The 46,821-nt window shown below is 70.5% G+C and carries 44 protein-coding genes; 15 read left to right on the top strand and 29 right to left on the bottom strand.

Annotated features, from left to right (window positions below):
* Positions 1-377 precede the first annotated feature (377 nt).
* Entirely contained in the window at positions 378-1,748 is a 1,371-nt protein-coding gene (serS, locus tag AC4NMM_RS12535) for a serine--tRNA ligase (protein WP_096395279.1), read from the top strand.
* An 86-nt stretch (positions 1,749-1,834) separates the two neighbouring features.
* Entirely contained in the window at positions 1,835-2,731 is an 897-nt protein-coding gene (locus AC4NMM_RS12530; RefSeq protein ID WP_491924400.1) for an NmrA family NAD(P)-binding protein, read from the top strand.
* A gap of 48 nt (positions 2,732-2,779) precedes the next feature.
* On the opposite strand, the gene AC4NMM_RS12525 is transcribed toward AC4NMM_RS12530, so the two are convergent.
* From AC4NMM_RS12525 to AC4NMM_RS12515, 3 genes are all read right to left on the bottom strand, one after another.
* The gene (locus AC4NMM_RS12525) at positions 2,780-3,274 is read right to left on the bottom strand and encodes a PIN domain-containing protein (RefSeq protein WP_491924399.1); all 495 of its coding nucleotides are present in this window, start codon (positions 3,272-3,274) and stop codon (positions 2,780-2,782) included.
* Positions 3,275-3,577: a ribbon-helix-helix protein, CopG family gene (locus AC4NMM_RS12520; protein ID WP_017344228.1), complete on the bottom strand. Its 303-nt coding sequence runs from the start codon at positions 3,575-3,577 to the stop codon at positions 3,275-3,277.
* A gap of 66 nt (positions 3,578-3,643) precedes the next feature.
* On the bottom strand, positions 3,644-4,246 hold the full coding sequence (locus AC4NMM_RS12515; protein WP_017344229.1) for an LURP-one-related family protein: 603 nt from the start codon (positions 4,244-4,246) through the stop codon (positions 3,644-3,646).
* A 129-nt stretch (positions 4,247-4,375) separates the two neighbouring features.
* On the opposite strand from AC4NMM_RS12515, the gene AC4NMM_RS12510 reads away from it, so the two are divergent.
* A complete protein-coding gene (locus tag AC4NMM_RS12510; protein WP_096395285.1) occupies positions 4,376-4,876 on the top strand; it encodes a hypothetical protein in 501 nt (166 codons plus the stop codon).
* A 126-nt stretch (positions 4,877-5,002) separates the two neighbouring features.
* Here AC4NMM_RS12510 and AC4NMM_RS12505 read toward each other — a convergent pair whose 3' ends face one another.
* From AC4NMM_RS12505 to AC4NMM_RS12485, 5 genes are read right to left on the bottom strand one after another with little or no spacing between them, the layout of a single operon-like run.
* Entirely contained in the window at positions 5,003-6,082 is a 1,080-nt protein-coding gene (locus AC4NMM_RS12505) for an Mrp/NBP35 family ATP-binding protein (RefSeq protein WP_017344231.1), read from the bottom strand.
* Positions 6,083-6,107: 25 nt separating this feature from the next.
* Positions 6,108-6,824 carry a TorD/DmsD family molecular chaperone gene (locus AC4NMM_RS12500; protein WP_017344232.1) on the bottom strand — a complete coding sequence of 239 codons (717 nt, stop codon included), beginning with the start codon at positions 6,822-6,824 and terminating at the stop codon, positions 6,108-6,110.
* A 5-nt stretch (positions 6,825-6,829) separates the two neighbouring features.
* Positions 6,830-10,087 carry a molybdopterin-dependent oxidoreductase gene (locus tag AC4NMM_RS12495; protein WP_096395287.1) on the bottom strand — a complete coding sequence of 1,086 codons (3,258 nt, stop codon included), beginning with the start codon at positions 10,085-10,087 and terminating at the stop codon, positions 6,830-6,832.
* The gene (gene nrfD, locus AC4NMM_RS12490; RefSeq protein ID WP_017344234.1) at positions 10,084-11,355 is read right to left on the bottom strand and encodes an NrfD/PsrC family molybdoenzyme membrane anchor subunit; all 1,272 of its coding nucleotides are present in this window, start codon (positions 11,353-11,355) and stop codon (positions 10,084-10,086) included. The genes AC4NMM_RS12495 and nrfD overlap by 4 nt, the downstream gene beginning before the upstream one ends.
* A gap of 4 nt (positions 11,356-11,359) precedes the next feature.
* A complete protein-coding gene (locus AC4NMM_RS12485; RefSeq protein WP_017344235.1) occupies positions 11,360-12,403 on the bottom strand; it encodes a 4Fe-4S dicluster domain-containing protein in 1,044 nt (347 codons plus the stop codon).
* 346 nt (positions 12,404-12,749) lie between these two features.
* Between AC4NMM_RS12485 and AC4NMM_RS12480 the strand changes: the two genes are divergently transcribed.
* A complete protein-coding gene (locus AC4NMM_RS12480) occupies positions 12,750-14,591 on the top strand; it encodes a bacterio-opsin activator domain-containing protein (RefSeq protein WP_026046292.1) in 1,842 nt (613 codons plus the stop codon).
* Positions 14,592-14,618: 27 nt separating this feature from the next.
* Here the strand turns inward: AC4NMM_RS12480 and AC4NMM_RS12475 are convergent, their stop codons facing one another.
* On the bottom strand, positions 14,619-15,803 hold the full coding sequence (locus AC4NMM_RS12475) for a tRNA-intron lyase (protein WP_491924398.1): 1,185 nt from the start codon (positions 15,801-15,803) through the stop codon (positions 14,619-14,621).
* A 654-nt stretch (positions 15,804-16,457) separates the two neighbouring features.
* On the opposite strand from AC4NMM_RS12475, the gene AC4NMM_RS12470 reads away from it, so the two are divergent.
* Complete coding sequence (locus AC4NMM_RS12470) at positions 16,458-18,725, top strand: AAA family ATPase (protein ID WP_491924397.1); 2,268 nt, start codon at positions 16,458-16,460, stop codon at positions 18,723-18,725.
* A 29-nt stretch (positions 18,726-18,754) separates the two neighbouring features.
* On the opposite strand, the gene AC4NMM_RS12465 is transcribed toward AC4NMM_RS12470, so the two are convergent.
* The 4 genes from AC4NMM_RS12465 to lwrS all read right to left on the bottom strand — a co-directional run bounded on the left by AC4NMM_RS12465 (position 18,755) and on the right by lwrS (position 20,780).
* A complete protein-coding gene (locus tag AC4NMM_RS12465; RefSeq protein WP_491924396.1) occupies positions 18,755-19,276 on the bottom strand; it encodes a CopG family ribbon-helix-helix protein in 522 nt (173 codons plus the stop codon).
* Between the two features lie 25 nt (positions 19,277-19,301).
* Positions 19,302-19,607, bottom strand: coding sequence for a PadR family transcriptional regulator (locus AC4NMM_RS12460; protein WP_491924395.1), 306 nt, complete (start codon positions 19,605-19,607; stop codon positions 19,302-19,304).
* Positions 19,608-19,641: 34 nt separating this feature from the next.
* Positions 19,642-20,313: an HAD family hydrolase gene (locus tag AC4NMM_RS12455; RefSeq protein ID WP_491924394.1), complete on the bottom strand. Its 672-nt coding sequence runs from the start codon at positions 20,311-20,313 to the stop codon at positions 19,642-19,644.
* Positions 20,314-20,393: 80 nt separating this feature from the next.
* Complete coding sequence (gene lwrS, locus AC4NMM_RS12450) at positions 20,394-20,780, bottom strand: LWR-salt protein (protein WP_491924393.1); 387 nt, start codon at positions 20,778-20,780, stop codon at positions 20,394-20,396.
* A gap of 65 nt (positions 20,781-20,845) precedes the next feature.
* Between lwrS and uppS the strand changes: the two genes are divergently transcribed.
* Positions 20,846-21,841 (top strand): polyprenyl diphosphate synthase, encoded by a 996-nt coding sequence (uppS, locus tag AC4NMM_RS12445; RefSeq protein ID WP_491924392.1) that lies wholly within the window; start codon positions 20,846-20,848, stop codon positions 21,839-21,841.
* Here uppS and AC4NMM_RS12440 read toward each other — a convergent pair.
* From AC4NMM_RS12440 to AC4NMM_RS12430, 3 genes are all read right to left on the bottom strand, one after another.
* Positions 21,838-22,938, bottom strand: coding sequence for a DUF2891 domain-containing protein (locus tag AC4NMM_RS12440; protein ID WP_491924391.1), 1,101 nt, complete (start codon positions 22,936-22,938; stop codon positions 21,838-21,840). The genes uppS and AC4NMM_RS12440 overlap by 4 nt on opposite strands.
* Before the next feature lie 94 nt (positions 22,939-23,032).
* On the bottom strand, positions 23,033-23,491 hold the full coding sequence (locus AC4NMM_RS12435) for an NOB1 family endonuclease (RefSeq protein WP_096395305.1): 459 nt from the start codon (positions 23,489-23,491) through the stop codon (positions 23,033-23,035).
* The gene (locus AC4NMM_RS12430; protein ID WP_017344246.1) at positions 23,491-23,736 is read right to left on the bottom strand and encodes a PRC-barrel domain-containing protein; all 246 of its coding nucleotides are present in this window, start codon (positions 23,734-23,736) and stop codon (positions 23,491-23,493) included. Before AC4NMM_RS12430 ends, AC4NMM_RS12435 begins: the two co-directional genes overlap by 1 nt.
* A 216-nt stretch (positions 23,737-23,952) precedes the next feature.
* Here AC4NMM_RS12430 and infB point away from each other — a divergent pair, with 216 nt between their 5' ends.
* Both infB and AC4NMM_RS12420 read left to right on the top strand, forming a co-directional pair.
* Entirely contained in the window at positions 23,953-25,746 is a 1,794-nt protein-coding gene (gene infB, locus AC4NMM_RS12425; RefSeq protein ID WP_096395307.1) for a translation initiation factor IF-2, read from the top strand.
* Between the two features lie 24 nt (positions 25,747-25,770).
* Positions 25,771-26,070 carry a hypothetical protein gene (locus AC4NMM_RS12420; RefSeq protein WP_096395309.1) on the top strand — a complete coding sequence of 100 codons (300 nt, stop codon included), beginning with the start codon at positions 25,771-25,773 and terminating at the stop codon, positions 26,068-26,070.
* 52 nt (positions 26,071-26,122) lie between these two features.
* On the opposite strand, the gene AC4NMM_RS12415 is transcribed toward AC4NMM_RS12420, so the two are convergent.
* From AC4NMM_RS12415 to AC4NMM_RS12400, 4 genes are all read right to left on the bottom strand, one after another.
* Positions 26,123-26,266, bottom strand: a complete 144-nt coding sequence (locus AC4NMM_RS12415; protein WP_017344249.1) for a CpXC domain-containing protein — start codon at positions 26,264-26,266, stop codon at positions 26,123-26,125.
* A 49-nt stretch (positions 26,267-26,315) separates the two neighbouring features.
* The gene (locus AC4NMM_RS12410) at positions 26,316-26,894 is read right to left on the bottom strand and encodes a hypothetical protein (RefSeq protein ID WP_491924390.1); all 579 of its coding nucleotides are present in this window, start codon (positions 26,892-26,894) and stop codon (positions 26,316-26,318) included.
* 360 nt (positions 26,895-27,254) lie between these two features.
* Positions 27,255-28,322, bottom strand: coding sequence for an mRNA surveillance protein pelota (locus tag AC4NMM_RS12405; protein ID WP_096395313.1), 1,068 nt, complete (start codon positions 28,320-28,322; stop codon positions 27,255-27,257).
* A gap of 25 nt (positions 28,323-28,347) precedes the next feature.
* On the bottom strand, positions 28,348-29,490 hold the full coding sequence (locus tag AC4NMM_RS12400) for a DUF4013 domain-containing protein (RefSeq protein ID WP_096395315.1): 1,143 nt from the start codon (positions 29,488-29,490) through the stop codon (positions 28,348-28,350).
* Positions 29,491-29,727: 237 nt separating this feature from the next.
* Between AC4NMM_RS12400 and AC4NMM_RS12395 the strand changes: the two genes are divergently transcribed.
* The 3 genes from AC4NMM_RS12395 to AC4NMM_RS12385 all read left to right on the top strand — a co-directional run bounded on the left by AC4NMM_RS12395 (position 29,728) and on the right by AC4NMM_RS12385 (position 31,454).
* Positions 29,728-30,132, top strand: a complete 405-nt coding sequence (locus AC4NMM_RS12395; RefSeq protein WP_096395317.1) for a DUF8159 domain-containing protein — start codon at positions 29,728-29,730, stop codon at positions 30,130-30,132.
* Complete coding sequence (locus AC4NMM_RS12390; RefSeq protein ID WP_096395320.1) at positions 30,129-31,064, top strand: alpha/beta hydrolase; 936 nt, start codon at positions 30,129-30,131, stop codon at positions 31,062-31,064. The genes AC4NMM_RS12395 and AC4NMM_RS12390 overlap by 4 nt, the downstream gene beginning before the upstream one ends.
* Before the next feature lie 78 nt (positions 31,065-31,142).
* Positions 31,143-31,454: a thiamine-binding protein gene (locus AC4NMM_RS12385; protein ID WP_096395322.1), complete on the top strand. Its 312-nt coding sequence runs from the start codon at positions 31,143-31,145 to the stop codon at positions 31,452-31,454.
* Positions 31,455-31,484: 30 nt separating this feature from the next.
* Here AC4NMM_RS12385 and AC4NMM_RS12380 read toward each other — a convergent pair whose 3' ends face one another.
* From AC4NMM_RS12380 to AC4NMM_RS12360, 5 genes are all read right to left on the bottom strand, one after another.
* Positions 31,485-32,186, bottom strand: coding sequence for a hypothetical protein (locus AC4NMM_RS12380; RefSeq protein ID WP_096395324.1), 702 nt, complete (start codon positions 32,184-32,186; stop codon positions 31,485-31,487).
* A 75-nt stretch (positions 32,187-32,261) separates the two neighbouring features.
* The gene (locus tag AC4NMM_RS12375; protein WP_491924389.1) at positions 32,262-33,770 is read right to left on the bottom strand and encodes an RtcB family protein; all 1,509 of its coding nucleotides are present in this window, start codon (positions 33,768-33,770) and stop codon (positions 32,262-32,264) included.
* An 87-nt stretch (positions 33,771-33,857) separates the two neighbouring features.
* A complete protein-coding gene (locus tag AC4NMM_RS12370) occupies positions 33,858-34,400 on the bottom strand; it encodes a hypothetical protein (protein ID WP_491924388.1) in 543 nt (180 codons plus the stop codon).
* A gap of 67 nt (positions 34,401-34,467) precedes the next feature.
* Complete coding sequence (locus tag AC4NMM_RS12365) at positions 34,468-34,914, bottom strand: archease (RefSeq protein ID WP_096395331.1); 447 nt, start codon at positions 34,912-34,914, stop codon at positions 34,468-34,470.
* Entirely contained in the window at positions 34,911-35,723 is an 813-nt protein-coding gene (locus AC4NMM_RS12360; protein ID WP_096395333.1) for a DUF502 domain-containing protein, read from the bottom strand. Before AC4NMM_RS12360 ends, AC4NMM_RS12365 begins: the two co-directional genes overlap by 4 nt.
* Positions 35,724-35,920: 197 nt before the next feature.
* On the opposite strand from AC4NMM_RS12360, the gene AC4NMM_RS12355 reads away from it, so the two are divergent.
* Positions 35,921-36,394 (top strand): GNAT family N-acetyltransferase, encoded by a 474-nt coding sequence (locus AC4NMM_RS12355; protein ID WP_096395335.1) that lies wholly within the window; start codon positions 35,921-35,923, stop codon positions 36,392-36,394.
* A 92-nt stretch (positions 36,395-36,486) separates the two neighbouring features.
* On the top strand, positions 36,487-37,710 hold the full coding sequence (gene hmgA, locus AC4NMM_RS12350; protein WP_096395337.1) for a hydroxymethylglutaryl-CoA reductase (NADPH): 1,224 nt from the start codon (positions 36,487-36,489) through the stop codon (positions 37,708-37,710).
* Between the two features lie 32 nt (positions 37,711-37,742).
* On the opposite strand, the gene AC4NMM_RS12345 is transcribed toward hmgA, so the two are convergent.
* The 3 genes from AC4NMM_RS12345 to AC4NMM_RS12335 all read right to left on the bottom strand — a co-directional run bounded on the left by AC4NMM_RS12345 (position 37,743) and on the right by AC4NMM_RS12335 (position 41,222).
* Positions 37,743-38,060, bottom strand: coding sequence for a DUF2250 domain-containing protein (locus tag AC4NMM_RS12345; RefSeq protein ID WP_491924387.1), 318 nt, complete (start codon positions 38,058-38,060; stop codon positions 37,743-37,745).
* A gap of 133 nt (positions 38,061-38,193) precedes the next feature.
* A complete protein-coding gene (gene cofH, locus AC4NMM_RS12340) occupies positions 38,194-39,654 on the bottom strand; it encodes a 7,8-didemethyl-8-hydroxy-5-deazariboflavin synthase subunit CofH (RefSeq protein WP_096395341.1) in 1,461 nt (486 codons plus the stop codon).
* A gap of 563 nt (positions 39,655-40,217) precedes the next feature.
* Entirely contained in the window at positions 40,218-41,222 is a 1,005-nt protein-coding gene (locus tag AC4NMM_RS12335; RefSeq protein WP_096395343.1) for an HFX_2341 family transcriptional regulator, read from the bottom strand.
* A 452-nt stretch (positions 41,223-41,674) separates the two neighbouring features.
* Here AC4NMM_RS12335 and AC4NMM_RS12330 point away from each other — a divergent pair, with 452 nt between their 5' ends.
* The gene (locus AC4NMM_RS12330) at positions 41,675-45,136 is read left to right on the top strand and encodes a pentapeptide repeat-containing protein (RefSeq protein WP_491924386.1); all 3,462 of its coding nucleotides are present in this window, start codon (positions 41,675-41,677) and stop codon (positions 45,134-45,136) included.
* A 131-nt stretch (positions 45,137-45,267) separates the two neighbouring features.
* Entirely contained in the window at positions 45,268-46,575 is a 1,308-nt protein-coding gene (locus AC4NMM_RS12325) for an acetamidase/formamidase family protein (protein ID WP_491924385.1), read from the top strand.
* A gap of 26 nt (positions 46,576-46,601) precedes the next feature.
* Here the strand turns inward: AC4NMM_RS12325 and AC4NMM_RS12320 are convergent.
* The coding region (locus tag AC4NMM_RS12320; protein WP_491924384.1) for a hypothetical protein at positions 46,602-46,821 on the bottom strand (220 nt) is incomplete at its 5' end.

Genomic DNA, 46,821 nt, shown 5'->3' with positions numbered 1-46,821 from the left:
GCGGCAGCGAGGCGCGACGCGCCTCTGGCAGCCGGCTGCTTCGCCGCCGGCGACGAGGCTGGGGAGGTGAGAGGTGCGGTCGCGGTGCGGGACGGGGCGGGACTCAAAGGGGCAGTCGCGAGGACGGCGCAGGCGACGTAAGCACTGGAAGGAGCGAACGGAGTGAGCGACTGAAGCGCGCAACGAGCGTGCGCCGTCCTCGCGACTGGGGCTTTGGAGGTGTTCGCCGCCGATCAGCTGTCAACTATTTATAAGCGAGCGGCTGGGGCTTCGGCAGTGTTCACTGCCGATCACCGAGTGCTAACTAAAAGAAGACGCTGTGAGACGTTACCGACGCTCCGATACGGTTTTGGGTCGCCCCGCGGAACCCCCGACAAATGCTGTCTCGACAGTTCGTCCGGGAGAACCCCGAGGTCGTCCGCGAGGCGCTCGCGAACAAGGGCGTCGACGTGGACCTCGACCGGATACTTGACGTCGACGAGGAGTGGCGGGAGCTGAAACAGCGCGGCGACGACCTGCGCCACGAGCGCAACGAGGTCTCCTCGAAGATCGGCGAGCTGAAGGGGGCCGGCGAGGAGGAGGCGGCCCAAGAGGCGATCGAGCGCTCGCAGGAGCTCAAGTCGGAGCTTCAGGAGATCGAGGAGCGCGCCGACGAACTGGAGGCCGAACTGGAGGAGTCCTTACTCGAACTCCCCCAGATCCCGCAGGACTCGGTCCCCGTGGGCGAAGACGAGTCGGAGAACGTCGAGGTGCGTCGCGAGGGGTTCGACGACCTCCGTGACGTCCCGGACGAGATCGAGCCGCACTACGACCTCGGCGAGGACCTCGAAATTCTCGACTTCGAGCGCGGCGCGAAGGTCGCGGGCGGCGGGTTCTACGTCGCGAAGGGCGACGGCGCCCGGCTGGAGCACGCGCTGATCCAGTTCATGCTCGACGTCCACCGCGAGCAGGGGTACGAGGACGTGTTCCCGCCGATCCCGGTCAACTCCGCGTCGATGCGGGGCACCGGCCAGCTCCCGAAGTTCACCGAGGACGCCTACCGCGTCGAGGGGTCGAACGAGGAGGCGTACGACGACGACGACCTCTGGCTGCTCCCGACCGCGGAGGTGCCCGTCACGAACCTCCACCGCGACGAGATCCTGCTCGGCGAGGACCTCCCGCTCAAGTACCAGGCGTACACGCCGAACTTCCGGCAGGAGGCGGGCGAACACGGCACCGAGACGCGCGGCATCGTCCGCGTCCACCAGTTCAACAAGGTGGAGATGGTGAACTTCGTCCGGCCAGAGGAGAGCGACGAGCGCTTCGAGGGGCTCGTCGACGAGGCCGAGGAGGTCCTCCGACGGCTGAAGCTCCCCTACCGCATTCTGGAGATGTGTACCGGCGACCTCGGGTTCACGCAGGCGAAGAAGTACGACGTCGAGGTGTGGGCGCCCGCCGACGACATGGACGAGGGACCGGAGCAGGGCGGCCGCTGGCTGGAGGTCTCCTCGGTGTCGAACTTCGAGGACTTCCAGGCGCGCCGCGCCGGAATCCGATACCGCGAGGAGCACCACGAGTCCGCGGAGTACCTCCACACCCTCAACGGCTCCGGGCTCGCGGTGCCGCGGGTCGTCGTCGCTATCTTGGAGTACTACCAGAACGACGACGGCACCGTCACCGTCCCCGAGGCGCTGCGCCCGTACATGGGCGGCACCGAGGTCATCGAGGGCCACGACGCGGTCGGCGAGTCGAAGCTGGGCGGGGAGTAGCCGGGCGGCGCGGCGGCGACGCCGGCTGAGGCCTTCGTGCCCGGACGGAGGCTGAATCTCTTATACGCGAACCGCGAACGGGACGTATGGAACGCGCCTCCATCGACGAGGCGGACTCAGGACGACCGACCGCGGACCGCGTCCTCGTTACCGGCGCGACGGGGACCGTCGGAGAGCCGCTCGTCCGAGAACTCTCCGACGGGGAGGCGGCGGTCCGCGTCGCGACTCGGAGCCCGGACGACGCACGCGAACGGTTCGGTGAGGGGCCGGAGTGCGTCGAGTTCGATCTCGGTCGCCCCGAAACGTGGGGAGCGGCGCTGGCGGACGTCGACCGACTCTTCCTCCTGTACCCGCCGGGAAGCGGCGTGAGCGACGTCTGCGAGTTCGCCGACGCCGCCGACCGGATGGGCGTCGACCGCGTGGCCTTCCTGTCGATCCTGGGCGCGGAGAAGCTCCCGGTCCTCCCGCATCGCCGGATCGAGACGCACCTCGCGGCGACGGACCTCGCGCACACCTTCCTCCGGGCCTCGTGGTTCGCCCAGAATCTGAGCGAGATCCACCGCGCGGAGATCGTCGAGCGCGACGAGATATTCGTCCCGGCGGGCGACGGCGTGTTGAGCTTCACCGACGCGCGGGACGTGGCGGCGGTCGCCGCGACCGTCCTCACCGAGTCCGGACACGGGGACAGCGCCTACGACCTAACGGGCCCGGCCGCGCTCGACTTCGAGGAGGTGGCCGCGGTCTTCTCCGACGTGCTCGGCAGGCGGATCGAATACGCCGACCCGTCGCGACTGACGTTCGCGCGGCAGATGTACCGGCGCGGGTTCGCTCCGGGGTTCGTCGCGTTCATGATCGCCGAGTACTCGGTCGTGCGCCTGGGGTTCTCCGGTCGGACGACGGACGACGTCGAGGCGGTCCTCGGCCGACCGCCGCGGACGGTCCGCGAGTTCGTCGCGGACTACGCCGACGACTTTCGCCCGTAGCGCGGGCCGGGCCACGGTCCGCCGAATCCACCGCGCGGTCGGCGAGTCTCATTCGAACAGTTCGCGCGCGTACCGGTGGATCGGGGCCTCCAGCCAGTCCCGTCGCTCCGCGATCGTCTCAAACGCAACCCGTGCTTCCCCTTCGTCGAGCTCGCCGCGTTTGACCAACGCCCGGAGCACGATCGGCGACAGCGCGACCCGAGCGTCGACCGCCGCCCGCAGCTCCGGGAGCGCCCTGTAGTCGTCGGTGATCAGGAATTCTGCGCCCGTCTCGCGGGCGATGGCGACGCAGCTGGCCTCGTCCTCGTCGATCCGGCTCGTGACGACGCCCTCGCGCTCGTCGGCGACGGAGCGCACGTCGATCTCTTCGATCAGTTCCAGTGCCCGACCGGCGGCGTCACCGTGTCTGTCGTCGTACTCGGCGGTCTCTCGGAGCTCGTCGAGAACGGTCTCCGTGGTGACGACCTCAAACTCGGCGACCACGACGCGAAGGACGTCGCCGACCGCGAGCGAGACGAACGCGCTCGTGTCTGCGACCAGCATTCACAGGTCCGCGAGGTCGTCGGCGAGCGTCTCGCCGTCGTCGAGGAGTTCCTTCGAGGCGCGGACCGCCTCCGCATCCTGCCGTCCGACGATTTCGGCGAGCGTATCGAATCCGACGGTGCCGTCGAGGTACAGTTCGACGACCGCCTCGCGGAACTCCTCGTCGTCTTCTATCTCGGCTAAGTACCGCCGGAGGGCCTCGATGAGTATCTCCGTCCGGTCCTTGTGCGTCACCTCCGCGGCGACGTCCGCTTGCTCCACCAGCTCCTCGGGGAGCCGGAAGTTGACGCGCTTCGTGCTCATGTACACACGTTGTATGTACGCAGTAAAAATCGTGTCGCCGCTACCGACCGGCTGCCCCGACCGCCGCTACTGGTTCTCTAGAGCGTCGAGGATGCACGCCGCGGCGACGACCGCCTCCTTCGGCACGTCGCTCGCGTCGTCGACGGTGACCGTGTAGGCGTCGCGCATCGAGAACTGTCCCTCGATGTCGCCGACGTGGCCGCCGTCCGCGTCGAATATCTCGTACTTGTTCGGGATCAGGTTCGCGGCCCCGACGAGGTGGCGGAGCCCCGAGAGCAGCTTGTTCTTCGATTCGATCGTCGCCAGCGCCTCGCCCGTGTCGGGGTCGCGGATCGTCCAGTTCTCGACGAACAGCGAGTAGTCCTCGTCCAAGACGACGACCTCCTCGCCGGTGCCCGCGTCGACGATGGCGTAGTTGCCGCCGACGTCGATAATGCCGCCCGCCTTCACCGAGAAGGCGTCCTCGTCGTCGCCGGTGACGAACGGGAACTCCTCTTTCAGCTTGAACATCTTCTGTTTCCCGCGGAGGACCACGTTTCCGGCGCTGTCGCGGACGGTGTACTTGTTCCGGACCAGCGACTGTTTGACCTCGTAGCGGTCGTCGCTGAGGTCGACGGTCGAGATGTCGTACTCGTCCGACTCGGACGGGAACATGGAGGGATCGTCCATGGGTTGCGAAGGGCGTCACCGCCGGAAAAAGCTCCCGCTCTCTGACGGCGCTCGCGCCCGGACGCGGTGGCTCAAGCGATCGTCGTAGCCTCCGGCACCCCTTTTGAACGGCGAGCGGTCGTCCCGGGTATGTCTCGGTTCGCACTCGTCGCGGTCGCTTGCCTCGTCGTCCTCGCCAGCTGCCTGTCCGCCGGCTCGCCCGCCTGTCCCGCGATCGGACCGGACGGCGAGCGGGTCGACGACCCGGTGTGTCCGGACGAACGGGCGGGCGGGCTCTCGCTGTCCCTCGAACGAGACGCCGAGACCGTCCGCGTCACCGCCACGAACGTCGGGGACGGAACGGTGCCGGTCAACCCGGACCAATGGGTCGTCTTCCGGAACGCCGCGGAGCGGGGAGCGGACGCCCCCGAGTGGGAGACGGCCGCGAACGCCCCGGCGGGCACCCACAACCTGACCGTGCGGGAGCTGCCCCCGGGCGAGACGGAGACGTGGGAGGTCCGCTACGACCCGACCGCGCCGGACGCGTCGGACCGCCGCGACGCGGTGCTCGACCGACCGGGCGAGTACGTCTTCTCGCTCGGGGCGGACGGTCGGACCTACGTCGTCTCCTTCCGGATAGCGGAGGCGTGAACGACGGCGTCAGCCGGCCGATGGCGGGCCGATTCATCTCCGCTCGGCGGCGTCTCAGGGCCGGCTTCGCGCTATACCGCCCACGCGAACGCTTCGTCGTCGTCGGCGCCGGCGGCGCCTCCCGCTTCAGGTCGGCCCCTCGCTCTCCCGCTGTCGGTGGTGACGCCGGAGGACGCCGACCTTGTTCGCGACCGTCGCCGCCAACTCCCGGAACGCCGCCGCGGTGTCGCCGTCGTCACCGAACACGATCGGCTCGCCGTCGTCGGCCCCCGCGCGGACGGCCGGGTCCAGCGGCAGCGATCCGAGGTACGGGACGTCGACCGCGTCGGCCAGCGTCCGGCCGCCGTCCTCGCCGAAGATCTCGTGCGTGTCCCCGCAGCTGGGGCAGACGAACCCGCTCATGTTCTCGACGACGCCCAACACGTTGGTCCGGTACTCCCCGAACATCTGGACGCCCCGGCGGGTGTCTCCCACCGCGACGGACTGGGGGGTCGTGACGACGACCGTCCCAGTGACGGGGAGATTTTGAAGCACCGTCAGTTGGACGTCGCCGGTCCCCGGCGGCAGATCGACGACGAGGTAGTCGAGCGACCCCCACGACACGTCGTCGAAGAGGTCGGTGAGCGTGTTCTGTGCGACCGGGCCGCGCCAGACGACCGGGTCGTCCTCGTCGATCAGCAGGCCGACGCTCATCAGTTCGAGCCCGTGCGCGGTCGGCGGCTCGATCCGCTCCTCGCCGTCGACGGTCGCCACGTCCGGCTCGGCGTCGGCGCCGAGCATCTGCGGGACGTTCGGGCCGTACACGTCGGCGTCGAACAGCCCGACGTTCGCCCCGCGGTCCGCGAGGCCGGCGGCGAGGTTGACGGCGACGGTGCTCTTCCCGACGCCGCCCTTCCCGGAGGCGACGGCGATCACGTTCTTGACGCCCGGCAGGACCGACGACTCGGCGGCGTCGAACAGCGGCACGTTCGCCGAGAGCTCGACGTCGATCCCCGCGTCGGCGGCGACCTCGCGGACGCGGTCCGCGATGGCGGCCTCGTCCGGCGCGTGGGGCGCACCGAGCGCGAGCTCGACGGCGGCGGTCCCGTCGTCGACGGTCACGTCGGTGACGAGGCCGGCGCTGACGATGTCCGTCCCGAGCGCCGGGTCGTCGACGGCGCGGAGGCGATCACGGAAGTCTGCGTCTGAGATGGTGGTAGTTGTCATCGGTGGTGTGGTTACGGTGGCGTGGTTACGCGGTCATGTTCTCGGACGGCTGCGCGTCGGCGTCGACGACTTCTCGCGCGTCCCACGCGGTGAACGTCCGCGCGAGCCGGGCGATCGCGGCGAAGACGCCCTCCGCGGTGTCGCGGCTCGCGACGGCCTCCTCGAACCGGTCGATCCAGCCCAGCCGCGAGAGCGTCCGGGCCTGGAGTTCGCGGACCGCGTCGAGGTCCGACTCGGTTCCGTCGCCGTCGCGGAGCGCCGCCTCCCGCTCGCAGAGGGCGCGCATGAACTCGAAGCAGGCGGCGACGTGATCGGGGATGTCGTCGCCCCGCTCGGGCGAGAACCCGCCGACGGCGTACAGTTCAGCCATGTCGGCGGCCGGGTCTCCGAGCAGCTCGCCGGCCTCCCCGGCGGTGTGGTACCGCGAGTCAGACTCGAACTCCTCGCTCGGGTCGACCGCGTGGGCGGACGCGAACGGCGGGACGTAGTGGCTCCCGGGCACGACGAACAGGTTGTCGTACCCGATCTTCAGCGCGTCCGCGTCGTACTCGTCGCCGCGCAGGGGCGCCGTCTCGATGTCGATCGGGAACGCCTCGGCGACGGCGGCGAAGGCTCCCTCGTCGATCGCGGCCGCGGTCGTCTCGGCCTCGCCGTCGAAGGTCGCCGCCAGCAGCCCGTACAGCCGCGCGCGGGCCGTTGCGGTCGCCGTCTCGTCGAAGTCCTCGTGAGCGGTTTCGGACATGCTGATCACCGCCGCTCCACGTCGACGAAGGCGTCGTACTGCGCGTTGCTCCCGCCGACCAGGTCCGAGAGACCGGTGTCGCCGAGTCGCGCGTCTAACGGCTGGACGTGGTTGATCGCGAAGCCGGCGTCGCGGCCCTTCGCGTACCCGGCCTCCTCGCTCATCGGCTCGTCGAACTGGTAGTCGCTGTGGCCGTCGGCCTCGACCGCCGGCCGCGTCTCGCCGTCAACTGTCTGGGCCGTCGCCCCGTCGCCGGTCCGACCCCAGCCCCACATCGCCCCGACGACGCCCGGCCGGATGCCGCTCGTGACCATCGCGACCCCGTCGACGGTCTCGCGACCGGCGTCGATAGCGATCTCGTCGCCGTTCTCGATGCCCCGCTCCTCGGCGTCTCGGGGGTTGATCCACAGCGGGTTCTCGGGGCGCGTCTCGCGGAGCCACGGGCTGTTCTGGGTGCGGTGCATGCCCTGCGTCCGCGGCTTCCAGTTGATCAGCCGGAGCGGGCGCTCCCGGTCATCGTCGCCGCTCACCGCGGCCTGGACGGTGCCGTCGTAGTGTTCGACGTCGTCGACCCGCGGCAGCGGGTCGAAGCGTTCGCCGGTGAAGGAGTGTTTCCCGTTCGGGACGACCTCGCTGTAGAAGTCGACGCGCGACTCGAGCTTGTACCGCATGTGGTCGCCGTCGTAGGCGTTCGAGTCGTCCGCGCGCTCGGCGTAGTCGTAGTCGTGACCGTGCTCGGCGAACGCCTCGTCGTACCCCTCGGTCGGCTCCTCGAAGCGGCCGCCCCGGTTCAACACGGTGACGACCTTCGGCCACTCCTCGTCGGTGACCGCGGCCTTCCAGCGGTCGAGGTCGAACGCCTCGCCGAGGCCGTTCTCGTGGCTCTCGCGGAACACCCGTCGCTCGTCCTCGCTCGCGTCTTCGACCGGGTCGCGGCTGTACGCGATGTTGGCGGCGAGCTTCAGGTAGAAGTCCTCGGCCCGTTCGAGGGGCCACAGCTCTCCGTCCGCGTCGGGGACAGCGTTCTCGCCGACGCCCGGCAGGTCCATCTCCGACCACAGCTCGACGAGGACGTCCTCGAACGGACGCGCGTTCGGGACGACCGACACCGCCGGCTGGCTGATCTTCTCGTCGGCCAGCCGCTTGTTCGGGTACGTCCCGAAGTTCTCCCACCGTTCGAGGTAGGTCGGCTCCGGCAGGATGTAGTCGGCGTACTGGCTCGTCTCGCCGATGACCGTGTCCGAGGCGACGATCAGCGGGATCGTGTCGGTGTCCTTCAGTATCGCCGGGATCTCGTCGCCGCCGGCGACCGCCATCACGTGGTTGTTCGAGTACGGCCGGATGAACAGCGCCTCGACGCCGTACGGGTACTCGTCGGCGGCGCTGCCGTAGAGCTCCTGGGTCGCCTGCGGCGGCGCGACGGGGAACCACGGCCGCTTCGCCGGGTAGCCGTCGTCGCGGTCGAAAAGCGAGGTGTCCTCGTAGTTGACGCCGCCGCGGAGCAGGGGGATCCCCCACGGCGAGTGGCCGTCCGGGACCGAACCGAGCTCGTACCGGCCCGACATGGTGTCGTAGCCGGCGTACGGCGTGATCTGGCCGCCCTTCCAGTCGTAGTTCCCGATGAGGTGCTGGAGGGTGGCGATCGCCCGCGTGTTGTAGAAGCCGTTGGTGTGCTTCGCCGGCCCGCGGTAGGCCATGATCGCCGCCCGCTTGCCGTGGCTGGTGAACTCGTCGGCGATCTCGGCGATCTGCTCGGCCGGTACGCCGGCCATCTCGGCGTACTCCTCGACGGTGTGTTCGAAGACGCGCTCGCGGTACTGGCTCCAGACGCTCCGGACCGCCGTCCCGTCGATTGTCACGTCGACGTCGAGGACCGCCGTGTCGACCTCGCTCGCGGGGCGCGGCTCGCCCGTCGCCGCGTCGACGGCGACGAAGTCGTCGGCGGCCTCGTCGTCCTCGTCGACGAGTCCTAGGTCGGCGGCGTGCGCCTTCGGCCCCGCCGGCTCGTCGACGAGGACGAGGTGTGTCGCGTCGCTCCACGTCGGCTCGTCGTCGTCGCTCGCGGCCGACCGCGAGGGGTTCTGGAGGTACGTCAGGTCGTGGCGGTCGTTCTCGATGATCCACCGCGCCATCCCGAGCGCGAGCGCCCCGTCCGCGCCGGGTTCGACGGGCACCCACGTGTCGGCCTTCTCGGCCGTCTTCGACAGGCGCGGGTCGACGACGTCCATCCGCATCCCGTCCTCGATGGCGTTCGTCAGCTTCGGCGCGAGCCACGTCGGGCCCTTGTTGGCGACCATCGGGTTGGTCCCCCACGCGATGAGGTACTCGCAGTTCTCGACGTCCGGGTACTGCCGCTTCTTCTGGGCGGCGTGCGACCGAACGTTGCCCATCACGCTCGAGACGCCGCAGGTCCCCGCGTGGTGGATGCTGTTGATCGACCCGAGCCCCTGATGCCAGAGCCGGTTGCGGATGAAGTTCCGCCGGAACCCGCCGACGTCGACGATCTGGTTGGACTTCGGGCCGAGGTCGGGGTGGTCGGTGTCGATGAGGTCGTCCGCGTACTTCTCGTCGAACGCTGACTTGGACAGCTCGCCGCTCTGAACGGCCTCCCAGTCGCTCATCACCGCCTCCTGCGGGGCGTATCCCCAGATGTCTTCGAGCCCGGGGTGGCCGAGCTCGTCGTCGCCCTCGACGATGTCCCGGATCGCCTCGTCCCACGAGACGGTCTTCCACTCGCCCGAGCCCCGCGGGCCGACCCGCTTCATCGGCTGGCGGACGCGGTAGCTGTCGAAGGCCGTCTGAATGCCCGCCTGTCCCTTTAGGCAGATCCGACCGCCGGAGAGCGACCAGCGGTCGGTGTCAACGTCGCCGCTCCCCTTGACGTCGCCCATCGCCACGTCTTCCGGGTCGCTGCCGTAGGGGACCTGCGAGAACGGCTGCGTGGTGAGGAACGAGTACGGGTTCCCGGCGAGCTTCCGGACGAGCGAGCTGTACTCGCCGGTGCCGCTCCCGTCCGCGAGCCTGACCTTGATCGGACAGAACGTGTTACACTGGCCGCAGGTTGTGTGTATCACGTCGCTCGCGCCGTACTCGCCGTACTCGTCGCCGACGTAGTGGTGTTCGTCGTCCGTCCACAGGTCGTCGACGTCCACGTCGACCGCGGCGTTGCTCGCCGCCGCGATAACTCCGATACTCCCGGCCGCCTTGACGAAGTCGCGACGCGAAACCCCCGCGCCGCCCTCGCTCGAATCGTCGGAACTCATTCGTGGTCACCTCCGGAAAGCGGGGTCAACGGAAGCGTCTCCGCGCCCAGCGTGTACAACAGCAGCCCGACGCCGATCATGCCGACGCTCGTTCCCCACTCGACGAGGGTCGGGAAGTACGACCCGTGAGGGAGCCCCTCCATCACGGGCATGACCTGCGCCGGAACGACGATGTTGAACCGCACCGCGACGATTCCGACGACGACGCTCAGCCCGGCCAGAACCATCACCGAGGGCGAGCGCCGCCATGACCGCTTGCTCAGCAACACCATGGGGAACACCCAGCTGAAGCCGACCATGAACCACCAGAACGACCACGACATCGGGCCGTACATGATCACCTGCCAGGTCTCGATCTCGTGGGGGTGGAGGCTGGCGATCGCGATGAACGTCTCGATGGCGGTCAGCGCGGCGTCGATGACGATGAAGCCGATCACGAGCTGTGCGAGTCGATCCAGCAGGTCCGGGTCGACCGACTCGCCGTCGAACAGCCGGGTCCGAAGCACGTAGATCAGCATCACCAAGGCGGTCCCGCTGAGCAGCGCCGAGACGACGAATATCACCGGGAACAGTCCGCTGTTCCAGTACGGACGGGCCTTCGAGACGGCGAACAGCACGCCGGTGCCGCCGTGGACCATGAAGATCGCCAGCGGGATCCCGACGACGCCGGCCCGCTTGAGCCAGCGTCGGTCGAACGCCTGCGACGCCTCGCTCGTGTCGAGCCGGCCGAGCGCGAGCGCGGCGTAGAACCGCCTTTTGAGCCCCGACGTGCGCTCGGCGACCCGCGCGAGGTCGATCCGCATCGAGAAGTACAGCTCCGTGATCAAGATCCCGATGTAGGCCACGTAGGCGTGGACCTCCCACGAGAGCGCCGAGGTCAGCTGGCGCCAGAGGAACGGGAAGTACATCCGGTCCATCCGCCCGAGGTCGATCCAGACGAACAGCAGCGCCACCGCCATGCTGATGACGGCCGCGAACAGCGCGTCGCGGTCGATCCGGTGCATCCCCTCGACCTCGAAGACGTTGGCCATCGTGCTCACGAGGAAGGCGCCGGCCGAGAGGCCGACGAAGTAGATGTAGAACGCGACCCACGCGCCCCACGGGACGATGCTCGTGAGGTTCGTGCTCGCCATCCCCTCCGTGAGCCGGAAGTACGTCGCGTACGCGCCGACGGCGACGAGGACGCCGATGACCGCGTACCAGGCGACGCGCAGCCGGTCGTCCTCGAACCCCGGGTCGAACTCGACGTGTGGACTCTGTGTCGCCATGGGTCTATTTGAGGTAGTAGACGTTGGGGTCGGTCCCTTCGTCTTCTTTCAGTTGGAACGCGCGCGACGAGTCGGCCATCTTCGCGACCTCGCTGTCGGGGTTCTCGAGGTCGCCCATGTTCCGGGCGTCGCCGACGCACGTCTCGACGCAGGCCGGCTCCTCGCCGCGTTCGAGGCGGTGCGTACAGAAGCTACACTTGCGGATGTTGCCGATCGGCGACTCGCCCTCCTCGCGCGGGCCGCGGTCAACGCCGTACTCCGGGCTCGTGACCTCGCCCGCCCCCTCGACCTCGTCGTCGTAGTTCTCGCCGAAGTCGAAGTACCGCGCGCCGTACGGGCAGGCGATGTTGCAGTACCGACAGCCGATACAGCGGTCGTAGTCGATGTTGACCACGCCGTCGTCCATCTTGTACGTCGCCGAGACGGGACACACCTGAACGCACGGCGGGTTGTCGCACTGCATGCACGGGCGCGGCACGTTCGTCCGCGTGACGTTCGGGAACTCGCCGTGTTCCTCCTCCATCACGACGTTGTACGAGACCCCGGGCGGGGTTCGGTTCTCGGACTTGCACGCGACCGTACACGAGTCGCAGCCGACGCACTTCTGGAGGTCGATCACCATCCCCCACTTCTCGTCGCCCGCGCCGATCCCCCCGTCCGACTCGTCTCCCGCCTCGTCCTCGACCTGCGCCGTCTCCGTCGAGAACGTGTCCATTGACCCGACGGCACAGCTGAGCGACTCGGCCGTCTCGGTCGAGACCGTCTGGTCGCCCGAGTCGACCGCCGGGTTCGGCGTCTCGCGGTACGCCTCGCCGAACTCCGCGGCGGCGGCCTCGTCGTACTTCTCCCAGTAATCGTCGCCGGTGATCTCGCCGCGAGCGACGCGCTGCGCGTCCTCGGCCATCGCGACGCCGAGGTCGGTGTCCGCCTCGACGTCCGCGAGCTCCTCCCGCGGGTCGGGCCGCTCCGCTTCCACCATCGCGTCGAGGTCGGCTTTCCCGACGTTCGGGATGCCGGGGAGGGTGTCCCCGTCGTCAGCGGTGCTCATCGCCACCACCCGTCGCCGGTCGTCTCGCCGACGGGCGCTCGGTTCCGCGCCGGCCGGTTAGTCCTGGAGGTCATACGCGTGAACGTACGCAGACCCCGGTGGAAAGGGTGATACCAATACAGTTTGCCCCGGCCGCTCTCCGAGGGAACACCCCATATTCCGGGTACCAATACTGTTTGGATCGGGGGGATCGGTCGGCCGGATCGACCGTTTCGCGCCCCGCGACGGCGACCGCCGATATTATCACCGAGAACGGACACCCCCCGGACATGAACGCACCGTACCGAAGCGGACGAACGACCGGCGGGGCAGAGACGACGGTCCGCCGAGGGAGGGAACGGAGCGGATGAACTGGATCATCGCGCTCTCGATCGGGCTTCGGCTGCTCGGCGTCGGCTACTCGGTCCTGCTGCTCGCGAGCACCCGCGATCGGCGGTTCGGCTTCCTGACGCTGCTTTTGACCTTCATGACGCTCCGGCAGCTGCTCACCGTCCGGACGGCGACCACGGGGGTCGAGGAGCTCCCCGGGCTCGTCGTGAGCGGGCTCACCCTCCTGACGGTGTACTACCTCTCCGAGTACGTCGACGAGGAGGACGCCGTCAAAGCGCGGCTAGAGCGGGCGAACGAGCGGCTTCGGGGCTTCCGGAAGGCCATCGAACACGCCGGGCACGCGATCTTCCTCACGGACCCGGAGGGCACCATCGAGTACGCGAACCCGGCCGTCGAAACGGTCACGGGGTACGGACCGGACGAGGTGGTCGGCGAGAATCCCCGACTCTGGCAGTCGGGGAAACACGACGACGAGTTTTACGAGGGGCTCTGGGAGCAGATCGAGTCGGGGTCGGTGTGGGAGGGCGAGCTGACGAACCGCCGGAAGTCGGGGGAGCTCTGCTGGATCGACGCGACGATCGCGCCGATCACCGAGGACGGCGAGGTGGACCGCTACGTCGCGATCGAGCGCGACGTCACCGAACGGAAGGAACGCGAGCTGCGCATCGAGGACCAGAACGAGCGGTTGGCCCTCCTGAACAACACGAACGAGGTGCTGCGAGACGTCAACCGGGAGCTCGTCGCCGCGTCGACGAGAGCCGAGATCGAGGCCGCCGTCTGCGAGCAGTTCGCCTCCGCCGAGCTCTTCGACGTGGCCTGGACCGGCGGACGCGGGCTCGTCGACGGCACCGTCAGTCCGCGCTCGTGTTCGGGGGCCGACGTCGACGCGCTCGACGGCCACATCGAGACGCTGTGCGCCACCGACCCGACGCCGATCGAGGCGGCGCTCGACGCCTCCCGTCCGGTGTTCACCGAGGTCGACGACGACGACCTCGCCGGATGTCCCGGTGAGTCGCACTGCGTCGTGGTGCCGCTCGCGTACCGCGGCGCGGAATACGGCGTACTCGTCGTGATGACCCGCAACGCCGACGCGTTCGACCTGATCGAGCGCGACATCTTCGCAGAACTGGGCCGCACCGTCGCCGACGCGATCAGCGCCGTCGAGAGCAAGCGGACGCTCGCCGCGGACAGCGTCACCGAGCTGGAGTTCCAGCTGACCGGGATCGACGAGCCGCTGGCGACCATGGCGGCGGAGCTGGACTGTACGGTCGACGTCGAGCACGTCGGCGGCGGCGAAGACGACCGCGTCCAGTACGTCACGGTCGCGGACGCCGAACCGGATGCCGTCTCCGAGTACGCCGCCGGCGCCGACGGCGTCGACGCGGCACAGCACGTCTACACCCACGAGGGACGCTCGCTGTTCCGGTTCTCGCTCGGCGAGCGGTCGATCGTCGCGACGCTGGCGCAGTACGGCGCGGGCGTCGAGTCGCTCTCGGTCGCCGGGACGAGCGGGACGCTGGTCGCGCACGTCGCCAGCTCGAACGACATCCGCTCCGTCGTCGACGCACTTCAGACGGCGTACGACGGGCTGACGCTCGTCGCGCAGCGCGAGCGCGAGCGGGACGTCCAGACCGAGGCCGGGTTCCGGAAGCAGTTAGCGGGGGCGCTGACGGACCGACAGCGCGAGGCGGCGCGCACCGCGCACTACGCCGGGTTCTTCGAGTGGCCCCGCGAGCACACGGGCGAGGAGGTTGCGTCGATGATGGACATCTCACAGACGACGTTCACACAGCACCTCCGGGCGGCCGAGAACAAGCTGTTCGCCGCGCTGTTCGACGACGCCGTCACGGTGTCGTAGCTGTCCGCGGGGACCGGCTCCGGTCGGCTACGGCGTCAGCCGGTCGACCGAGAGCCACGCCACGTCGGCGTCGATCGGAGCGTCGTCGCCGTCGTCACCCCCGCTCTCCGCCGGGCGCCCGTCGCCGACTGCCGTCAGCGCGAAGGCCATCTCCTTGCGGACGCCGCCCGCGAGCCGGACGTCGAGCGAGAGCTCCCGGGGCGAGAACTCGTGGTCCGGTCCCACCACGCGCACGAGGTGCTCGGAGTGCGGGAGGTCCTCGACCGTCTCCACGTCGAGGTACGTCCGGAAGTCGGCGCCGAACTTGAACCCGGTCTTCGGCACCGCGTCCGCCGCCCGGAGGCGCTTATAAACCGCGAGCCGGCGGTCGAACCGCTCGCCCTCCACGTCGCGGCCGCGGGCGACGACCAGAGCGGCGGCGTCGAGTGCGGTCGCGGTCCCGTCGTCCGCGTCGTCCTCCCCGTCGTCTCCGACCGACGCCGACAGCGACAGCCGGCCGTCTGCCGCGAGCGATGCGGCCTCGACGAGCGAGAGCTGGAGCGCGCCCTCCACGTCGGCCGCGCGCCCCGTGAGCGGCCGGCCGTAGAAGCCGCGCTCGTAGAGGTCCTCGGGGGCGTCCCAGACGACGACGCGGTCGGCGAGGAGGACGCCGGTCAGGTCGCTCGGCGGCTCGTAGTCGGTCGCGCCCTCGATGCCGCCCGCTTCGGCCGCGAAGTAGGTGATGTCGGACTCCTCGTCGACGACCGCGAGGGTGCGCCCGGCCAGTTCCGCGGCCGCGACGGACTCGCGTTCGCCGACGACCTGTATCGGGTACTTCACGTTGCCCGTGTCGGGCGTTTCGCCGCGCTCGTAGGCGACGAAGTCGACCGCGTCGCTCGGGGCGTCATCCCCGCCCGGCCACGGCTCGCGGGCGGGCGAGAGGTAGAAGCCCCGGTCGCGGAGGTCGGAGTAGACGAGGAAGCGCACCGCAAAGCGGTCGGCCGCGGCCGCGCTCGCGACGAAGAAGCGCTCGAAGCCGACGGGATCTGACTCATCGCTCAGCGTTATCCCGGAGAGGTCGCCGCGGAACAGCAGGTGGGCGGCCTCGACCCGCGAGAGCGCGATCTCGTTCCCGTCGAGCGGCCGCCCGTACCCCCGGGCGTCGTAGAAGCGCTGGCGGGCGTCCCCGCCGACGCGGACCGCGTCGCCCCGCAGGTGTCCCGTCGGTTGCATATCAGTCACCGCGGCCGGCCGAGGGAAGGGGGTTGCGGTCGATACGCGCTTGACTGTGGTCTGTCCGATCGGGACGGAAGTCGTTTATAAATGCGAGTTTCAAGCATTGCCGACGGCTGTTTATATGTGATTAGCAGCATATCGGCGGCGAACACCGCCAAATCCCCAGCCGCTCACTTATAAATAATCGACTGCGGATCGACGACGGATACCTCCAAAGCCCCAGCCGGGAGGCGGGCGCACGCTCGCTGCGGTCCTCGGTCGCTCGCGCTGCTCGCTCCCTGTGGTCCTTGCGTCGTCATCAGAACGCCCCGCGTTCTGATTGGCTCACGAGAGCTTCGCTCTCGTGAACGCCTGCGCCCGCCTCCCGGCTGCCCCTTTGAGTCCCACCCGACCGCACCGCAACCGCGCCTCACGCCTCCCCAGCCTCGCGGCTCACGGCTCGCGGCTTCGCCGCTCGCGTTCGCCGCGTCCCTCGCGCGTGCTGGCTCGCGGCCGCCGAGGGCGGCCGCTCGCAGGCGCACGCCACCGCGGCCGCTATTTATAAGCAACTGTCACTACCCTCCCGACCGTTTTGGATCGATATCCGCGGCCGGGAACCCGCTCGCGACGGCGTCGGACAAGGATAAAGAGCCGCGGGCCGGAAGGGTGTGTATGAACGACACCGCAGGGCTCCGGCTCACGGTGCGTGCCGCCGAGAAGCGGGACGCGGGCCGGGGCATCGCCAGGCTCCCCGAGTCGGCCCGCAAGCGGCTCGCCCTCCTCAGCGGCGACACGGTCGAGGTGCGCGGCGAGCGCACCGCGGTCGCGAAGGTGTGGCCGGGCGGCCCCGACGCCCCCGACGGCTCCGTCCTCATCGACGCCGACACCCGTGCGAACGCCGGCGTGAAGGTCGGCGACACCGTGACCATCGCGCCCGTCGACGTTTCCGACGCCGACCGTGTGACGCTTTCGGCGCCCGGCCGCCTCGCCGAGGTGGACGTGAGCCGCGAGGTGGTCGAGCGCGCGCTCTCCCGCGAGCTCCGCGACCGTCCCGTCACCGAGGGCGAGGCCGTCCACGTCGAGCGGCTCGGCGGCCTCCGGTTCGTGGTCGCCCGGACCGCGCCCGCGGGGACCGTCCGGATCACGGCGTCGACCGACGTGTCCGTCGAGTACGAGGGCGACGCCGAACCGACGAGCGACGCTGGGTCCGCGGGCGACCGCGCCGACGCGCCGACGGACGCGGGAAGTGACCGAGCCGGAGGATCTGGGACCGCCTCGGGCTCGGGGACCGACCTCCCCGGCGACGACGCCCGGCCGAAGACCGGCGACGCCCCGCCCGCCGAACACACCGCGGGCGCGACCTACGAGGACATCGGTGGGCTCGACGAGGAGCTCGAGCTGGTCCGGGAGACGATCGAACTCCCGCTCTCCGAGCCGGAGGTGTTCACCCGGCTCGGCATCGACCCGCCGAAGGGGGTCCTCCTCCACGGGCCGCCGGGGACCGGGAAGACGCTCATCGCCCGCGCCGTCGCCAACGAGGTCGACGCGACGTTCATCACGGTGGACGGCCCGGAGATCATGTCGAAGTACAAGGGGGAGTCGGAGGAGCGGCTCCGCGAGGTGTTCGAGCGCGCGAGCGACGACGCCCCGGCGATAATCTTCTTCGACGAGATCGACTCGATCGCGGGGAAACGCGACGACGGCGGCGACGTGGAGAACCGGGTCGTCGGCCAGCTGCTCTCGCTGATGGACGGGCTTGACGCCCGCGGCGACGTGATCGTCATCGGCGCGACGAACCGCGTCGACACCATCGACCCCGCGCTCCGCCGCGGCGGCCGGTTCGACCGCGAGATCGAGATCGGCGTCCCCGGCGAGGCGGGTCGCCGCCAGATCCTCGACGTCCACACGCGCCGGATGCCGCTCGCGGACGACGTGGACCTCGACCGGATCGCGGGCCGGACGCACGGGTTCGTCGGCGCCGACATCGAGGGGCTCGCGCAGGAGGCGGCGATGACCGCGCTGCGCCGGGCCCGCGAGTCGGACTCGCGTGCGCTGAACGAGGTGACGGTCGGCAAGGCGGACTTCGAGGCCGCCCACGCGAGCGTCGAACCGAGCGCGATGCGCGAGTACGTCGCCGAGCAGCCGACCACCGACTTCGCCGACGTGGGCGGCTTAGACGACGCGAAGGAGGAGCTCGAACGCGCCGTGACGTGGCCGCTGTCGTACGGGCCCCTCTTCGAAGCCGCGGGCGCCGACCCGCCGACCGGCGTCCTGTTGTACGGCCCGCCGGGGACCGGGAAGACGCTGCTCGCGCGCGCCATCGCCGGCGAGAGCGGCGTCAACTACATTCAGGTCGCCGGCCCGGAGCTGCTCGACCGGTACGTCGGCGAGTCGGAGAAGGCGGTCCGCGAGCTGTTCGACCGCGCCCGGCAGGCGGCGCCCGCGATCGTCTTCTTCGACGAGATCGACGCGGTCGCGACCGACCGCGACGCGGCCGGCGGCGACGGCTCCGGCGTGAGCGAGCGCGTCGTCTCCCAGCTGCTGACCGAGCTCGACCGCGCCAGCGACAACCCGAACCTCGTCGTCCTCGCGGCGACCAACCGGCGGGACGCGCTCGACCCGGCGCTGCTCCGCCCCGGGCGCCTGGAGACCCACGTCGAGGTGCCCGAACCGGACCGCGAGGCGCGCCGCAAGATCCTCGATGTCCACACCCGCGGGAAGCCGCTGACCGACGACGTCGACCTGGAACGGGTCGCCGACGAGACGGAGGGGTACTCCGGCGCGGAGATCGCCTCGCTGACCCGGGCGGCCGCGATGCGCGCCATCGAGCGCGTCGCCGACGAGCACGGCGAGGCCGCCAACGACCACGCCGACGAGGTCGGGGTCACCGACGAGGACTTCGACGCCGCGCTCGAGTCCGTCCGCCCCGAGACCGCCTGAGCGGGGCAGAACGACGGTTCGGTCCGGCCTCAGTCGTCCTCGGCGGTCGCGCCCGCTTCCGTCTCGTCCTCCTCAGACGCGTCTTCGCCGGCCTCGCCGCTCCCGTGCCCGGCGTGCGCGTGGGCGTCGCCGAGCGCCCCGGCGCCGAACTCGTCGACCGGCGTGACGCTGTAATCGACCGTGAGCGTGTCCTTCGTCGCGCGGACCTTCCCCACGAACGCCGAGATCTCTTCGAGGCCGCCCTCCAACACGAACAGCTCCATACAGTACTGCGAGCCGACGTGGCTGTGGAAGTTTGAGGCGACGATCCCCTCGTGTTCGTGTCGCAGCCGCATCATCCGCTCCTCGACGCTCGTCGTCTCGTAGTTGAAGAGGACGGTCACCACGGCCATCAGCGCCCGGTCCTCCAGCTTCGCGTCCTCGAACTCGCCGAGGAGGTTCCGGGAGGCCTCGCGGACGACCTCGCTGCGCCCGGTGTATCCGTGTTCGTCCGCGAAGCTGTCGATCCGTTCGAGTAACTCCTCCGGCATGGAGACGCTGACGACGGTCATATATTAACTCACGCCGGCTAAGTTGTTAATCCTTGAGGTCCGGGCGGTCGCCGCCCCCCTCGACCCGCTCGCCGAGCCACGCGTAGTGATCGAGCAGCGCCGTCTCGCCCGCGTCGGTGAGCGCGTACACGTCGGCGATGCCCTCGGTCCGCCGGTCGAGGTGGCCGGCCTCGACGAGCGCGGAGAGGGTCCCGTAGAAGGAACCCGGGTCGATCCGCTCGTCGTAGTGCGATTCGAGCCGGCTCTTCAGCGACTGCGCGCGCAGCTCGCCGTGCTCGTACAGGAGCGCGCAGAGGTCGCGGCGCCGGCCGCTGTGGAACCACTTGGTCATGGGTTGCGCCTCGCCCCGCGGGCGGATAAATCGCTCACGACGCGTCGGCCGGCCCGCCGGCGCCGACCAGTTCGTCGAGCCGGCTCACGCGTCGGTCGCCGAGGACGCATCGCCCGCGCTCGTCGTGGCCGACGCGTTCGACGTGGACCGCGTCGAGGCCGGCGTTCCAGGCGGCCGCCACGTCGCTCTCGCCGTCGCCGACGTAGTAGCCGCGGGCCCGGTTCGGATCGACGCCGAGCTCGCCCATCGCGGCCTCGATCGGGTCGGGCGCCGGCTTCCACCCCGTCTCGTCGGTGCAGCAGACGACCGCGTCGAAGCGGCCGTCGAGGTCGACGCGGTCGAGGACCGGCTCCGCGAGGAACTCCTGGCAGTGGGTGACGAGGCCGGTCGGCCCGCCGACCTCGCTCACGCGGTCGAGCAGGCGCGCGGCGTCGTCGTGGAGGTACGTCGCCTCCGCGCGGGCCGCGGGGTCCTCCACGGCGTGGAACGCCGGCCAGAACGCGTCGGGGTCGACGCCCATCTCACGGAGCGTCTCGGCGCGAGAGCCGCCGAACCCGTGCCAGAGGACGCGCGCCTCGCGGTCCGAGAACTCGCGGCCCAGCCGGTCGCCGACGCGGTCGAACACCGCTCGGGTGTACTCCCACTCGGCGTCGACCAGCGTCCCGTCGAGGTCGAACAGGTGGAAATCGTAGTCGGCGACGGTCATGGACCGCCCCGTACGCCGGCGGCGGGCAAGTGCGTTGCGGGTTCGGAGCGTGCCGATCGTCCGGTTCCGAGGCCGCCCACTCAGTCCCGGACGTGGACCGACGAGCCGAGGTACTTGCGGAGGGCCTCGTCGACCGAGTCGGCGTTGAACCGGTCGAGCTCCGCGGCGATCGCGTCTTTCAGCGCGTCGAGGTAGGCCTCGTCGGTGCGGAGTTCTCGGAAGTCGGCGGCGGCGACCTCGACGTTCGCGGCGTCCTCGATGCCCAGCCGCTCTTCGGCCAGTCGCCGGAACGCCGGTTCGTCGCCGATCTCGCCGCGCCACAGGCGGTCGCGGAAGAAGAGCCAGCCGCCGGCTCCGGGCTCGCTCGCCGCGAGTTCCATCGTCGTCTCGAAGCGAGCGGGGTCGACGCTCGCGGCCTCCGGCGGGTCGAGCCGGACGGCGACGCGGAAGACGTAGGCGGCCTCCATCTGCGGGCCGGAGGACCGGCCGGAGGATAAAAGTACATACCGCTCGGCCGTCTGAGTCAGGGAAGATGCTGAACCGACTCCGCGGCCTCGTCGGGCGCGCGTACCGGCGACACCTCCGCCGCGAGATCGACGACGTCCCCGACCACGTCGCCGTCATCCAGGACGGGAACCGGCGGTACGCCCGCAAGCAGGGCGACGACGCGCCCGAGGGCCACCGCGCCGGCGCGGACACCACCGAGCGCGTCCTCGACTGGTGCGCCGACCTCGGGGTCTCCGAGCTCACCCTCTACGCCTTCTCCACCGAGAACTTCGAACGCCCGGACGAGGAGCTGGAACCGCTCTTCGATCTGCTGGAACGCAAGCTGCGCGAGTTCGCCGACGCCGACCGCGTCCACGAGCAGGGCGTCCGCGTCCGGGCGATCGGCGACGTGCCTCGCCTCCCGCCGCGCGTCCGCGACGCGGTCGAGTACGCGGAGCGGCGCACCGCCGGCAACGACCGCTTCACGCTGAACGTCGCCCTGGCGTACGGCGGCCGGACCGAGCTGCTCGACGCCGCGCGCGCCATCGCCCGCGACGTCGACGCCGGCGAGATGGACCCCGACGACGTCGACGTCGAGACCGTCGAGTCCCGGCTGTACGACCGCCCGATCCGGGACGTGGACCTGATCGTCCGCACCGGCGGCGACGAGCGGACCTCGAACTTCCTTCCGTGGCACGCGAACGGCAACGAGGCCGCCGTCTACTTCTGTGCGCCCTACTGGCCGGAGTTCTCCGAGGCCGACTTCCTGCGCGCGATCCGCACCTACGAGTCGCGCGAGGAGTCGTGGCAGCGCGCCCGGGCGGAGCGGGCCGCCGCCTTAGTGCGCGCGCTCGCCGAGGTGGAGTTCGCGGAGGCCCGCGCCGCGGCCGCCCGGCTCCGCGAGCGCGTCCCGCGGCTCGACGGGAGCGACCTCTCCGACGACGCGCTCGGCATCGCGGAGGGCGACGGGGCCGCCCCGGCCGAGCGCGACGCGCCCGACCTGGTGGACGGCGACGCGCGGGACTCGCCGGGAGCCGATTAGACCGCACCCGGCGCGATCCCGCCCTCGTTCCGCGTCAACAGGTACAGGGCGAACGACGAGAGCCAGTGCGAGCCCGCGTAGTCGTCGGTGAGCACATCCGCGGCCCCCGCCTCGGCGTGGCGGCGCGCCGCCGCCTCCAGCGGCTCGCGAAGCCGGGTCGCCGCCGGGCCGTTTCGCCCCGCCAGCGCGTCGGCCAGCCCGGCGAGACACCACGCGCGGGAGACGTTGAGGCCGATCAGATGCATCGCGGCGCCGTCGCCCGCCTCCGGTTCGACGTCGACCGGCGACCGCAGCGCGTCGTGCGGCGGCGCGGCGAGGTCCGGGAGGAAGCCGTCGAGCCACGCCGCGAACGGGTCGGGGTCGAGGACGCGGCGCATGAGGTCCGCCTCCGTCAGCGCGGGCGAGAGGAAGTCCCAGCCGACCGGTTCCGCGCCGACGACCGCGGCGTCGTCGTCGACGTAGAGGCGGCGCGCGGTCGACGCCGCCGCCGATTCGAGGTCGGCGTCGCCGACGACCCGCGCGTAGTCGAGGACGCCGGCGAGCGCGAACGCGGTGTTGCCGTGGGTGCCGACGCGGTGCGGGCGGTCGACCTCGAGGAACGACTCGCGGGTCCCGCGGCGGACTCGGTCTTCGAGCGGGCGGAGGGTCTCGCGCCACGCGTCGGCGCGCGGGTCGTCCCACAGGGCGAGCTCGGCGGCGAGCCGCAGCAGCCACGACCAGCCGTACGGCTCCTCGAAGCCGGGGTTCTCATCCAGATACGCGACCTCGCTAGCGACGTTCTCGGGGGTCAGCCGCTCGTCGATGCCGGTTGCGATCGCGGCCTCGTCCGGGTGGTCCGGGACGAGCCGCAGCGCGCGGACGAGCGCCCAGTGGCTGTGGACGGCCGAGTGCCAGTCGAAACACCCGTAGAAGACGGGGTGCTCCTCCGCGGGGCGCGGCGGTGCCTCCGGCCGCTCGACGGTCCCCCGGTAGTGCGGGTACTCGGTCTCGACCCCGTCGAGCGGGTGGGCGGCCAGCGCCGCCGCGACGGCGTCGTCGAGCGCGTCCGCCCGTCCGGCCCGGAGCGCGTCCGGCGACAGCTCCTCGAAGGCGTTCATGCCGGAGGATCCGCGGGGCGCCTGTTCAATCGGTCGGTGGGGCGTGAACCGCTCTCACTCGGGACGCGTTCCGCGGGAAGCGTCGAGAAAGGGTTCAGGCGGGATTCTTCCGCGTCAGGTCGCTGCCGCAGATCGGACACCGCTCCTTGTCCTCGTCGAAGGTGCGGTTACAGCCGACGCACTGGAAGCGCCACTCCCGCTCCTCGGAGATGCCGTCGCGGGCGATGGCCTCGACCGGGAGGTCGAGCCGCTCGGCGACGTTCTGCATCGCGTAGTCGTCGGTGACGAGCGTCGCGTGGAGCTCCAGCGCGGTCGCGATCAGCCGGACGTCGGTGTCGGACAGCTCCGCGGCGTCGCCCGACCCCTTCGCGGCGCGGCGGACGCGGTCGACCGCCTCCGGCGCCGGCACGTGGACGGTCATCCCGGAGCCCTCCATCGCGTCGAACCGGAGCGCGACCTCGCCGGTGAGCTCGTCGTGGACCGCCGGGATGGAGACCACGTCGTCGTTCGTCGTGTACTCGTGGATGAACGCGGACGAGTCGAGGACTTGCATCAGCGGGCGACGACGATGTAGTCTTTCACCGCCTGGACGTTCGCGACCGGGACGCGGAGCCGGCCCATCTCGTCGACGTCGAAGTCGACGCGCTCGGGCCTGAGCTGCTCGTGCGGGCTGACGAGGAGGTGGTTCAGCTCCCCGGACTCGAGATTCATCGTGATGTTGTACAGGTCCCCGAGCTCCGTGCCGTCGGAGCTCATCACCGCCTTCCCGGAGAGGTTCTCCGCGAGGATGTCGACCATACCCCCACGGTCCCGGGCGACGGTATTAAACGCCACGGGGCGTCGGACGGGTGACGGACGCGGTTGCGCGTTCGTCACCGGACGGACGACGGACGCGGACATCACGCTCGCCGCCGCGGATCGCGCGCTCGCCGTTCGGGTTCGTCGCGGCATTTTGAAAGGCTTAACTGACGCCCGGGCGGAACAGTCGGTATAACCTTCTCGGGGCGATCACATATGACCGACCACACACACGCGGACACCCTGCGAACCCCCATCGTCGCCGTGCTGGGCCACGTCGACCACGGCAAGACGAGCCTGCTCGACACGATCCGCGGCTCCGCCGTCAGCGAGGGCGAGGCCGGCGCGATCACCCAACACATCGGGGCGACGGACATCCCGCTCGACACCATCTCCGGGATGGCGGGCGAGCTGATCGACCCGTCGGACTTCGACCTCCCCGGCCTGCTGTTCATCGACACGCCGGGGCACCACTCCTTCTCGACGCTGCGCGCCCGCGGCGGCGCGCTCGCCGACATCGCGGTGCTCGTCGTCGACGTCAACGACGGCTTCCAGCCGCAGACGGAGGAGGCGATAGACATCCTCCGCCGGACGGGGACCCCCTTCGTCGTCGCCGCCAACAAGGTGGACACGACGCCCGGCTGGAACCCGCAGGACGGCGAGCCGATCCAGCGGAGCATGGAGGCGCAGTCCGAGCGCGCGAAGTCGATGCTCGACGAGAACCTCTACGAGATCATCGGCCAGCTCTCCGACGCCGGCTTCTCCGCCGACCTCTACTGGCGCGTCCAGGACTTCCAGAAGAACATCGGCGTCGTCCCGCTGTCGGCGCTCACCGGCGAGGGCGTCCCGGACCTCCTGACGGTCCTGATGGGCCTCTCCCAGCGGTTCATGAAAGAGGAGATGGCGATCGACGTCACCGGCCCGGGCGAGGGGACGGTCCTCGAAGTGAAAGACGAGCGCGGCTTCGGCGCCACCGTCGACACCGTCGTCTACGACGGCGTGATCCGCAACGGCGACACGGTCGTCGTCGGCGGGCAGGACGAGCCGATCGTCACCGAAATCCGCGCGCTGCTCCGCCCGCGGCCGCTCGCGGAGATCCGCACGGAGAAGGAGTTCGAGAAGGTCGGCGAGGTCGCCGCCGCGGCCGGCGTGAAGATCGCCGCGCCCGACCTCGATCAGGCGATGGCGGGCGCGCCGGTGCGCGTCGTCCGCGACCGCACCGTCGACCAGGTCGTCGAGGAGGTGAAGGCGGAGCTCGCGGAGATCGAGGTCGAGACCGCCGACAACGGCGTCGTCGTCAAGGCGGACACCCTCGGCTCGCTGGAGGCGATGGCGAACGCACTCCGCGAGGCGGAGGTCCCGATCCTCCGCGCCGAAGTCGGCGACATCGCGCCGCGCGACATCGCGGTCGCCGAGACCGCGAACCAGGACGAACACAAGGCGATTTTGGGCTTCAACGTCGACCTCCTGCAGAACGCGGAGTCGGACCTGGAGAACGCCGACGTGAAGCTGTTCAAGAACGAGGTCATCTACCAGCTGGTCGAGGACTACGAGCGCTACGTCGAGGAGAAGCAGCGCGCGCAACAGGAGACGGTGCTGGACAAGGTCGTCCGCCCGGCCCGCTTCCGCATCCTCCCCGACCACACGTTCCGGCAGAACGACCCCGCGGTCGTCGGCGTCGAGATCATCTCCGGCACGCTCCAGAACAACCGCAACGTCGGCTACTTCGAGGGCAACGAGTTCGAGCGCGTCGGCGGCCTCTCGGGGATTCAAAAGCAGGGCGAGGACGTCGACGAGGCGCGCTCCGGCGAGCGCGTCAGCATCGCCATCGACGGGCCCACCGTCGGGCGCGACATCGAGGAGGGCGACACGCTCTGGACCGAGGTGCCCGAGAAGCACGCGAAGATCCTCGAACAGGAGTTAAAAGAGGAGATCACCGCCGACGAGCGCGAGGCGCTTCAGGGCTACTTGGAGACGCGCCGGAAGCGGGACCCGTTCTGGGGGAAGTAACCCTCGGCCCCGCACTCGACGGACATGGACCGCACCGCCGCGTTCGAGTCCGACGTCGAGCACTTGGAGAACGCCGCGATCCGCCTCGCGGAGAGCGAGGCAGACGGCGAGCCCGACCCGCAGCTACAGAGCGAGTTCGCCGCGGTCCTCGACCACGTCCTGAACGCCCACGCGGTCGACTACGAGTCGCTCACGACCCACGCCGAGGCGGTCGCGCGGATCTGGCGGACTCGCGACCACGAGAGCACCGCGAGCAAGCACGTCGACACCGTCCACCAGGCGTTCATGGCCGAGGTGTGCGACGACTACGACCCGGTCTACTGAGCCGGTCCGCATTCCGCCGTCGCCCGCTCACATCACTGGCGCCGCCGCAGGCTCACGTCCCCGGCGGCGTCCTGACGTGGTGGCCGCAGTTCGGACACTGCCCCTCGTTTAAGAACTCCGTCGGGCCCGTGCCGGTCGCCGCGTTGTAGCTGAAGCTGTGTCCGCAGTTCGGGCAGGTCTCGGAGCGTCGGACCATGCGGTTCGATAGAGTTCCCCGTCACTTCAACTTCCGGCGCCGCCCGTGGTCACCCGTACAACAGAATGATCACGGCCACGAACGCCAGCTCCCCGCCGACGAGCAGCGCGGCGAGCAGCCACGTCCGGTAGGTCCACAGCCAGTCGCGGGCCGCCGCGAGCCGGTTTTCGCTTTCCACCTCGGACTCGCCGCGGTACGCGGCGTCGACCTTCCAGCCCGTTTCCGGGTCGTACGTCGCGGGCACGCGGGTCCCGACCAGCTCGTCGACGTCGAGCGGCGAGACGCCCGCGGCCTCCAGGAATTCGAGGAATTCCTCGGACTCCCGGAGCGAGCCGTCCCGGGGCGCGTCGAATCGCTCGGTGTGGGTGGCGTCGCCGTGCGGCGGGCGCATCTCGACGGCGACCCGGTCGCCGACGGAGCGCACCCGGGTGACGATCAGCGCGTTCTCCTCGTCGTTGAGGTACGCCTCGCGGAGCCGGCGTTTCACCTCCTCGTCGACGCCCGCGTCGTCGAGGTCGTCGGGGAGAGGGCCGCCTTCCTCGGGGAGCTGGTCGGCGTCAGCCTCGGAGGGCGGGGACGCGTCCTCGACCGTCGCCGTCTCGGCGTCGTCCCCGGATCGGTCCGCCATCGATCCGACGTTGACGGCGCGCTCTGATAAGGTCACGGCCGCGATACGTGACCGGTTTCGTTGCGGACGGCCCGCGGGCCGAGACCGCCGAAGCCCCAGCCGGGAGGACTCGCGCGACTCGCTGCGCTCCTCAGTCGCTCACTCCGTTCGCTCCTTGCGGTGCTTACGTCGTCGTGCTTCGTCTTCCCGGCTGCCCCTTCGAGTCCCGCCCCGCACAGCCCCGCACCTCACACCTCCCCAGCCTCGTCGGGCGGCCTCCGCGTTGCTCCGGCCGCCCGACTCCCTCGCACGTGCTCCTCGCGGCCGTTTAAAAACGGCCGCTCGGAGGCGCGCGCCACCGCACTTTCGACTGTCGGCCGCTCACTGGAGTCGGTAGCGTAAGATCGCGGCGATGCCGCCGAGGTTGGCGAGCTGCTCGCCGGGAGCGAACTCCGAGGAGAAGACGACCACGTCGCCGCCCTGCCGCTCGACCGACTCGATCACCTCGTTGACATCGATGTCCCAGTCGCCGTCGCCCTGCCGCTCCGTGCGGAGACGCTCGTCGACGACGAGCAGCGTCTCGACCGCGCCGAACTCGGCGGCCTCGGCGGTGTCGTCCGGGCCGTACGTCGCCTTCTCCTCTTTGGCGATGTTCTCGGTCAGCTCGTCGATGAGGCTCGCCTCCTTCGAGATGCGCGTCTCCTTCTGGACCTCGTCGACCGCGCCGCGCTTGAGGACCTCGTGGACGCCGCGGTCGCCCGCGGCGGAGGTGTCGACCGTGGTGACCCGGTCGGCGAGGTCACGGTACTCCTCGTCGATGTAGTCGCGCGCGTCCTGTTTGGTGAACCCCGGCCCGGCGAGGATCACGGCGTCGGCGTCGAGGTGCGCGAGCGCCTCGCCCAGCTCCGCGAACAGCTCCTCGCGCGGCCGCGAGAACTCGCCTTTCCCGGTCGGCTTCGTGAACGAGGCGTACTCCTCGGTGCCGTACTGCTGGACCGTGTGGACGTAGGCCGCGCCCTCCTCGACGGTCGCGATGGCCACGTCGGGATTCTCCGCGGCCTCCGTCGCCTCCTGGAGCCGCTCGGTCTGGTCCGGCTTGAAGTGCTTCTCGACGGTGATCTCGTCGTGTTCCTCGACGTTGAGCGTGTGGTGGGCGTTGAGCTGGTCCTCCCGCGAGCAGCCGACGATGATCCCGGAGACCCGGAGCCGGTTGGCGAACCGCGCGAACTCGACGTCCTCCACCTCCAGCGTGACGAAGATGTGCTCGCGCTGTCCGCCGGTGTCTCGCATCTGGTCGTCGTTCCGCTGGATCCGTCGGGTGGTGTCGCCCTCGACCAGGTCCCCCGGTTCGAGGACGTGCGCGAGGTGCCAGAGGTCGTCGACGTTCTCGGGGACCAGCGTGAGCCGTTCCCGGCCCTCCTCGCCGTACCCCCGCTCGGAGATGCGCATGCCCGGGCGTTCGCTCGCGGCCGTATCAACGCTTGCCTTCCGCGTCGGCGAGCGACGGCCCCCACTCGAAGCCGCCGGCCGGATCGCTGCCGTCCTCGATGGTGGCGGCGGCAGCGTCGCTCCGGTCTCGCCGGTCAGCGACCGGAACGTCGCGGCCGACCTGAACCGCGGCCGGCGGCTCGCTCCGCATCGGCCGCCCGCCGTCGCCCGACACGACGGGTGCCGGCGGGTCGTTTCTCGCGCGACCGATCTCCCGGGTCGCGTCGACGGCACGAGCGGCGCCCGCGCCGCGATTCGCGTCCTCGCGGCGAGTCGCATCCGCGCGGCGAGCCGCTCGGCTCCCGGAGCGCGCGGCGTCGCGGTCCGTCCGGACCGACGGCCGCGCCGCGGCGTCCCGCGTCGAACCCTCTCGCAGCGCGTCCGCCGCTCCGCGTCCGTAGAGGCCGTGCGAGACGACCCGGACGAGGAAGGCGAGCGCGACGCCGACGACCAGCGGCGCCGTCGGCGCCGCGACGGCGTACCCGACCGCGAGCGCTCCGACGGCGAGCGTCCAGCCGGTGGCGTACGGGCCCGTCGCGGCGACGCGGGCCACGGTCCGCGGGTTCAGTCCATCCCTCAGCCGCCCGGACGCGGCGAACGCGGCGAGCGCGGCGGGACGGACGTACGCGAACGCGAGGAGGTACGCGCCGACGAGCGCGGCGACGACCCCGGCGGCGACGACCGCGACGGCGGCCGGGCCGTTCGGACCGAGAGCAGATTCGACGGCGGTCGCGGTCGACTCCGGATCGACGGGACCGGCGACGAGCGCGGCGACGGCGCCGCCGGCGACCGCGAGGCCGCCCGCGAGCGGGGCGAGCAGCGCCGCCGACAGCAGCGCCGACTTAAGGCCGTCCCTGACCAGTTCGCCCCAGGCGACGAGCGACGGCGTGCCGGCCGAGTCCCTCGTCTGGATCGCCGCCCGCGTCACCCGGACGTAGTAGCCGCGCGCGACGAGCGACGGGGCGAGCGCGACCGGGGCCGCGACGGCGACCGCGGGGCTGACGAAGAGGACACCGCCGAGCCACAGCGCCGTGAGGGTCCACCCCAACAGGGTCACGGACCCGCCGACGAGGACGACGCCCGCGGTGTCGTCGGTTCGCGTCAGCGCCGTCGCGGCCGCGGTGAGCATGTGACTCGACACAGGAACGGGAGCCGCATAAATGATACCCGGGCCCGAGCGTTTATATCACTCCGCGGATTACTATCGACCGGCCGCGCGGGACAATCGTGTGCCTCTGACAACCCAACCGCGGCCGCCACTCGGCGGTCGCTCCCCGTCCGCGGCTTTCGATCGCGTTCTCTCCCGCCAGCCGCGGTGCCGTCGCGTGCCGGTACCGATTTATCCCGCCCCGCCGACGGATCGGGTATGACCGGCGACGAGCGGACGGCCGATCTGGAGCCGGAACTCAGGAGCTACGGCGTCAGCGTCGAGGCGATCGACGAGGGCGACCCGCTGGAGCTGACGTACATGACCGCGTTCCCCGGCCGCGAGATCCACCGCGGCGAGATCGGGCGCGCGCTCAACGCGCTCATCGACCAGGCCGAGGCCGACGAGTGGGAGCCCGTGCGCGTCGAGGGGACGGTCGTCCGGGCCCCCGGCGATGTCCTCGGCACCTGGCGCGCCGAGGCCGAGTGGTTCGAGGCGCTCATGAGCTACGAGATCTCCGAGACCGAGTTCTCGACCCGCGTGCTGGAGACCGTCAGCCACGAGGCCGAGAACGGCGACGAGGGCGATGACAGGTCCGAACCCGACCCGGAGGCCGACCGGTGACCCGCCGCGACCCGGTCAACCGCGCGCAGCGCCGCCTCGCCCGCCCGGCCCGCGAGCGGTTCGCCACCCGCGCGGTCGCGTTCGACGTCGACGGCGAGACCTGTCGCGGGACGCTGTACCTGCCCGGCGGCGACGCGGACGACTCCCCGGTCGTCGTGATGGCGCCCGGGCTCGGCGCGGAGCGGACCTTCGGCTACCCCGCCGTCGCGGAGCGGTTCGCGGACGCGGGCCACGCCGCGCTCCTCTTCGATCACCCGGAGTTCGGCGACTCCGACGGCGACTCGCAGGTCGTCGACCTCGCCCGTCAGCGCGCGGCGTACGAGGGAGCGATCGACCGCGCGGCCCGCGTCGACGACGCCGGCGACGACCTCGTGTTATGGGGGGCGTCGCTGTCGGCCGCGCACGTCCTGACGCTCGCCGCGGAGCGCCGCGACGTCGACGCGGTCGTGGGGCTCGTCCCGATGCTCGACGGCCGCGCCATCGCCGCCCGTCGCGGCGGGCGGTACCTCCTCCGTTCCGGTGCCGCCGGGTTCCGCGACCTGCTCGGCCACCGGATCGGTCGCGGCCGCACGGTCCCCATCGTCGGCGGCGCGGAGGAGTGCGCGGCGATCACCGAGCCGGGGACGAAGCGGAAGTACATCGACCTCGTCGACCGCGAGTCGGCGTGGCGCAACGAGACCCCCGCGCGCTCGCTGCTCGGACTCGTCGGCTACCGCCCGGTCACGCGGCTCGACGAGATCGACGCCCCGACGCTGCTGCTCGCGGGGACCGACGACGCCATCGTCGACGCCGACTCGGTCGCGGCCGCCGGCGAGCGGCTCTCGCGCGGCACCGTCGTCACGATGCCCGCCGACCACTTCTCGGTGCTCGGCGACGACTTCGAGGGCGCGGTCGGCCACCAGCTCTCCTTCCTGCGCGACGCGCTTGAGTGACGCCTCGCGGCGCCGGCCGCGGCCGCGGGGCCGCCGTCCCCGCGACCGCTTAAGTGGCCTCGCGGCGCACTCGCGCGTATGACAGCCATCGCACTGTTGAGCGTCGCGCCGGTGATCGAGGGGAGCATGGCCGAGGAGGTGGCGAAGGCGGTCGCCGCGCTCGACGACCTCGACGTGAGCTACGAGACGAACCCGATGGGCACCGTGATCGAGGCCGACGACGCGGAGACGCTGTTCGCGGCCGCGGCGGCCGCCCACGAGGCGGTCGACGGCGACCGCATCTCGACGTTCCTCAAGGTCGACGACAAGCGGACGAGCGACGGGACCGCCGCGGAGAAGGTCGCGGCCGTCGAGGAACACCTCGGCCGCGAAGCGAAACGGGAGCGGTAGCGGGTCGCCGCCCCGCCGCGGCGCTTCGCGTCACGCGGCGTCGACTCCCACGCTGCCGCCCGCGGTCGCGTCCCCGTCGGGATTCTCGACCGCGACGTCGACGGTCGTCGTGCGGACGACGGTCGCCTCGTCGCCGCCGCCGGCGACGTCCGCGCGGAACACGACGTCGAGCGTCGTCGTCGCCGTCTCGCCGCCGCCGATCTCGGGCGCGCTCAGCGACTCGCTCGTCACGGCGTCCCCGCGCTCCGTCGCGTCTGCGCGCTCGAACCGCGCGGTGAGGGCGCCGTCGACCGCGCCGAAGTCGGGCGGCGCGTCCGGCCCGGCGTCGGACCGGTCGCTCTCGGGCCGCCCGACCGACGCGACGTCGCCGGGCGTCGCGTCGGGGTCGGCGGCCGTCAGGGTCTCCCGATACACCTCGTCGACGCCGGCGTCGCTCCCGACGGCGAGGATGAGCGTCACGCGCTCGACGCCGTCGGAGAAGTCGCTCCACGACACCTCGACGACGGGCGAGAGGTACACCGACTCGATCCGTCCGTCGTTGCTCGTGACCGTCGGCGCGTCGCCCGCCTCGAACGCCGCCGGGTCGCCGTCGATCGCCGCCGCCGGCCGGCTCGACGCGACGAGGCCGCCGAGGCCGGTGAGGCCGGCGCCCGTGACGGCGGCGGCCCCGCCGAGGACCGAGCGTCTGGAGACCGTTTCGGACGAGCTACCGTTCCGCGAGTGGTCGGCCATCTCGGTGCGACGTGGCCGCGGCATCCGATATAAGCGCTCGGCGGAGACGGGCTCGGCGCGGAGCGAGGGGCGTGGTCACCCCTTGATGTTACAGACGGGGAACGTCCGTGCCACCTTGTCGCCGATGCCCAGCTCGTCGCTCACGCGGATCACCTCGTCGATGTCCTTGTAGACGCCGGGCGCCTCCTCCGCGATGGTGGCGCCGGACTGGGCCTTCACGTAGATCCGCTGGCCGTCTTCGAGGTCGTCCTGGACGTCGCCGCCCCAGAACTCCTGTTTCGCCTGCGTCCGGCTCATCAACCGCCCGGCGCCGTGGGCGGTCGAGCCGAAGGAGACCGACATCGACTGGTCGCCGCCGCGGAGGACGTACGAGCCGGCGCCCATGCTCCCGGGGATGATGACGGGCTGGCCGACGCCGCGGTAGGTCTCGGGCACGTCCGCGTGGCCCGCGGGGAACGCCCGCGTCGCGCCCTTGCGGTGGACGTACAGCTCGCGCTCCGCGCGGTCGACCGCGTCGTCGCCGACGGCGGGCCGCCCCTCGGCGTCGACGCCGACCTCGTGGGTCTCCTTCTTCGCGATGTTGTGCGCCACGTCGTACAGCAGCTCCATCCCGAGGTCCTCGATCGGATCGGCGTCGAACACCTTGCCGAACGTCTTCCGGGCCTGGTGGGTGATCAGCTGACGGTTCACCCACGCGAAGTTGATACACGCGCCCATCGCGCCGTAGTACTCCTCGGCCAGCTCGGAGCCGGCGGGCGCGGCCGCCAGCTCCTTGTCGGGCAGCTCGTCGAGGAGGTCGGCGTGTTCCTGCTCGATCCGCCGGAGGTAGTCGTTGCAGGTCTGGTGGCCGAGCCCGCGGCTCCCGCAGTGGATCAGGACGACGATCCCGTCCTCTTCGAGCCCGTACGACTCGGCGACGTCCTCGCGGAACACGTCCGTGACGCGCTGAACTTCGAGGAAGTGGTTGCCCGAGCCGAGCGACCCCATCTGGTTGCGCCCGCGGTCCATCGCCTTCTGGCTCACGTACTCCGGGCGCGCGTCGGGGCGGCGCCCCTCGTCCTCGCAGCGCGCGAGGTCGCTCTCGATCCCGTACCCCGCCTCGACCGCCCACTCGACGCCGCGTTCGAGGGCGCCTTCGATCGCGTCGGCGGTGCCGTCGATCACGCCGCCGCCGCCGAGCCCCGAGGGAACGGCCTCGAACAGCGCGTCGACGAGCTCCTCCTCGCGGCCGCGGACGTCGTCGTAGGTGAGGTTAGTTTTCACCATTCTTACACCACAATTTATGTCGTATCCGACCGCTCCGGGCGAAATACAGCCGGTTCGGGCGTCGATCGCTCCGACGCCGCCGACGGGGAACCCGTACCCCTGGTGGCCGTCGGGCATACAGAGCGCGGGCTCGACCATCCCGGGCAGGTGGGTCGCGTTCTTCAGCTGCTGGAGCGAGTCGTCGTCGCCGATCTCTTCCAGCAGGTTCTCGCTGGCGAGGACCCGCGCGGGGACGTTCATCTCGCCCTCGCGGGGGATCTCCCAGACGTGTTCGCGTACCTTCTCTAACCGGATCCCGTCGAACTCGCGCGTGGTCATGCGACGCACTTCGACACGAGGCGGCAAGGGCGTTGCGTCAGCGGGCGGGGGACGGGAGGAGTCTCCGGGACCGCTCTCGGCCGATTCCTACCGGTCGACCGCGTCGATCGGGAGCCAGTCGATTGCGCCCTCAGCGAGGGTGAACGCGGCGAAGACTCGGCCCAATACGACGCCGTACACGAGGTGGGCGACCGCGATGACGACGCCGAACTCGAAGCCCGCGGTGAGCCCCGGCACCGGGAGCGTCGGTACCGGCAGCGAGGTGGCGCCCTCGATCGCGATCGCGGCCGGCAACAGCAGCCCGCCGGTGAGCACGCCGAGCAGCGCGGAGTGGATGACGCCGAGCGAGAGGCACCCGCCGACGTCCCCGCGAAGCTCCGCGAAGAAGGGCCGGTCGAAGAGCGCGACGAACAGCGCGCCGAACAGCGTGCTGTTGAACAGGTGGACGGCCCAGCCCGCGAGGACCGTCTCGACCCCGATCAGCGCGCCGATCGTCGGCATGAGCCCGAGCCCGAAGTGTAACACGGCGCCCATCGCCGCGCCGGCGGCGAGCCCGGAGCCCGCCCCTGCCCGCCAGCGACGACCCGCGACCGCCGGTTCGCTCCCGTCGCTTCGGTCTGAGTGTGACATACGCTACCAACGCACTCGACAAACATAACGGTTTATCACAACCGCCGTTCGGACTGTCGTCGCGCCCTCACACGTCGAAGACGACGTACGCGTACCACTCGTCTCTCCTCCGTTCAAGCGCCATCTCCGAGTACGTGACCGCCTTGACCTCCCGGGCGGCCACCGCGTCGAGGGGGACGCCGCGCGCGCTGGCCGTGAGTCGCCACTCACCGGGGTCCGCAGTCCGGTTCTGAGGAGCCGCGGAGTCCGGTTCGACGACCGAACAGCGGTGGTCCGCCGGGAGGACGAGCCGCACGTCGCGCTCGTAGATCAGGCGGTCGAGGTAGTCGAACAGCAAGGCCTCGCGGCCCTCGGCGGCGACTTCGAACTCGAACCGGTCACCTCCCGTCTCCGGCACCGACTCCGCGCTCGCGGCCGCGAGCCCGTCCGCGACCGCCGCGAACAGCCCCGAGAGGGTGTCGGCCGTCGCCTCGACGGCGACGTCGGCCGTGTGGTCGCGGAGCTCGTAGCTCATCGCTCGCCGTTCCCTTCGTGGGTCCCGTCACGGGACCCCTCGGCGCTCTCCGATCGCTCGTCGGTCTGGAACCGGGCGTCGATGGTCCGCTCCGGCGCCTCGGTTCGGAGGTCCTCCGGGTCGACGTCGTCGATGTCGGCGGCGACCTCCTCCAATGCGACGCCGCTCGTCACCAGCGCGCGGATCCCCTCGTCGACGGTCAGCTCGACGTCGACGATCCGGCGCTCCGGGACGAAGACGACGTGGCCGCCCATCACCGGGTTCGGCGCCATCGGCATGAACAGCGTCCGCATCCCCTCGCCCCCGCTGTCCGCGTGGTCCGCGATGGCCGCCGGCGTCTCGCTCGTGACGAACGCGAGCGTGTACGCCTCCGCCGTCGGGAACTCCACGAGGACGACCTCGCGGAAGTTCCCGCCGTCCGACTCCAGCATGGCGTCGCTCATCTGCCGGAACCCCTGGTAGACGGAGCCGACGCCCGGAACCCGCTCGACGGCGTAGTCGACGTAGGCGACGGCTTGCTCTCCGTACCGCGAGGATTCGACGGCCGCGCCGATGAGGAGGATTGCGGCCACGAACACGACCGGCGTCGCGATCTCGATCGCGACCTCGCGAGAGACGGCGCCGACCACCGGCAGCCCGTCCCCCGGCGACACGGCGACGATCGCCGACGAGAAGGCGTCGAGATAGTCGTACACCGCGTTGAACGCGAACGCGAGGACGGCCAGCGTGATGACGGCGGGAACGATGACGGCGATGCCGGTCAGGAAGGCCCGTCGGAGCAGCTCGACTCCCGACGACTCGTCGGTCATTACTCGGTGTCACGCGCGACCGCGACAAAATCGTTTCCGTCGGGCTCGACCCGTGACGGTCTCGTTCGGCGAGCGCGGGCGCCGACCCGTCGAGAGAGAGTTAACCGCCCGCAACGGATCTCTCCGGCGGCGTTGCCGGCCGCAACGGTCCCCGCTGGCGGTGGAGTTATATTCCGCCCGCGTGTTAGGTCATCGCAGTGAGCGTCAACGTCGAGAAGCGGACCGACCCCCCCGGCGAGTCCGACTACGCGACCGCCGCGTGGGAACTCAAAGAGCAAATTCGGTCCGCCGAGGGCGTCCTCCGACAGCGACGCGGCTTCTTCGTCGACGCGTACCGCCGGTCGACCGCGCACCTGCTCGTCGAGAACGACCGGCTCGTCGCGTTCGCCTCAGTGCGCCGCGACGGCTACATCCTCTTTCTCGCCGTCCATCCCGACCACCGCGGCCGCGGCCACGCGGAGCGGCTGGTCGCCGACATCGCGGAGAACCATCGCTCGGTCACCTGCCACGCCCGCACGACCAATCGGCAGGCACTGGGCTTCTACGAACACCTCGGCTTCGAGGTGATACGCCGCATCGACGACTACTACGAGGACGGCGGCGACGCCTACTACCTCAAGCTCGGCGGCGAGTCGCTCCGCGAGCGGCTCTCCGGGTTCGTCGGCCGGTAGGCGGTCGTTCCTCGCCGCCCGGTCGGCTCCGCGCGGCCCTCGAAGGCCACCGAACCGACAGTAATTAGCGCCAGCCGCGAGGAGAACGCGGCATGTCGCAACCGACTCCCGCGGACCTCGCGACTCGGGTCCGCGACGGCGACCTCCGCTTCCACGAGCTGGAAGACCACGCGGACGCCGACGCCGCGGCCGCCGCGCGCCGGCTGCTCGTCGCGGAGGCGACGGACGCCGACCTCGACCCGCTCGGCGAGTACGCGTTCGACGCCGACGCGGTCCACGGCTCGAACATCGAGAACACCCTCGGGGGCGTTCAGGTCCCGGTCGGCGTCGCCGGCCCGGTGACGATCGACGGCGGCGCGAGTTCGGGCGAGCGCTACCTGCCGCTGGCGACCACCGAGGGCGCCCTGGTCGCGTCGATCAACCGCGGCTGCTCCGTCGTCGAGGACGCCGGCGGCGCGACCGCACGGGTGACGAAGAGCGGGATGACCCGCGCGCCCGTGTTCCGGGTCGCGGGCGTCGCCGAGGCCGAGGCGCTCGTCGACTGGGTGCGCGACAACGTCCCCGCGCTGCGCGAGGCCGCGGAGTCGACGACGAGCCACGGCGAGCTGCTGGACGTGACGCCGTACGTCGTCGGCAACAACGTCTTCCTGCGCTTCCGCTACGACACGAAGGACGCGATGGGGATGAACATGGCCACCATCGCGACGCGCGAGGCCTGCGACGCCGTCGAGGACGAGACGGACGCCTCGCTCGTCGCGCTGTCGGGGAACCTCTGCTCGGACAAGAAGCCGGCCGCCATCAACGCGGTCGAGGGGCGCGGGCGCTCGGTCGTCGCGGACGCGACGGTCCCCCGCGAGGTCGTCGAGGAGCGCCTCCACACGACCCCCGAGGCGATCGCCGAGATCAACACCCGGAAGAACCTCGTCGGCTCCGCGAAGGCGGGCGCGCTCGGGTTCAACGCCCACGTCGCCAACGCGGTCGCGGCGATGTTCCTCGCGACCGGGCAGGACGAGGCGCAGGTCGTGGAGGGGGCGAACGCGATCACGACCGCCGAGACGACCGCCGACGGCGACCTCTACGTCTCCGTCTCGCTGGCGAGCCTCGAAGTGGGGACGGTCGGCGGCGGGACGAAGCTCCCGACCCAGCGGGCGAGCCTGGAGATACTCGGCGTCGCCGGCGGCGGCGACCCGGCCGGGAGCAACGCCGACGCGCTCGCGGAGTCGATCGCGGTCTGCGCGCTCGCGGGCGAGCTCTCCCTGCTCGCGGCGCTCGGCTCGCGACACCTCTCGTCGGCGCACGAGGAGCTCGGCCGATAGACGGACGTCGGGTTCGACCCCGCAGACCCTTCTCAGTCCGACCAGCGGGGACAGTCGTCGCGGAGCGCCGCCCGCCCCGCGTCGGTGATCCGGAACACCGCCTCCCCCGAGACGCGCTCGACGAGCCCGGCGTCCGCCAGCGCGGTCAGCCGCGACTCGGCGTGGTCGTCGTAGAGGCCCGTGTTCCCGGCGACGAACGCCTGATAGTCGGCGCCGACGTCGGCGAGGTACGAGAGCAGCCGCTCGTCGGAGCGCGTGAGGGACGGGCGGTCCGGGTCGAGCGCCTTCCCGTCGGCAGCCTCGGAGCTCTCCGCCGAGCGGTCGGCCGGCTGTGCGTCTGGTGCGGGCATCTCACACGTGGGGACGTGTACCACGATAAAGGAGACACCGGCGGTTCCCACTCGCTGGGAGCCGGCGCCGATCGGACGAACCTGTTCGGTCGCCGACCGGTCCGACCGGGGGCGTCCCGTCGACCTCCCCGACTCAGTCGTCGGCGTCGGCGGGCGGCGTCCCGGCGGCGTCGCTCCCGGCCCCCTCGCCGCCGGACGGGCGGTCCGGGAGCATCGGGGTCCCGTCGGCCCGCGGGCCGAGCCGCGGGCCGTGCGGACCGTCGTCGGGGTCGATGCGGCGCCGAGTCCGGTAGTCCGTCGAGCGCTCGACCGGGGTCCGGCCGATCGCCGCGATCATCTCGACGTAGTCGTCGAACGAGCGGTACTCGCCGTACTCGCCGCCCGCGCGGCTGGTGATCTCCTCCGAGAGGATGGTGCCCATGAAGTCGTCGGCGCCGCAGTTGAGCAGCTTGAGCCCGTGGGCGTCGCCCGACTTCACCCACGAGGCCTGGACGTGGTCGACGTTGTCCAAGAAGAGCCGCGCGACCGCGACCACCAGCTCGTCCTCGGCGCGCGAGGGCCCGGAGTCGACGACTCCCCGGCGGTACAGCGGGGTGTTCTGATGGATGAAGGAGAGCGGGACGAACTCCGTGATCGCGCCCGTGCGGTCCTGGAGGTCGCGGATCACCTTCAGGTGTTGCGCGCGGTGGGCGACCGTCTCGACGTGGCCGTACATCATCGTGGAGGTCACGTCGAGGCCGGCGGCGGCCGCGCCCTCCATCGCGGCCACCCAGTCGTCGGTGCGGATCTTCCCCGGGCAGATCACGTCGCGGACCTCGTCGACGAGGATCTCGGCGGCGGTGCCCGGCGCGGAGTCGAGCCCGGCCTCGGCCAGCTCGCGGTAGACTGACTCGTACTCCCAGTCCGTGCCGCGCTTGGCGTGGTACGCCTCCTCCGGGGTCATCGAGTGGAGGTGGACGCCGCCGACCGACATCGCCGCCATCTGCTCGACGTACGTCCCCGGGTCGGTCGCGTACCGCTCGGGCGGCTTGTAGTTCACCTCGCTCGCGGGGTCGTCGTGCGCGGCGAGGACCTCGTGGTGCTCCTCGTTCAGCGCGAACGCCGGGTGGAGCCCCGAGACGGAGCACACCTCGTAAATTCCCATGTCGAGGGCGTCCTCGACGACCGCGCGCGACTCCGCCGGCGGCTTGGTGAAGCCCGCGTGCTCGACGTCGCTGTCGGCCTCGAACGCGTGCGCGGAGTCCTTGAAGTTACAGAACAGGCAGCCGGTGTTGCAGGCCGTGGTGACGTTGTTGTTGAGGTTGGCGACGAAGGTGACCTCGTCGCCGACCTCCTCGGCCCGGCGCCGGTCCGCGGCCTCTAACACCGCCTCCTTGCGGACGGGGTCGATCCCCGACGACGCCGTGCCGGTCGCGAGCAGCTCGGTCGCGTCGGCGACCGTCAGCCGGGCGCCGTCGCGGGCCTTCGCGAGCGCGTTCTCGAACGACTGGTCGGTCGCGGGCGCCGCGAAGTCGAACTCGTTCGCGCCGCTCTCCGACTCGCCGCCGCCGGCCTCGTCCGTTCCGCTCGCGCCGGAACTACCCCCCGAACTCATCCCGTAACCCTCCCGGTTCCACCCTGATAAACGGGCGGGTCGCGACACCGATCGGGTCGGACAGACGACGCCGATCGCGAACGTCTATTTATAAATAGATCCGAGGGCCGCGACGTTTATTTATAAATAACTGCGGTGGCGCGTGCCTGTGAGCGCCCGGAGGGCGCGAACAGCACCGCGCGAGGGAGTCGGCCGGCCGGAGCGAAGCGGAGGCCGGCCGACGAGGTTGGGGAGGCGTGAGGCTGCGGTGCTGTGCTGGGCAGGCTGGGACTCAAAGGGGCAGCCGCGAGGGCGAAGCACGGCGACGCAAGCACTGGAAGGAGCGAGCAACGCGAGCGACTGAAGCGCGTGGTTCGAGACGCCTCCGGCGTCTCGTCATCCCGAAAATCGGAGATTTTCGGGCGACAGCGAGCCGCGCGAGCCCTCGCGGCTGGGGCTTTGGCGGCGTTCGCCGTCGATCCGCAATCAGCCATTTATAAGCGAGCGGCTGGGGCTTTGGCGGCGTTCGCCGTCGATCTGCCAGTGCCAATTTATAAAGAAGCGACTAATTCGCCCCCGTCAGTTCACGCTAAATCCCGGTAGTCCCGCTCTTCGTCGGCGTGTGCGCGGACCCACAGCTCGCCGATCCGCGAGAGGCTCGTCCGGTAGGACTTCCCGTGTTCCTCGCGCTCGATGTACCCCTTGCCGCCGGGCCCCAACCGATCAACGTTATAAATGACCTTCGAGCGGAACGAGTCCGTGTACTCCTCGTTGAGCTCGGCCGCGAGCGTCTCCGCCAGCTCGGAGACGGACTCGAACTCGCCGTGTTCGCCCAGCGTGAACAGGACCAGCTCCTCGAACGGCTTGACGTTCTGGAAGGAGGCGACCGGGAGCTCGATCACGTGGCGGTCGCCGATTTTCTTCGCCCCGATGGTGGTGCCGCGCTCGTCGAACTCCGCGAGGAGGTCCGTGGTGCTCGCCAGCCGGTCGGCGACGCGGTCGGGGTCGACGCCCGCCTCGGCGAGCGCCTCGTCGCTCTCGCTCCCGCCGCTCCCCTCGTCGAGGTCGCGCAGGAGGTCCCGCGTCGCGCGCAACTCCTCCGCGAGTTCGGTCTCCAAGTACTTCTCGGGGGCCGTGTAGTAGGTGTGAATCCGGTCGCGGTCCGCCTGCCGCTCGACCATGATCGAGTGGGCCGCGGTCGCGAACGCGAAGGAGACGGGGCGGGGCATCGAACAGAGGTTCACCCACACCTCGCGGTCGTCGACGGCGTCGCCCGCTCCCGGTTCGTCGTCTGCCCCGTCGACCCCCTCGTCCCGGTCGAGTTCGGCGTTGATCAGGTCGAACGCGCGCTCGAAGGCGGCGTCGTAGTCGTACACGTCGTCCAGCCGCTCGCGGACCGTCTCGGCGCCGAGCAGGTTCGTGAAGTCCTGCTCCAACTTGCGCGCGATGTTGCGCGAGTACTCGACGTTGGCCTCGCTGCCGACGGTGCCCTCCAACAGGATCACCCGGTCGACGTCGAACTGGTCCCGGATGAGGGGGGCGATCATCCGGTCGTAGTCGAACCCGACGGGCACGACGTGGGTCTGCATACGCGGGACGTAACGGTGCCGTTTATAAAAAGAACCAGTTCCCTCATCGTTCAACTGAACACCGACCACACCGCTCTCCAGTGGGTCGGGGGGTTTCGGCAAGAGGGGAATCTGACTACGACCTTCGTGAAAGCCCACTCTAGAAGACCCGTTGTGTCCCAACCCGCTGTGTGGATACAGCCATCGTGATCAGCTATTAATTCTGTTATAAATCGTGTTCCCGCAGTTGTCACACCGGTTCGGCTCATTTCGATACCGCTCGCCACACCGGTCGCATTCCCACCTTGCCCCGAGAATCTCACACAGGAGAGAATCCGTGAATCCCATCCGTCGGCTCGTAGTCCCTCTATGTGGTATATTTTGGGACGCCACCTTCGGATACCAGCCGGCAAACGTGCGGCCGAGTACCAAAATTAAAGTCACTGTCGTTACGATGACGTGTCAACATACCGATGACGAGCCGGTGTACGTTTCGACTCGACCCCGAGGAGGCCGGCGCGGCGACGGCGGAGGTCGCCGCGGAGATAGACGAGGAGTGGCGCTGCCCGCACGACGCGCACCCGGAGGCCGACCGCTGCGTGTTCCACCTGTCGAGCGACGCCCGCGACGACCTCGGCGTCGACGCAGACGCCGTCGCCGAGCGCCTCCGAGACGTGGCCGGCGAACGGGGGAAGGCCGCGAAACGCCTGCTCGGCGCCCGCCTCGACGGCGTCTCGATCCGCCACGAGATCGTCGACGCCGTCGACAAGCACCCCCTCGACCTCCGGGGCGCGACGGTGACCGGCACCCTAGATCTGACCGCGTCGGAGTTCGAGGGCCGGATCGACCTCTCCGGCGCGGAGATCGGCGCGATCGACTGGACGGAGTCGGAATTCGACGCGCCGGTCGACCTCTCCGGCGCCGTCGTCCGCGGCGAGACGACCCTCACCGGCGCCGTCTTCGAGGGCGACGTGGACCTCTCGGGCGCGACGTTCGAGGGGCCGGTCGACGCCCGGGAGGCCAGGTTCAACGGCGACACCTCGCTGCGCGAGGCGCGGTTCCGCGGCGCGGCGGCGTTTGACGGCGCCGAGTTCCGCGGCGACGCGAACCTCTTGGACGACGACGCGTGCTTCGAGGACGCCCGCTTCGACGCCCCCGCCTCGTTCACGAAGGCCGGTTTCCGGTACGCGGATTTCGTCGGCTGCGAGTTCCGCGACGCGGCGGCGTTCGACCGGGCGACCTTCGGCGGCGACGCCGAGTTCGCGGACGCGACGTTCGGCGACTACGCCGACTTCGCGGAGGCCCGGTTCGACGGCGACACCGCGTTCTCGGGGGCGCTGTTCGAGGCGCCGGCGACGTTCGCGGGCGCGGAGTTCCGCGGCCGGGACAACCTCGAAGACGACGACCTCTCGTTCGCGGACGCGACGTTCGAGGGGGAAGCGACGTTCCGGCGCGCGGTCGTCGGCTTCGCCGACTTGTCGCGGCTGACGGCCGCAGAGGAGCTGGTATTCGACGAGACGCGTTTCACCGAGGAGGTCAGCTTCGAGGACGCGACGCTGTCGTCGCTCTCCTGTGACGAGGCGCGGTTCGAAAGCGACGCGAGCTTCGAGGGCGTCGCGGTCGACGGGGACGCGACGTTCAGGGGCGCGGAGTTCGAGGGCGGTGACAACGTCGACGACGACGACCTCTCGTTCGCGGACGCGGTGTTCGGCGGCGACGTCGACTTCCTCAGCGCCCGGTTCGGGTACAGCGACTTCTCCGGCGCCGCGTTCGGCGGGGCGGCCGTCTTCGACGAGTCGCGCTTCGACGACGACCTCGCGTTCTCCGACGCGGCCTTCGACGACCGAGCGAGCTTCGACGAGTGCCGGTTCGACGACGACGCCGCCTTCGAGCGGGCGACCTTCGCCGGCGCGGCCAGCTTCCGCGGCGCGGAGTTCGACGGCGGCGACAACGTCCGCGACGACGACGTGACGTTCGCCGACGCCGCGTTCGCCGACGAGGCCGACTTCTACCGCGCGGAGTTCGAGTACGCCAACTTCGAGGCCGCGGCGTTCGAGCGGCCCGCGAACTTCGAGGCGACCCACTTCGCCGGCGAGGGCGACTTCCGCGACGCGGCGTTCCGCGGCGAGACGACGTTCGCCGAGGCGCGGTTCGACGACGACGCGACGTTCGAGGACGCGGCGTTCCGCGACGCCGCCTCGTTCCTCGGCGTCGAGTTCGTCGGCGACTACCACGAGGACGACGACGCCGCGTTCTCGGGCGCCGTCTTCGCCGACGAGGCCGACTTCCGCGAGATCGAGTTCGGTCAGGCCGGCTTCGACGACGCGAGCTTCCGGGGGCCGGTGTCGTTCCGGGAGTCGCTGTTCGGTCGCGCGCGCTTCGAGGACGCGGTCTGTGCGGAGTCGGTCGACCTGTCGTACACCCGGTTCACCGAGCCGGTCTCGTTCGACGGCATCGCGTTCGAGTCCGGCGTCACCGCCGACGAGGCGCGGTTCGAGAGCGACGCGAGCTTCGCCGAGTCGTCGTTCGAGGAGGGAGCGACGTTCCGCGGCGTCGAGTTTCAGGGGGGCGCCCACACGGTCACCGACGCGAACTTCGAGGCCGCGACGTTCGCGGACAGCGCCGACTTCAAGCTCGCCGAGTTCCGCGTCGCGGACTTCTCCGGCGCGGAGTTCGAGGGGACGGCGCTGTTCGAGCGCACCGTCTTCGAGGACGACGCCACCTTCCGGAACGCGGCGTTCGGCGCGTCGGCCGTCTTCTCGCGCTCCAGGTTCCTCGAGGAGTCCGACTTCTCCAGCTGCCGCTTCGAGGACGAGGCGCACTTCGACGAGCTTCGCTTCGAGAAGGACAGCACGTTCGCCGACGCCGAGTTCGGCGGCGACGCGACGTTTCGCTCGGCGGAGTTCGAGGGGAGCGCGAACATGCACAACGACGACGCCAGCTTCGAGACGGCGACGTTCCGCGGCACGGCGGACTTCGACAAGGCGTCGTTCCTCTACGCGAACTTCGCGCACACGACGTTCGCCCGGGACGCCGCGTTCACCGAGGCGGAGTTCGAACACTCGGTCGCCTTCCGCCCGCGGCCCGCCGAGTCCGAGACGCTCGTCGACCTGAGCGGCGCGGTCGTGCGCGGCGGGACGCTCGGCCAGCCGGAGCAGGGCGACGCCTTCTACGACTGTACGCACGCGGAGGTCCGGGAGGTCACGCTCGATGACGAGCACTGTACGCACGGCCTGTTCAACCACTTCCGGTTCTGTAACACCGACTTCCACGGCTTCGACTTCACCGCCCACAAGACGTACCTCGCGCGCAACAACTGGGAGATCCACACCTTCGCCGCCTCTGAGGCGGCCGACCGATCGGAGACCGAGTCGGAGTTCACGCCCGCGAGGCTGGAGAACACGTATCTGAAGGCGAAGAACTGCGCGAGCGACTTCGGCGACCGCAAGGCCGCGGCCGAGTTCTTCATCAAGGAGATGGTGTACCGGCGCCGGAAGAACTGGCGCGCCGCCTTCACCCGGGAGGAAGCGGTGTCGCCGGCCAACCGCACGAAGGCGCTCGGCAAGTGGGTCGGGAACAAGGTGCTCCACCAGACGTGCGGGTACGGCGAGCGGCTCTGGCGGGTCGTGTACGTCTCCGCGGTGACGGTGTTCATCTGGGGCGTGTTGTACACCACGACGACGCAGGGCACGACCGGCAGCAGCGAGCTCACGACGCAGGGGATCGGCGGTCTCTCGAACCTCTTCTCGCCGGAGGGAGCGGTCGTCCTCGGCAAGAACATGTACTTCAGCATGGTGACGTTCACCACGCTCGGCTACGGGGACGTCCAGCCGGTCGGGTCGACGGCGCGCGCGCTCGCCGGGCTCGAGGCGTTCCTCGGCGCGCTCCTCGTCGCGCTCGTCGTCTTCGTGCTGGGCCGTCGGGTCGCGTGGTGAGCGACGCGGGGCATCGGGTCGCGCGGGGCGTCGGATCGACTCGGTCTCGCGGCCGCAATGACGGCAACTATCCCCGGTCCCCCTCCGCGAGCAGTAGGATTATCTCGGTCAGCGCCGTACGCTGACACGGTATGTCACAGCAAGGCGTTCAGGAGGAGCTGTACGTCGACCAGTACACGCTCGGACTCGTCGGGCCGGATCAGGAGTGGGCCGGCACGGTCGCGGACGGCGGCACGGTGCAGACGTACACGCCGCCGGGCTGTTGGGGGCCGATGGTGACGCCCTCGTTCCGCGGCGGCCACGAGGTGACGCGGCCGATCCGCGTCGAGGGCGCCGAGGTCGGCGACGCCGTCGCGATCCACATCCGCGACGTGGAGGTGACGAGCATGGCCACCAGCACGGGGTCGATGGCGGAGCGCGACGAGGCGTTCGGCGACGACCCCTTCGTCGACCACCGCTGTCCGGAGTGCGGGACGGCGTGGCCCGACTCCGTCGTGGAGGGCACCGGCGAGGACGCGATCCGCTGCGCCGAGTGCGGCGCGAACGCCTCCTCGTTCGGCTTCGAGTACGGCTACACCGTCGCGTTCGACCACGAGAACGCGGTCGGGATCACCCTCGACGAGGAGGGCGCCCACGAGCTCGCCCTCGACGCCGACGAGGTGATGGACATTCCCGAGAACGCCCGCCAGCACCCGATCCTGCTGTACGAGCCCGACGGGATGCCCGGCACGCTCGGCCGGCTCCGCCCGTTCATCGGCAACATCGGCACCACGCCGCCGGTGACGATGCCCGACTCGCACAACGCGGGCGACTTCGGGCAGAACCTCATCGGCGCCGACCACGACTACGGCGTCGAGACCGAGGCGGACCTCGACCTGCGCACCGACGGCCACATGGACGTGCCCGAGGTCCGCGCGGGCGCGACGCTGATCTGCCCGGTCGTCGTCGACGGCGGCGGGATCTACGTCGGCGACCTCCACGCGAACCAGGGCGACGGCGAGCTATCCTTACACACCACCGACGTGAGCGGCACCGTCACGATGGACGTCGAGGTGATCGAGGACGTCGACCTCGACGGGCCCGTCCTGCTGCCGAACGAGGAGGACCTGCCCTTTATCAGCAAGCCGTACAGCGACGAGGAGGTCGCGGCGGGTGAGGGTCTCGGAGACGAACACGGCGTCGACGTCGACACCGACGCCGCCCCGCTCCAGGTGATCGGCTCCGGCGCGACCGTCAACGACGCCACCCAGAACGCGTTCGACCGCGCCGGGACCCTGCTCGGCATGAGCGAGGGCGAGGTCCGCGGCCGGTGTACGTTCACCGGCGGCGTCCAGATCGGCCGGCTCCCGGGCGTCGTCCAGCTCGACATGCTCGTGCCCGCGGACGTGCTGGAGGAATCCGGGCTCGACGACGTGACGCGCGAACAATACGGGCTGTAAGGCTGGACGTCCGTCATTCCGGTCGATCACCTATCTATTGCTGCCAGCGGACCGACGACGAACACCTCCAAAGCCCCAGCCGCTCGCTTATAAACGACTACTGCCGGATCGGCGACGAACACCTCCAAAGCCCCAGCCGCTCGCTTATAAACGACTACTGCCGGATCGGCGACGAACACCTCCAAAGCCCCAGCCGCTCGCTTATAAACGACTACTGCCGGATCGGCGACGAACACCTCCAAAGCC

The sequence above is a fragment of the Halorubrum sp. SD41 genome (assembly GCF_058630335.1).
Note: the sequence above shows the minus strand (reverse complement) of the source record. Positions and strands in the feature narration are given on the sequence as shown.

Excerpts from the sequence above, each read along its gene's own strand:
- AC4NMM_RS12505 (WP_017344231.1), bottom strand. The coding sequence starts at position 6,082 with ATGACAACTACCACCATCTCAGACGCAGACTTCCGTGATCGCCTCCGC.
- AC4NMM_RS12515 (WP_017344229.1), bottom strand. The coding sequence starts at position 4,246 with ATGGACGATCCCTCCATGTTCCCGTCCGAGTCGGACGAGTACGACATC.
- AC4NMM_RS12480 (WP_026046292.1), top strand. The coding sequence starts at position 12,750 with ATGAACTGGATCATCGCGCTCTCGATCGGGCTTCGGCTGCTCGGCGTC.
- uppS (WP_491924392.1), top strand. The coding sequence starts at position 20,846 with ATGCTGAACCGACTCCGCGGCCTCGTCGGGCGCGCGTACCGGCGACAC.
- infB (WP_096395307.1), top strand. The coding sequence starts at position 23,953 with ATGACCGACCACACACACGCGGACACCCTGCGAACCCCCATCGTCGCC.
- AC4NMM_RS12520 (WP_017344228.1), bottom strand. The coding sequence starts at position 3,577 with ATGAGCACGAAGCGCGTCAACTTCCGGCTCCCCGAGGAGCTGGTGGAG.
- AC4NMM_RS12435 (WP_096395305.1), bottom strand. The coding sequence starts at position 23,491 with ATGCAAGTCCTCGACTCGTCCGCGTTCATCCACGAGTACACGACGAAC.
- AC4NMM_RS12395 (WP_096395317.1), top strand. The coding sequence starts at position 29,728 with ATGACCGGCGACGAGCGGACGGCCGATCTGGAGCCGGAACTCAGGAGC.
- AC4NMM_RS12405 (WP_096395313.1), bottom strand. The coding sequence starts at position 28,322 with ATGCGCATCTCCGAGCGGGGGTACGGCGAGGAGGGCCGGGAACGGCTC.
- AC4NMM_RS12475 (WP_491924398.1), bottom strand. The coding sequence starts at position 15,803 with ATGCAACCGACGGGACACCTGCGGGGCGACGCGGTCCGCGTCGGCGGG.
- AC4NMM_RS12500 (WP_017344232.1), bottom strand. The coding sequence starts at position 6,824 with ATGTCCGAAACCGCTCACGAGGACTTCGACGAGACGGCGACCGCAACG.
- hmgA (WP_096395337.1), top strand. The coding sequence starts at position 36,487 with ATGTCGCAACCGACTCCCGCGGACCTCGCGACTCGGGTCCGCGACGGC.
- AC4NMM_RS12360 (WP_096395333.1), bottom strand. The coding sequence starts at position 35,723 with ATGACCGACGAGTCGTCGGGAGTCGAGCTGCTCCGACGGGCCTTCCTG.
- AC4NMM_RS12430 (WP_017344246.1), bottom strand. The coding sequence starts at position 23,736 with ATGGTCGACATCCTCGCGGAGAACCTCTCCGGGAAGGCGGTGATGAGC.
- lwrS (WP_491924393.1), bottom strand. The coding sequence starts at position 20,780 with ATGGAGGCCGCCTACGTCTTCCGCGTCGCCGTCCGGCTCGACCCGCCG.
- AC4NMM_RS12415 (WP_017344249.1), bottom strand. The coding sequence starts at position 26,266 with ATGGTCCGACGCTCCGAGACCTGCCCGAACTGCGGACACAGCTTCAGC.
- AC4NMM_RS12465 (WP_491924396.1), bottom strand. The coding sequence starts at position 19,276 with ATGACCGTCGTCAGCGTCTCCATGCCGGAGGAGTTACTCGAACGGATC.
- AC4NMM_RS12460 (WP_491924395.1), bottom strand. The coding sequence starts at position 19,607 with ATGACCAAGTGGTTCCACAGCGGCCGGCGCCGCGACCTCTGCGCGCTC.
- AC4NMM_RS12495 (WP_096395287.1), bottom strand. The coding sequence starts at position 10,087 with ATGAGTTCCGACGATTCGAGCGAGGGCGGCGCGGGGGTTTCGCGTCGC.
- AC4NMM_RS12410 (WP_491924390.1), bottom strand. The coding sequence starts at position 26,894 with ATGGCGGACCGATCCGGGGACGACGCCGAGACGGCGACGGTCGAGGAC.
- serS (WP_096395279.1), top strand. The coding sequence starts at position 378 with ATGCTGTCTCGACAGTTCGTCCGGGAGAACCCCGAGGTCGTCCGCGAG.
- AC4NMM_RS12370 (WP_491924388.1), bottom strand. The coding sequence starts at position 34,400 with ATGTCACACTCAGACCGAAGCGACGGGAGCGAACCGGCGGTCGCGGGT.
- AC4NMM_RS12385 (WP_096395322.1), top strand. The coding sequence starts at position 31,143 with ATGACAGCCATCGCACTGTTGAGCGTCGCGCCGGTGATCGAGGGGAGC.
- AC4NMM_RS12345 (WP_491924387.1), bottom strand. The coding sequence starts at position 38,060 with ATGCCCGCACCAGACGCACAGCCGGCCGACCGCTCGGCGGAGAGCTCC.
- AC4NMM_RS12335 (WP_096395343.1), bottom strand. The coding sequence starts at position 41,222 with ATGCAGACCCACGTCGTGCCCGTCGGGTTCGACTACGACCGGATGATC.
- AC4NMM_RS12455 (WP_491924394.1), bottom strand. The coding sequence starts at position 20,313 with ATGACCGTCGCCGACTACGATTTCCACCTGTTCGACCTCGACGGGACG.
- AC4NMM_RS12530 (WP_491924400.1), top strand. The coding sequence starts at position 1,835 with ATGGAACGCGCCTCCATCGACGAGGCGGACTCAGGACGACCGACCGCG.
- AC4NMM_RS12525 (WP_491924399.1), bottom strand. The coding sequence starts at position 3,274 with ATGCTGGTCGCAGACACGAGCGCGTTCGTCTCGCTCGCGGTCGGCGAC.
- AC4NMM_RS12400 (WP_096395315.1), bottom strand. The coding sequence starts at position 29,490 with ATGCTCACCGCGGCCGCGACGGCGCTGACGCGAACCGACGACACCGCG.
- AC4NMM_RS12485 (WP_017344235.1), bottom strand. The coding sequence starts at position 12,403 with ATGAGCACCGCTGACGACGGGGACACCCTCCCCGGCATCCCGAACGTC.
- AC4NMM_RS12325 (WP_491924385.1), top strand. The coding sequence starts at position 45,268 with ATGTCACAGCAAGGCGTTCAGGAGGAGCTGTACGTCGACCAGTACACG.
- AC4NMM_RS12420 (WP_096395309.1), top strand. The coding sequence starts at position 25,771 with ATGGACCGCACCGCCGCGTTCGAGTCCGACGTCGAGCACTTGGAGAAC.
- AC4NMM_RS12365 (WP_096395331.1), bottom strand. The coding sequence starts at position 34,914 with ATGAGCTACGAGCTCCGCGACCACACGGCCGACGTCGCCGTCGAGGCG.
- AC4NMM_RS12440 (WP_491924391.1), bottom strand. The coding sequence starts at position 22,938 with ATGAACGCCTTCGAGGAGCTGTCGCCGGACGCGCTCCGGGCCGGACGG.
- cofH (WP_096395341.1), bottom strand. The coding sequence starts at position 39,654 with ATGAGTTCGGGGGGTAGTTCCGGCGCGAGCGGAACGGACGAGGCCGGC.
- AC4NMM_RS12470 (WP_491924397.1), top strand. The coding sequence starts at position 16,458 with ATGAACGACACCGCAGGGCTCCGGCTCACGGTGCGTGCCGCCGAGAAG.
- AC4NMM_RS12330 (WP_491924386.1), top strand. The coding sequence starts at position 41,675 with ATGACGAGCCGGTGTACGTTTCGACTCGACCCCGAGGAGGCCGGCGCG.
- nrfD (WP_017344234.1), bottom strand. The coding sequence starts at position 11,355 with ATGGCGACACAGAGTCCACACGTCGAGTTCGACCCGGGGTTCGAGGAC.
- AC4NMM_RS12380 (WP_096395324.1), bottom strand. The coding sequence starts at position 32,186 with ATGGCCGACCACTCGCGGAACGGTAGCTCGTCCGAAACGGTCTCCAGA.
- AC4NMM_RS12510 (WP_096395285.1), top strand. The coding sequence starts at position 4,376 with ATGTCTCGGTTCGCACTCGTCGCGGTCGCTTGCCTCGTCGTCCTCGCC.
- AC4NMM_RS12375 (WP_491924389.1), bottom strand. The coding sequence starts at position 33,770 with ATGACCACGCGCGAGTTCGACGGGATCCGGTTAGAGAAGGTACGCGAA.